The sequence below is a fragment of the Sphingobium sp. WR1 genome (assembly GCF_059693745.1).
In genome coordinates this window covers 111,485-164,383 of record NZ_JCATID010000012.1, presented here as the reverse complement: position 1 = coordinate 164,383, position 52,899 = coordinate 111,485, and the positions used below count along the sequence as shown (strand labels likewise).

The following is a 52,899-nucleotide window of genomic DNA, read 5'->3' as shown; positions in this document are numbered from 1 at the left end:
TGCGGATATTTGATCATCTTGATCATCAAATCCGTCCCGATATTGCCCGATCCAATGATCGCGGCCTTCACCTTGCCAGTCATGAAACCTCCACTTTAAACGAAGCGCGCAGTGCAGGCGCCCACGCCGTGCAACTGCATTTCAAACACATCCCCGGCTTTCGCCGGTTCCAGCGGCACCAGGCTGCCCGACAGGATCACATCGCCCGCCTCCAGCGTCACGCCATAGGCGCCCAGCGTGTTGGCGAGCCAGGCGACCGCTTCGGCCGGGGAACCCTGCACCGCATGGCCATAGCCTTCCGAGAGCGGCTGGCCGTTCTTGGTCACAGTGACATGGAGGTTGGGAAGGTCGTGGTCGCGCGGGTCGCTCCGCGCCTCGCCCAGCACGAACACCCCGCACGAGGCATTGTCCGCCACCGTGTCGACGATGCCGATCCTCCAGTCTTCGATGCGGCTGTCGACGATCTCGAAACAGGGGACGATCGCCTGCGTCGCGGCGATCACCTGCTGCGCCGTCACGCCCGGTCCTTTCAGGCTGTCTTTAAGGATGAAGCCGATCTCCGCCTCGGCCCGCGGCTGGATCAGGCGGTTGGCCCTGATATCGATGTCGCCGCCGACGAACATCCGATCGGTCAGAAAGCCGAAGTCGGGCTGATGCACGCCCAGCATATCCTGCACCGCCTTGCTGGTGACACCGATCTTCTTGCCGACGACGCGTTCTCCATCGGCCTTGCGTCGTTCCAGCGCGCCCAACGAAATGGCATAGGCATCGTCGATGGTGAGCGCCGGATAGCGCCCCATCAGCGGCGGCACGGTGCGCTCGTCTCGCAAGGCGCGGTAGAGCTCCTCCGCCAGACTGGCGTTCAGGCTCTGGTCAACGGTGTCGCTCACAAATAGGCTCCATCCTGATAGATGAGGGGTTCGACCGTATCGCTGAGGCGCACGGCCTTGACACGGGCGACGACGATGCTGTGCGTGCCGAAGGGCGTGATGCTGTCGATCGTGCAGGTCAGATTGGCCTGCGCCTCGTCCAGCATCGGCAGATCATGGTCATCCATGATCCATTGCCCGACCTCGAACCGCCTTTCCCGCGCTACCGCGCCGCCAAAGGCGGCCGATACATCGCGCTGATGGCGCGAGAGAATGTTGATGCTGATCGGGCAGCCCGGCGACAGGCAAGCATGTATGCCCGCCGCCTGGTTGACGCAGACCAGCACCGCGGGCGGGTCCATCGTCAACGAGGTGATCGACGTCGCCGCCATGCCGACCGGCGCACCCTCGCCGCACGCGACGACGATCGCCACGCCCGATGCGAGACGTCGCATCGCGCCGCGAAAGCCGGCCGCGGCATCCGCCGGAACCATGCCGATGTCGGGCAGGCTAGCCATGGAGAAAGTCCAGCGCATAGCGGTTGAATTCCTCGGCGCGCTCGACCTGAACCCAATGGCCGACCTTGTTGAAGGTCACGCAGCGCACGTCCGGGCACGCCTCGAAGAAGAGGTCGATGCCCTCCAGCGGCATGAAGCGTTCGTTGCGGCCCCAGAACAGCATAATGGGCATCGCCAGTTCGCTGAGGCGCGGCGCCAGATTGGGTGTGCGCATCCGCACGATCACATCCTTGGGCTGGGTCCGCGCGACGGCGAAACGTTCCTTGACCAGCGCGTCGGTGACATGGACCGGATCATATACCAGATTGGTTATGAGACGGCGCTGCTCCTCCTCATTGAAGTCGGGGCCGCCGAAGGAACTGACCATCCCGGCGATGCCCGGCATCTTGAAATATTCCTCGCGCTCATGAATGCAGCCCGGCGCCATCAGGACCAGCCGCTCGGCGAAGCCGGGATGATCCATCGCCATCTGAAGCGCGATACCGCCGCCCAGCGAATTGCCGACCAGCACCGCCTTCTCCACGCCATGGGCGACCAGCGCCTCATAGAGCGTGTCGGTGAAGAGCTGGAGCGTATAGTCGATGCCCTCTGGCTTGGAGGACGCGCCATAGCCGATCAGGTCGGGCAGGATGACGCGGAAGCCGCCGTCCACGAAGGCCTGCACATTCTGCCGGAAATTGGAAACGCCCGAGGCGCCGGGGCCGCTGCCGTGGATGAACACCACGGCGGGGCCGGCGCCGGATTCCGCAACCAGAATGTCGTGGCCGCCCGAAACGCGATAAGTCTTGCTGATGATCTCGTTCGTCATGTCGCGCGTCCTCAGATAAAGGTGAAAGCCGGCGCCTCGCCGAGCATGGTGCCGACCACGTCGCTTGTGCGATTGCCCGGATCGTTGGCGACATGCGCGCGCGCGGCGTGCAGGTCAAGCCAGGGCTGGAGGATCGGGCTGGACATATAGACCGCCCGGCCGCCCAGCAGCTTCACCATGTCATCGGCCAGGTCCGCCATACGGCGCACGACGCTGGCCGACTGATAGGCGAACAGTGCACGCCGCTCCATCGGAATGGGCTGGTTGCGCTCCGCATAGTCCATCAGTTCGTCGAAGGTCGCGCGATGGGTCAACTCCATCTCATTGACCTCGGCGATCGCGCGGGCGATGGCGGCGTGCAGGTTGGGGTCGGCCTTGGACGCCTTGCCGGTGTTGCTCGACACGCGGTTCTGCATGATCTCAATCGCCGCATTGGTGGCGTTGCGCACGCCGCCAAAAGCCGCGCTTGACACGGAACGTGTGAAAAGCTGTGCCCAGGGCATACGATAGAGCGGGCCGGTGTTCACTTCCTGCCCCGGATTCGTGCAGGCAAAGCCGTCGGCGGCGCGATGGGTGCGATGCTCGGGGACGAAGACCCGCTCCACGAGGATATCGAAGCTGCCGGTGCCCTGGAGCCCGAACGTATCCCACGTCCCCTCGATCACCTGATAGTCGGAGCGGGGCAGCAGGAAGGTCCGCATATCCGGCGGGCCGCCATCGGTGTCGAAGTTGATCGCGCCCAGCAGCACCCAACCGCAATGGGTCGAGCCGGAGGAGAAACCCCAGCGGCCGGACAGGTAGAAGCCGCCCTCTACCTTTTCCACCTTGCCGACCGGCTGATAGGTGGAGGAAACCAGCATGTCGGGGTCCTCGCCCCAGACTTCCTTCTGCGCCTCGTCATGGAACAGCGCCAGCTCATAGGGGTGGCAGCCGAGCACGCCGTAGATCCAGCCAGTCGACATGCAGCCTTCGGCCAGCGCCTTCTGCACCTCGAAGAAGACATTCGGATGCATTTCATAGCCACCATAGCGCTTGGGCTGGAGGATGCGGAAAAAGCCCGCCTCCTTCATTTCGGTGACGGTTTCGACGGGCACGTCGTGGCCGAGCGTGCAGGCTCGCGCCCGTTCGCGCAGGACGGGGATCATGGCGCGCGCGCGCTCGATCAGGCTGCCGGGGGATGGCAGGGATGCCTCCTCAGCTCCTGTCATTGGACTCGCCATCGCTCCCGTCATCATCGTCTCCATTCAAAACTATAGCAGCCGAACCGGCCATATGCGTAGTTCATATAAATCTTCATTACGCAAAACGTCAAGGCAAACAGGACTTGCACATTCAGCGCGATGCTTATAGGCGATTCACGAACGAATTGCCATTATCGCATTAGATGAAGGCAATCGAATCGCGGCATTTGCCAGCCAAAGGCCTTACCGTGATAGATTTTGCGTAGTGAAATTGACAATTCATCGACGCGAGAGACAATGACGAACGACAGTGAAATGGACAACAGGGTGAGGCAGCTGGAATGGCAGTAAAATCGCTGGGCTATGTGATTATCGAGGCGCACGACCTGTCCGTCTGGCGTGATTTCGCAAGCGATATCGTCGGCCTGATGCCTGCACAATCCGACCGCGAGGACGTCGCGCTGTTCCGCATGGACGACCGGCCATTTCGCCTGTGGGTGCAGAAAGGAGAGCGCAATGCGTTCGTCGCGCCGGGCTGGGAATGTGCGACTCGCGAGGATTTCGAATCGGTTCTGGCACGGCTGGAGGCCGCTGGACGTCCGGTCGAACGCGCGGACATCATGGAGGCGCGGGCGCGCAAGGTCTATGAATTGGCACGATCGTCGGACCCGGCGGGCAACGCGATGGAAATCTTCTACGGTCGATTCGTCGACTATGTGCCCTTCACATCGCCCGCAGGCGTCAGCCGCTTCGTCACGGGCGACAATGGCGACATGGGGCTGGGCCATGTCGTCCTGACCGCCCCCAATTTTGAAGAGACGCACATTTTCTACAAGGATGTGCTGGGTTTGCGCGACACCGATCTGGGTCGCTTCTTCCTGATGGGCGGGGGGCCGGATGACCCGGGCGTGGGCTTTGCCTTCCTCCATTGCAACGGTCGCCATCACAGCCTGGCGTTGGGACAAATGCCCGAAAGCCCGAATGGCGCCGTCCACATGATGCTGGAGGTCGCCGCGCTGGAAGATGTCGGCCGCGCTTATGACCGGGTTCTCAAGAGTAAGGGCAAGGTTCCATTGTCGGCAACGCTGGGTCGCCATGTCAACGACAAGATGACGAGCTTCTACATGCAGACGCCTGGCGGTTTCGACATCGAATATGGCTGGAACGGGATGGTGATCGACCCGGCATCATGGGTTCCAACGACCAGCATGGCGGTGAGTGATTGGGGTCACAAGTGGGCCCATGAAAAGGATGACTGAGACTATGCTCGATAAACGCATGACCATGGAAGAGGTCGTCGGCCAACTATCGGACGGTATGACGATCGGCATCGGCGGCTGGGGTCCGCGCCGCAAACCCATGGCAATGGTTCGTGCGATCCTGCGCTCTGACCTGAAGGACCTGACCATCGTCGCTTATGGCGGCGCAGATGTCGGGATGCTTTGCGCGGCCGGCAAGGTCAGGAAACTGGTCTTCGCCTTCGTCTCGCTCGATGCGATTCCGCTGGAACCCTGGTTCCGCAAGGCGCGTGAGGCCGGGCAGATCGAGGTGCTGGAGCTGGACGAAGGTATGTTCCAGTGGGGCCTGAAGGCCGCCGCCTTCGGCCTGCCCTTCCTGCCGACCCGCGTGGGCCTGGGCACCGATCTTGCCGAACTGGGCGACCTCAAGACCGTGCAGTCGCCCTATGCGGATGCCGAAACGTTGGTCGCCATGCCCGCGCTGAAACTGGACGTGGCGCTGATCCACGCCAATCGCAGCGACTGGCGCGGCAATGTCCATCTGTTCGGCGCCGACACCTATTATGACGAATGGTTCGCCAAGGCGGCCACGAAGACTTATGTATCCTGCGAGGAGCTGGTCGATCGCATCGAGGATCATTATCCCGACGACGCGCAACTCAATGTCTTCGAGCGCTGCTTCGTTAGCGGCGTGGTCCACCTGCCCTGCGGCGCGCATCCCAGTTCCATGCCGCCCGCCTATGGCTGGGACATGAAGGCGTTCAAGGCCTATGCCGACGCCGCCCGCGAACCGGGCGACTGGGCGGCGGTAGCCGACCGCTTCGTCGGCGCGACCGAGCAAGCCTATCTGGAAAGCATTGGCGGAAAGGAGGCGGTGGCGGCTCTCCCGCTCCCGATATTCTGATGACTGACGTGACTCTGGCAGAACTCTGCATCTTCGCCTGTTCCGAAGCCTTTCGCGGCAATGGCGAGATCATCGCCACCGGCGTCGGCCCGGTTCCGCGTCTGGCCGCAAGCCTGGCCAAGCTGACCCACAGCCCCGAGTTGATGATGACCGATGGCGAAGCCTATCTGGTCGAACAGCCCGTGCCGATCGGCCCGCGCGGCTATGACGACCGCAAGGCGGCGGGCTACCTTCCCTTCTCGCGCTTCTTCGATAGCGCGGTTTGGACGGGACGCCGCCATGCCATGGTGACGCCCACCCAGCTCGACCGCTTCGGCCAGATCAATTTGAGCTATCTGGGCGGCACTTACGACCGGCCCAAGACCCAGATGCTGGGCGTGCGCGGCTTTCCGGGCAACACCATCTATCATGCCAACAGCTTCTTTTTCCCCATGCACAGCGCCCGGACCTTCGTGAGCGGCGAAGTGGATATGGTGTCGGGTGTCGGCTATAATCCGGCCAAGCGCGTGGCGGGCGGCAATTATTCGGGCGTGGACCTGCGCCGGATCGTCACCAACCTGTGCGTCATGGACTTTGGCGGCAAGGATAACGCCATCCGCGTGATCTCGCTGCATCCCGGCGTGACCTTCGAAGAGGTTCAGGAAGCGACCGGCTTCCCGCTGGAGAAGGGCGACATAATCGAGACACCGCTGCCGGGCACCGAGGCGCTGGAGATCATCGCCGGCCTCGACCCGCAATATGTCCGCGCATCCGTCATCAAGGACAATCCACCGGCAAGGAGGGCATGATGAGCGACGCCGATCGCCTGGTCGAGCCGCAAAAGGTCGACATCGTCTATGAAACCGACCAGCCGATCACCTATGAGGTGATCGACCATGTCGCATGGATCATGCTGAACCGGCCGGGCTTCAACAATGCCCAGAACGGACAGATGACCTATGCGCTGGACGACGCCTTCATCAAGGCGACGAACGACGATGACGTTCGCTGCATCGTGCTCGGCGGCAATGGCAAGCATTTCTCCGCCGGGCATGACATCGGCACGCCGGGCCGCGACCTGCACAAGCAGTTCGACAACCGGCTGATGGTGCCGCCCCATGTCAACAAGCCTGCAGCGGAACTGCTCTATACGCGCGAGAAGGAGCAATATGTCGGCATGTGCCGGCGCTGGCGCGACGTCGCCAAGCCGACCATCGCCATGGTGCAGGGCGCCTGCGTCGCGGGCGGGCTGATGCTCGCCTGGGTCTGCGACCTGATCGTGGCGAGCGACGACGCCTTCTTCCAGGACCCGGTCAACCGCATGGGTATTCCGGGGGTTGAATATTTCGCCCACGCCTATGAGCTGCCACCGCGCATCGCCAAGGAGTTCCTGCTGCTGGGCGAGCGTATGAGCGCCCAGCGCGCCGAGCAGTTCGGCATGGTGAACAAGATCGTGTCCCGCGAGGCGCTGCGCGAGACGGTGGCAGCGATGGCGGCGAAGCTGGTCGGGCAGCCGCGGCTTGGCAACTGGCTGACCAAGCAGGCGGTCAACCATGTCGAGGAACTGATGGGCAAGCGCAACGCGATCGAAGCGCAATATCACATGCACCACTTCGCTCATGCCCAGAATGACCTGACGATGGGCAATTCGATTGGCGGCCTCGACGGCAAGGCGATGGCGGCGGCGAATAAGAAAGAAGCCGGCGAAGGCTGATGGGCGATCCGCTGCACACAGTCATGACCGAGCGGCTGGGCTGCCGCTGGCCGATCATCCAGACCGCCATGGGATGGGTGGCGGAGCCGTCTCTGGTGATCGGCAGCAGCAATGCCGGGGCGTTCGGCTTTCTGGGTGCGGCAGTGATGACGCCCGATGAGGCACGGGAGAAGATCCTGACGGTGCGGCGCGGAACCGACCGGCCCTTCGGCGTCAATTTCCATATGTTCCAGCCCGGCGCCGAGCAGATCGTCGAACTGATCCTAGCCAACAAGGATCAGGTGCGCGCCGTCAGTTTCGGGCGTGGCCCCAATGCCAAGATGATCGCGCGCTTCAAGGATGCCGGTATTCTCTGTGTGCCGACCGTGGGCGCGGTCAAGCACGCGCAGAAGATGGTCGAGCTGGGCGTCGACATGGTGAATGTGCAAGGCGGGGAAGGCGGCGGCCATACCGGGTCGGTGCCCACCACTGTGCTGCTGCCGCAAGTGCTGGACGCGGTGAAGGTACCGGTAATCGCCAGCGGCGGCTTTGCCGACGGGCGCGGGCTGGCGGCAGCGCTGGCCTATGGCGCTGTGGGCATCGCCATGGGCACGCGCTTCCTGCTGACGCGGGAAAGTCCGGTGCCGGATGTGGCGAAGGCTGAATATCTGAAAGCCAGCACCGACCGCATCATCGTCACCACCAAACTGGACGGCATTCCCCAGCGCATGGTGCGGACCAGGCTGATGGACCGGATCGAGAAGTCGGGCAAACTGGGCATGTGGCTGCGCGCCATCGAAGCCAGCAGGACGATGAAGAAGCAGAGCGGCGCGAGCTGGCTGAGCCTTATCCAGTCGGCGCGGGGCATGACCGCCCATGGCGCGATGCCCCTGAAACAGGCGATGATGGCCGCGACCATGCCGATGCTGATCCAGAAGGCAGTGGTCGATGGCGACATAGAGCATGGCGTGATGGCGACCGGCGTGGTCGGCGGGCGCATCAGCGAAATTCCAAGCTGCCGGGAACTGGTCGATCGCATTGTGGATGAGGCGCATGAGCGTCTGGCCGCGCTGGGCCGCGAAACCGCTTCGGCCGCCTGAGGAGAGACTGAGATGCCGATTACTAGCACCATTCAGGACCGGGTCGCGGAAATCGTCTTCGATCATGCGCCGGTCAACGCTTTCGACAGCGAGACCTGGAACAGCCTACCCAGGATCATCAGCGAGGCGGCGCGGAACGAGCAGGTCCACTGCATTCTGATCCGGGCCGAGGGACGCGGCTTTTGCGGCGGCGTCGACATCAAGGAGATGCAGGCCCATCCCGAGCGCATCCCCTATCTCAATCGCGGCAATTACCTGACCTTCAAGGCGATCCATGAAGCCGAAATCCCGGTCGTGGTCGCGGTGCACAAGTTCGTGATCGGCGGCGGCATCGGCATTTGCGGCGCGTCCGACACGATCATCGCGGCGGATGACGCCTTTTTCTCGCTGCCGGAGATCGACCGCGGCGCGATGGGCGGGGCAAGCCATATGTCGCGCATGTTGCCGCTGCACAAGGTCCGCGCCGCCTTCTTCACCGGCGGCAATATCCCGGCGCAGGAAGCCTATCGCCTCGGCGCGATCGAGAAGGTCGTGCCCCGCGCCGTCCTGGAGAGCGAAGCCCGCGCCTTTGCCGCGCTGGTCGCGTCCAAGTCGCGCAAGGCGCTGGTGATCGCCAAGGAGGCGTTGAACGGCCTGGAAGCCCGCGACGTGGATCGCGGCTATCGCTGGGAACAGGGCTTCACGCTGGAAATGTACATGCATGAAGACAGCCAGAAGGCCCGCGACGCCTTCGTCGAGACCGGCAAGGCGGCGAAATTCTGATGGACCTGACCTACACCCCCGAACAACAGGCTTTCCGGGCGGAAGTGCGCGCATGGCTGGAAGCCCATGTGCCGACGCAGCCGCTGGAACATTATGACGCGACGCGCGAGGGGTTCGAAGCGCATCGCTGCTGGGAAGCGACGCTCAAGACCGGCGACTGGGGCATGGTGACATGGCCGAAGGAATATGGTGGGCGGGGCGTCGACCTCATCCAATGGCTGATCTTCGAGGAGGAATATGCGCGTGCGGGCGCGCCGGGGCGTGTGGGCCAGAACGGCATCTTCCTGCTGGGTCCGACGCTGATCGAGTTCGGCACCCATGAGCAGAAGCAGCGCTTCCTGCCGCCGATGGCGAGCGGCGAGGAAATCTGGGCGCAGGCCTGGTCCGAACCGCAGGCGGGGAGCGACCTTGCCGGGGTGCGGGCGACCTGCGCGGCGGATGGGGACGATTATATCCTGAACGGCCACAAAATCTGGTCGAGCCGCGCCGTGTTCGCGGACTGGGCCTTCGGCCTGTTCCGCACGCCGGGGACGGAACGGCATAAGTGGATGAGCCTCATCTTCTTCCCGCTGAACGCGCCGGGCGTGACGGTCAATGCGATCAAGAAGATCAACGGCCATGTCGGTTTCGCTGAAATCTTTCTGGAGGATGTGCGGGTGCCCGCCTTCAACCGTCTGGGTGACGAAGGCCAGGGCTGGCATATCTGCATGGCGACGGCAGGTTTCGAACGCGGGCTGATGCTGCGTTCCCCTGCCCGCTATCAGGTGGCGGCGGCGAAGCTGGCGGAATTGTGGCGCTCACGCGAGTCGAGCGCCGATCCCATGCTGGAGGCCGATGTCGTGCGCGCGCATATGAATGCGGACGCCTATGCGCTCTCCATCTACCAGACCGCATCGCGGCTGATGGCCGGCGCGAAGATCGGACCGGAAGCCAGCACCAACAAGATCTTCTGGTCGGAACTCGACATCCACCTGCATCAGACTGCGCTCTCGATCCTTGGGACCGAGGCGGAACTGATCCCGCCGCCGGGCGCGCATGACTGGCTGGACGATTATATCTTCTCGCTCGCCGGGCCGATCTATGCCGGATCGAACGAGATCCAGCGCAACATCATTGCCGAGCGGATGCTCGGCCTGCCGCGCTGAGGAAGGGGCGGACATGGACTTCACCCTGAACGAAGAACAGCAGATGTTCGCGGAGACAGCGCGCACGCTGTTCGCGGATAGCTGCACCCCCGATCACTGGCACAGGATGATGGAAGCCGGAGTAGCGCGTGAGGATGCCCGCTGGGCGTCGATCGTGGAGACCGGCCTGACGCTGGTGCTGCTGCCCGAAAGCGCGGGCGGCATCGGCCTGTCCGAAGTCGATTTCGCCCTGATCGCGCGGGAAGCGGGCTATGTCGCCCTGCCCGAACCGCTGGTGGAAAGCGCGGGCGTCGCCGCGCCGATGCTCGCTGCGCTGGCGCCCGATCATGCGGCGCTGGCCGATCCGCTGGCGACCGTCGCCATCGCGCATCCGATCAATCCCTTCGTCGCCCATGCCGACAGCGCGGCGGCGATCCTGCTGGAAAAGGACGGCGAGGCTTTCCTTGCCACGCCCGATCAGGTGGCGCTGGTCGCGCAGCCCGTCATCGACCCCTTCCGCCGCCTGTTCCGCGTGGAATGGACCACGGACAACGCGACGGCGCTGGGGAAGGCGGACTGGGATCTGGCGCTGGATCGCGCCGCCCTTTTCGCTGCCGCGCACGGGTTGGGCCTTGCCCAGCGGGCCGTGGACATGGCCGTCGACTATGCCAAGGAACGGCAGCAGTTCGGCAAACCCATCGGCAGCTATCAGGCGGTGAAGCACCACCTCGCTTCCGCGCAGGTCGCCATCGAGTTCGCCCGCCCGGTCGTCATGGCCGCCGCCGCCGAAATCGGCCATCGCGACATGCAGGTCCGCGCCCGCATCAGCCATGCCAAGCTGGTCGCGCTGGAAGCCGCCGACAAGGCCGCCCGCGCCGCCATCCAAGTGCATGGCGCCATGGGCTATAGCTGGGAGGTCGATGTGCACCTGTTCCTCAAGCGCGCGCTGGCGCTGACCCAGAGTTGGGGCACGCCCGCCTTCCACCGCGCCCGCATCGCGCAGCGGCTGTTCTCCCAGCCCTCCGGTCCCGACCAGACTTTCGCACGAGAGACGAACCATGCCTGAAGCCTATATCATCGACGCCGTCCGCAGCCCCATCGGCCGCAAGAAGGGCAGCCTTGCGGGCGTTCACCCCGCCGATCTCGCTGCGCATCCGATCCGCGAGCTGGTGAAGCGCACCGGCATCGATCCCACTCGGGTCGATGACGTGGTCTGGGGCTGCTGCGACACGATCGGGCCGCAGGCGGGCGATATCGGCCGCACCGCATGGCTGGTCGCGGGTCTGCCCGAGGAAGTCCCCGGCGTCACCATCGACCGCCAGTGCGGATCGTCACAGCAGGCTGTCCATTTCGCTGCACAGGGCGTGATGAGCGGCACCCAGGACCTGGTCGTTGCGGGCGGCAGCCAGTCGATGAACGCCATCCCCATTTCCGCCGCCATGTTCGCGGGGCAGGCCTATGGCTTTGACAGCCCCTTCCAGGGCGCGACAGGCTGGGACGCGCGCTATGGCGACGAGGAAGTGAACCAGATCCGGTCCGCCGAGATGATCGCGGAGAAATGGGGCATCAGCCGCGAGGCGATGGAAGCTTTCTCCCTCGCGTCGCACCAGCGCGCGCAGGCGGCCTGGGACAATGGCTGGTTCGGCCGGGAAGTCGTGGCCTTTGAGGGTCTGGCGAGGGACGAAACCATTCGCCCTGCGACCACGCTGGAAGGTCTGGCGAGCCTCAATCCGGTACGCGAAGGCGGCCTGATCACCGCCGGCATCGCGAGCCAGAATTGCGACGGATCCGCCGCGCTGCTGATCGCTGGCGAACGGGCGATGAAAGAGCATGACCTCAAGCCTCGCGCCCGCATCCACCATCTGTCGGTCCGCGCCGCCAATCCGGTGTGGATGCTGACCGGACCCATTCCCGCAACCCAATATGCGCTGAAGAAGGCGGGCATGAATATTGCCGACATCGATCTGTTCGAATGCAACGAAGCCTTCGCCAGCATTCCGCTCGCCTGGATGAAGGAACTGGATATCCCGCATGAGAAGGTGAATGTGCAGGGCGGCGGCATCGCGCTGGGCCATCCGATCGGGGCGACCGGGGCGCGGCTGATGACGTCCCTGCTCAGTGCACTGGAGCGCACCGGCGGCCGCTATGGCCTCCAGACCATGTGCGAAGGCGGCGGTCAGGCCAACGTCACCATCATCGAGCGGCTGTAAGGGCGATGCCCAGCTACGCCTATCAGGGGATCGTTCCCGTGGTCGACCCGACCAGCTACGTCCATCCGCTGGCGTCGCTGATCGGGGACGTGATCGTCGGGCCGGGCTGCTTCATCGCGCCCGGCGCATCTCTGCGCGGCGATTTCGGACGGATCGTGGTGGAAGGCGACAGCTCCATCCAGGACAGCGTGACCGTGCACGCCAACCAGCTTCGCGACACGATCATCCGGCGGGGCGCGACCATTGCCCATGGATCGATCATCCATGGCTGCGAGATTGGCGAGAATGCACTGGTCGGCATGAATGCGGTCGTGTTGGACAATGCCGTGATCGGGCCGGAAAATCTGGTCGCGGCCCTGAGCCTGGTGAAGTCGGACACGCAAACGCCGCCGCGCAGTCTGGTGGCGGGCAATCCGGCCAAGATCATCAAGACGTTCGAACCGCATCAGGTGACATGGAAGAATGACGGCGCGGGCGAATATCAGAAGTTGGCGCGCGCGGCGCTGACAGAGTTGGTCGAGGCGGAGCCGTTGGCCGCGCCCGAACCGGACCGGCAGCGCGTCCGGTCGGACGCCGTCGCGGTGCGGTTGACGGGCGAGACGGCGGCTCTGCGCGAACGGCAGGCGGCGGAACGGGAGGAACAGGCATGACCAGCGCGACGGCGATCACCAACCTGCTCTATCTTTATGCCGAGCGGATGGACGCGGGCGATCTGGAGGGCGTGGCCGCGCTGTTCGACAAGGCGCGGATCAAGACCAGTGGGGGCGAGGTCGAAGGGGCCGCGCCGATGCTGGCGCTGTGGCGCGCGCATGTGCGCATCCATCCCTGCGGCACGCCGCGCACCAAGCATGTCATCACCAACCCCATCGTCGAGATCGACGAAGATGCCGGGACCGCGACATGCCGGTCCTACTACACCGTTTTCCAGGCCACGCCGGACCTGCCTTTGCAGCCGATCTGCGCTGGCCGCTATCATGACGCCTTCATCCGCGAGGACGGAAAATGGCGCTTTTCGCAGCGGGATTATTCGCTGCTCGATCTGGTCGGGGACGTCAGCCAGCATCTGCTGATCCCCGTCCCGGCGCAATGAAGGAGTAGAAAAATGGGTATCTGCGAAGGACGTGTCGCCATTGTGACCGGGGCGGGCAATGGGCTGGGCAAGGCCTATGCGCTGGGTCTGGCGGCGGAAGGCTGCAAGGTCGTGGTCAACGATCTGGGCGTCGGCACTCATGGCGAGGCCGGATTGACCAAAGGCGCGGCCGAGCAGGTGGTGGACGAAATCCGCGCCATGGGCGGCGAGGCCGTCGCCAACACCGATGATGTCGCCGACTGGGATGCGGGCAAGCGCATGGTCGAACAGGCGCTCGACAGCTTCGGCGCGCTCCATGCCGTGGTCAACAATGCAGGGTTCGTGCGCGATCGCATGTTCTTCACCTGCTCGCCTGAGGAATGGGATGCGGTGATCCGGGTTCACCTGCGCGGCCATTTCTGCACCAGCCGCCACGCCGCCGAATATTGGCGCGCGCAGGCCAAGGCGGGCAATCCCGTCGACGCCCGTATCATCAACACGACCAGCGGTGCGGGCCTTCAGGGGTCGGTCGGCCAGTCGGCCTATTCGACGGCGAAGGGCGGCATTGCCGCGCTGACTTTGGTGCAGGCGGCGGAACTGGGGCGTCTGGGCATCACCGCCAATGCGCTGGCGCCCAATGCCCGCACCCGCATGACCGACACCGGCGCCTTCGATATGGCGGTGAAGGATGATGGATTCGATATCTTCGCGCCGGAGAATATGGCGCCGCTGGTCGCCTATCTGGTGTCCGAACAGTCGAAGGGCGTGACGGGCCAGGTGTTCGAACTGAAGGGCGGCACCATCTTCCTGTCGCAGGGCTGGACCGACAGCCCAACGCATGAAAAAGGCGCGCGGTTCGAGGCGAGCGAGCTGGACCCGATCGTCCGCAAGCTCATCAAAACCCGCGAACCCGCCAAGCCGGTCTACGGAGGGGCCTGATGGACTTCGCGCTCAGCGACGATCAGCGCGCCATTCAGGCGGCCGCCCGCGACTTCCTGACCGAGGCGGCGAGCGCAGAAGTCGTGCGCGCCGCGGTGGAGGGCACGACCGGCTTCGATGAGAGCCTGTGGCGCAGCCTTACGCAGGAGATGGGTTTTGCCGGGCTGATGGTGCCGGAAGCCTATGGCGGGCTGGGGCTGGGCGCGGTGGACATGGCGCTGGTGCTGGAAGAAACCGGTCGGCGCCTTGCGCCCGTACCATTCTTCGAGACGGCGGTGCTGGCCGTGCAGGCGGTGCTGGCGGCGGGGGATGAAGCACAGCTTGCGACGCTCCTCCCGCGTCTGGCTTCCGGCACGCGCGCCTCTTTTGCCGGAACGGCCGGCCGCCCTGCCCTTTCGGACGGTCGGCTGACGGGCACGGCCAATTTCGTGACCTTCGGCCATGTCGCAGAGCTGATCGTCGTCGCGACGGCCGACGACAGCCTGGTCGTGCTGGACGCGAGCACGCCGGGCCTGTCGGTCGAGGCGTTTCCCAGCCTGGACCGCACCCGCCGCTTCGCGACCCTAACTTTCGACTGCGCGGTGACGCCCGATATGCTGCTGGGCGAAGCGGGCGAAGCCGGGACGGCGATCGACCGCGCTCTCGCCATCGGCGCGGGACTGCTGGCGGCGGAGCAGACGGGGGGGATGCAATATAGCCTCGACGCCACCGTCGACTATGCCAAACAGCGAGTGCAGTTCGGCCGCCCGATCGGCTCCTTCCAGGCCTATAAGCATATGCTCGCGGACATGATGATGCTGGTCGAGGCATCGCGATCGGCCGCTTATTATGCCGCCGCCGCCATCGATGAAAATGGCGAGGAACTGGCCGAGGCCTGCCATATCGCCCGCAGCTATGCGTCCGACGCCTATCGATCGATCAGCGGCAACGCGATCCAGCTGCATGGCGGCATCGGCTTTACCTGGGAACATCACGCCCATCTCTATTTCAAGCGAGCGCGCGCCTCTTCAAGCTGGCTCGGTTCCCCCGACCAGCATCGCGAAGCGCTCGCCCGGATCATTCTGAAGGACGCCGCATGACCGCCACCTTTCCCGTTCCTCCCTATCCCACGCCGACCGGCCTGTTGAAGGGCAAGACCGTCGTCGTCACCGCTGCCGCCGGCACCGGCATCGGTTTCGCGGTCGCCAAACGTGCCGCCGAGGAAGGCGCGACGCTGCTGATCAGCGATTTCCACGAACGCCGCCTGGACGAAGCCGCCGACCGGATCGCCGAGGAAGCGGGCGTGGAACGGCCGGCGACGTTCATGTGCGACGTCACCAGTGAGGAGGCCGTGCAGGGCCTGCGCGACGCGGCTCTGGCCACCCTTGGCCGGGTGGACGTGCTCATCAACAATGCCGGACTGGGCGGCGAGGTCGATATTGTCGAGATGACCGACGACCAGTGGAGCCGCGTCCTCGACGTCACACTGACCAGCCTGTTCCGCATGACCCGCGCGTTCCTGCCCGGCATGTACGCCAACAAGGCGGGCGTGATGGTCAACAATGCCTCCGTCCTTGGCTGGCGCGCGCAGAAGGGGCAGGCTCATTACGCCGCCGCGAAGGCGGGCGTGATGGCCTTCACCCGCTGCGCCGCGATCGAAGCCGCAGAGCATGGCGTGCGGATCAACGCGGTCGCGCCCAGCCTGGCGATGCACCCCTTCCTGGCCAAGGTCACGACCCAGGAGGCGCTCGACATATTGGTCGAGAGGGAAGCGTTCAAACGCCCGGCCGAAGTGTGGGAGGTCGCCAATGTCATGATCTTCCTCGCCAGCGAGATGTCGTCCTATCTGACGGGCGAAATCATCTCCTGCTCCAGCCAGCGGGCCTGAGCGATGGCGTTGATCTTCGAATCCCCGCGCGACCTGATCGGCAAGGAAGGGACGGTGCTGGACGCCAGCGACTGGTTGCTGATCGACCAGGACCGGGTCGACCGCTTTGCCGACGTCACCGGCGATCATCAGTGGATTCATGTCGACCCGGTACGGGCGAAGGACGGTCCGTTCGGCGCCACCATCGCCCATGGCTATCTGACGCTCAGCCTGGTCAACCTGTTCCTGCCGCAGATGATCGAGGTCCGGCGCTTTGCCGCCGGGGTCAATGTCGGCATGGACAAGACCCGTTTCCTCGCGCCCGTGCCGGTTGGATCGCGTATTCGCGGCACCGGTGAGATCGTGAAGGTCGAAGAAGTGAAGGGCGGCGCGATCCAGTCCACCGTCCGCGTGACGATCGAAATCGACGGCAGCGAAAAACCCGCCTGCGTCATCGACACCATCAGCCGTTATTTCCCGGAGTGAAGTCCATGCCCGATCCCGTAAAGATGGAAGCCGCCATCCATGCCTATGTCGCCGCGTTCGAGGCTGGCAGCCCTGATCAGGTCGCCATCCTCTATGCCGCCGACGCGACCGTCGAAGACCCGGTCGGCAGCCCGGTCCATCATGGCCGCGACGCCATCCGCGCCTTTTACGCCGAATCGATGAAGACGGGCGCGACGCTCGCGCTGGAAGGGCCGGTGCGCATCGTCGGCGACCAAGCGGTCTTTCCCTTCAGCGTGAACCTGAATTTCGACGGCGGCCCCAAGCGCATCGATGTGATCGACATCTTCCGCTTCAACGAGGCGAACGAGGTGGTCGAAATGCGGGCCTTCTGGGGTCCCACCAACATGCACGGTTTTTAAGAAGGACTGCCCCAATGCGTGAAGCCGCCATCATCTCCACCGCCCGCACCGCCGTCGGCAAGGCGTATCGCGGTGCCTTCAACGACACCGAAGCCCCGCGCATGGCGGCTCATGTCGTCGACGCCGCTATCGCCCGCGCCGGTATCGATCCGGCACGGGTCGACGATGTCTATATGGGCTGCGCCAATCAGTGGAATACCCAGAGCTATAATATCGGCCGGCTTGCCGTGCATGGATCGGTCCTGCCCGACACGACGGCGGGCTTTGCCATGGACCGCAAATGCTCGTCCGGTCTCAACGCGCTGGCCTTTGCGGCGCGGGGGATCATCGCCAATGAAATCGACGTGGCGCTGTCGGGCGGCACGGAGAATGTGTCGCTCACCCTCGACAAACATTATCCCAGCTTCCGCAACCGGTCGGAATGGGTGAAGGATCATGATCCCTACGCCTATATGGCGATGATCGAGACGGCCGAGATCGTCGCCGACCGCTATGGCATCAGCCGCGAGGATCAGGATCGCTTCGCCGCGCAGAGCCAGCAGCGCGCCGCCGCCGCGCAGGAAGCGGGCCGGTTCGATGAGGAAATCGCGCCCATCACCGTCACCAGGGCGCTGTTCGACAAGGAAGGCAATGAGACGGGCAAGGAAGAACTGACCCTCACCAAGGATGAAGGCATCCGGGCGGGTACGACCTTTGAAAAGCTATCGGAACTGAAGCCGGTCTTCAAGAATGGCGACGTCATCAAGGAAGGCAGGCACATCACCGCCGGCAATGCCAGCCAGCTGTCCGATGGCGCATCGGCCCAGATCGTCATGGACCTGGCCACCGCGCAGAGGGAAGGCCTGCCCGTGCTGGGCCTCTATCGCGGATTCCAGGTCGCGGGCTGCGGCGCGGACGAAATGGGCATCGGCCCGGTCTTCGCGATCCCCAAGTTGTTGGAGCGGGCGGGCCTCAAGATCGACGATATCGGCCTGTGGGAAATCAACGAAGCCTTCGCGTCGCAGGCCATCTATTGCCAGCGCAAGCTGGGCATCGATTCCGAGACGCTGAACGTCAATGGCGGCGGCATCGCCATCGGCCACCCCTTCGCCATGACCGGATCGCGGCTCGTCGGCCATGCGCTGACCGAGGGCAAGCGGCGTGGCGTGCGCTATGTCGTCGTGTCGATGTGCGTCGCGGGCGGCATGGGCGCTGCCGGCCTGTTCGAGGTCGCCTGATCCATGCAACTCGCCTTCGCCCCTGAACTCAAGGCCTTTCGCGAAGAGGCGGCGGACTGGCTGAACGGCCAGCTCGCCGGCCCGTTCAAGGCTTTGCGCGGCCAGACCAACCAGACCGACAATGTCGAGTTACGCCGCGCCTGGGAAGCCGCGCTTGGCGAGGCACGCTGGAGCGTGGTCGGCTGGCCGGAGATATGGGGCGGACGCGACGCCTCCATCGCCGAGCAGGTCATCTTCGCGGAGGAATATGCCCGCGCCAAGGCGCCGCCGCGGGTCGGCCATCTGGGCGTGGAGCTGCTGGGGCCGACGCTGATCGCGATGGGCAGCGAGGATCAGAAAACCCGCTTCCTGCCGGACATCGCCCATGGCCGGGCGATCTGGTGCCAAGGCTATTCTGAGCCGGGCGCCGGGTCCGACCTTGCCAACGTCAAGACCAAGGCGCGACTGGACGGCGACCGCTATATCATCGACGGGCAGAAGATCTGGACGTCGATGGGCATGATCGCCGACTGGTGCTTCGTCGTGGCGCGGACGGAACCCGGCAGCGTAGGCAACAAGGGCCTGTCCTTCCTGATGGTGCCGATGGACCAGCCCGGCATTAATCCACGCCCCATCCGTCAGATGACGGGCGAGGCGGAATTTGCCGAGGTCTTCTTCGACGGCGCGGAAGCGCTGGCGATCGACCGGATCGGGGCGGAGGGCGACGGCTGGAAGGTGGCGATGGCGCTGCTGGGGTTCGAGCGGGGTGTGTCCACCCTCGCCCAGCAGATGCATTTCAGGAACGAGCTGGACGAGATCATTGCCGTCGCCAAGCGCAATGGCAAGGCGGGAGATCCGCTGATCCGGCAGCGGATCGCCCATGCCCATGCGGGCCTGAAGATCATGCGTTATAATGGCCTGCGGATGCTGTCCGATGGCGAGGGCGGCGCGGAGCTGTCCGGCCCGGCCTATAGCTACAAACTCTACTGGTCGCAGTGGCACAAGGCGCTGGGCGAACTGGCCATGGACGTGCTGGGCCAGGACGGTGAGATCGGCATCAGCGAGGAGCGGTTCGACGGGCTGCCCAACATGTATCTGATGAGCCGGTCCGACACCATCTATGCCGGGACCGACCAGATCCAGCGCAACATCATTTCCGAACGGGGGCTTGGGATGCCGAGGGAGCCGCGTGGCGTATGACCGAAGCGATGGGAACATGGCCGGAAACGATCCCGGCGGCGGCGAGGACCGCGGCGGAACGCTGGCCCGACCAGCCGGGGATCATCGAGGGCGACCGGCAGTGGAATTTTGCCGAAGTCTGGGCCGATGTGCGGGCGGCGGCCTCCGCCTTTATCGCCAGTGGCGTCGGCCATGGCGATCGCGTGGCGATCTGGGCGCCCAATGGCCGGACATGGATATTGGCAGCGCTGGGCGCGCAGAGCGTCGGCGCGGCGATCGTGCCGCTCAACACCCGGTTCAAGGGGCAGGAAGCCGCTGACATATTGCGCCGGTCGCGCGCCAAGCTGCTGTTCGTGCCCGAACGCTTTCTCGACACGGATTATCGTGCCCTGGTGGCCAGCGAGGATTTGCCGGACCTTGCCGAAACCGTGCTGATCGATACGGACTGGGACGGTTTTGTCGCGCGCGGCAAGGGTGTGGACGATCCAGCGGTCGACGCGGCGCTGGCGCAGGTGGGCGGAGATGATATTTGCGACATCATCTTCACCTCCGGCACGACGGGGCGGCCCAAGGGCGTGCTGACCGCGCACGCCCAAGCGGTGCAGATCTTCGGTGACTGGGCAGTGCGCGTCGACCTGCGCGCAGGGGACCGCTACCTGATCGTCAATCCCTTTTTCCATACGTTCGGCTACAAGGCGGGCTGGGTCGTCTGTTTCACCCGCGGCGCGACGATCGTGCCGATGGCGATGTTCGACGGTGCGGAAATGGTCCGCCAGATCGAACGAAACCGGATCAGTTTCCTGCCCGGACCACCCACCATCTATCTGACCCTGTTGCAGGAACTGGCGGGGGAAAAGCCGCGCGACTTTTCTTCGCTGCGCGTGGCCGTGACGGGGGCGGCGCCCGTCGCGCCCGCGCTGGTCGAGCGGATGCGGCATGAGCTGGGCATGTCCAATATCGTCAATGGCTATGGCATGACCGAGTGCGGCGCCATTGCCATGACCCGGCAGGGCGACGATGCCGAAACGGTGGCGCACACCTGCGGCTATCCGCTGCCGGGCATCGAGATACGCTGCGTCGATGACACGGGACGCGACCTGCCGCCGGGCGAGGCGGGCGAATTGTGGATTCGCGGACCTTCGGTCATGCAGGGCTATCTGGACGATTCGAAGGCCACGGCCGAAGCGATCGATGCCGACGGCTGGCTGCACACGGGCGACATCGGCAGGATCGATGGGCGCGGCTATCTGGCGATTACCGACCGCAAGAAGGACATGTATATTTCCGGCGGCTTCAACTGCTATCCGGCCGAGATCGAGAGCCTGCTCGCCGCTCACCCCGCCATCGAAACGGCGGCGGTGATTGGCATCGCCGACGAACGGCTGGGCGAGGTCGGCAAGGCGTTCGTCGTGCTGCGCCCCGGCCAGCAAACGGACGAGCGCGCGATCATCGACTGGGCGCGAGCGCATATGGCCAATTACAAGGCCCCCCGCCGGGTCGCCTTCGTCGATGCCCTGCCCCGCAACGCCGGCGGCAAGGTGTTGCGCACGGCGCTTCGTGACCTCGAACAGCAAGAGAAATAGGACGGGTTCAGGAAGGCGGCGCAGTGCCGCCTTCTCCTTGTCAGAGCTTCACCACCTTGCATTGCGGGACCGGATGGTCGCTCGCCTCGATCCAGCGCCAGAGGCCAGTGCCGCTGCGGTGGCCCGACAGGTCGATCCAGTTGCCATAGCCCGGATCGCGATCGGCACAGACGAGGATGACGCTGCCGTCCGCCTCGTAGGTCGCCTGCGCGCCGTTGACCCAGACCTTGCGGTTCACATGGTCCATCGATTCCATCCACCAATTGTCGATCTGGAAATTCCAGAAGCGGCATTCGGGCGGCGTGGCGGTGATGACCAGCGCCTCGTCGGGGGCGAGGTCATAATAGATATGACCGTACCAGATTTTCGGGTCGCCCCCCGCCTGTTGATAAAAGGCCTGCGGTTTGCCGTCATAGATGCGGTTGGGCTGTTCCATGAAGTATTGCGACCAGTCGGCGAAGCTATTGGCGGTGCCGCGCACCCATGCCGCCGCGCCCGCGAGTTGCGCATTGATGATATCGGGCTGAAGGATGGCGGGAACCGCAGGGCCGTCGCTGATCCGTTCGACCCGGACGTCGGCCGCTTTTTCGGTCCGCTTGTCGTTGAAGGTCTGGCGGATGATGAGCAGCGTCGTGTCGTCGGCCATGGGCAGCCAGTTGCCCGGCTTTTCCGTCTTGCTGGCGATGATTTCGAAACCCCCATCCGGGCCGATTTCCATGTCGGCCAGTTCGATCTCGCCGGTCGAAGCCATGGTCCCGTCGATCGCATAGCGGTTCGCCTTCGACCCGATCGAGAAATAGGGAACGCTGTTGCGCCGACCAGTGATGCGATAGTCGCGATCGCCGCGCACGACGATCTGCTGGTAGAGATTGTCGGGATTGTCCGCGCCAATCTTGATGGCGTCATCGCATAGCAGGAAGAGGCGCGGGAAATCGGGATCGCTGGAATCGACCAGCATGTTGAGCGCGGTGCGGGTGAGGCGCGAAAGATAGCGCAGCCCTTCGGCCTGATCGATCGGCGTGCCCGGCGCGGCCGGCCGGTCAAGAACATCCCCCGCCTGCGCCAGTTGATCGCAGAAATTGCGCCAGCGCGCCGACAGCCGCAGATCCTTTGCTTCGTTCATGGCTAACTCCTGAAATATTTAGACATCTTAAATTTCGTGATCGACCAGGGCGCGGGTCACTTCGCCGACCTTGAGCGCGGCGATCGCCTCGCCGATCCGGTCCAGCGGCCAGACGCCGCTGATCTGATCGGCGAGGTTGAGCCGCCCGTCCCGCGCCTGCGCGATCAGGTCGGGATAATCGCGATCGGGCACCGCACCGCCGTTCATGGTCGCGATCACCTCCCCGCCCATGACGAAACGGTCGAGCGGCAGCGCCGCCTGCGATCCCGGCTTCGACATGCCGATCAGCACCACGCGGCCGCCGCGCTTGGTGCAACGGAGCGCGGTTTCGATCGCGCCGACCGCGCCGCTGCATTCGACCACGACGTCGATCGGGCCATGCGCTGCCGCCAGCTTCGCCGCCGCTCCGTCACTGTCCTGCGTGCGGTCGGCCAGCATGAAGCCGGTTGCGCCGAACCGCCGCGCCACTGCCTCCTTTGCGGGATTGGCGTCGACCGCAACGACCGTGGCGCCGCTCTGGACGGCGCCCTGGATGGCGTTGACGCCGATCCCACCGACGCCGAACACCGCCACCGTGTCACCGGCGCGCACCCGCCCGAGCACCCGCGATGCGCAGACTCCGGTGGACACCGCGCAGCCGATCAGCGCCGCCTGTTCGGGCGGCAGATCGTCTATGGCGAAAAGCTGCGACGCCTTCACCACGATCTCCTCCGCGAAGGAGGAGACATTGGCGAAGGAGGCGACAGGCCTTCCCTCCAACGCGAAGGGAAAGCTCGGAACGAAGCCCCAGTTGATGTCGCAATTATGCGGCTCGCCCCGGTGACATTCGCGGCATTGCCCGCAGGGCGTCTGGGTTCCGACTGTGACGCGGTCGCCCACGGCCCAGCCTTCGACGTCCGGCCCCAGTTCGGCGATCTCACCCGCGGCCTCATGCCCCAGCACGATCGGCGGCATGGGAAGATGCGGCGTCATCATCGCGATGTCGCTATGGCAGATGCCCGACCGCAGCACCCGGACACGCACCTCGCCCGCCTCCACCGGCCGCAGCGTCAGCCGGTCGCTGACGACCAGCGACGCGCCGTCCCAGAGCGCGGCCCTCATGCCGACAATCCCGCCAGCAAGGGATAGGCAAAGGACGGATCGTCGCGATCCGCACGGCCATTGGGGGCATCCCGGCGCATCTGCGCGAATAAGTCGACATCGACCTGGACAATCGATCCATGATCGAAAACCAGGCTGCGATGGCTGAATTTCCAGACGCCATCGCGCCGCTCATAGCGATCGAGATAGCGGCCCAACACGATATATTGCTTTGCATCCGGCCCTGGTGTGCGATGCCAGGCCTCCGCATAATGTTCGCCTTCGGCGCGGTCGCCGTCGATCACGAACAGGCTGTTGCTGATGCTGTGCCGCGTCAGATCCCATCGAGTCGTGACCTGCGCCAGCCATGCGACGAATGCGTCCGGTCCGCCCGTGAACATCGTGCCATGGTCATCGATCGCATCGTCATGATAGAGCGAGCGGACGAGCGCGAAATCGCGCCGGTCGCATCCCCGGCAATAGCGCATCACCAGATCGTGCAGCGCGATCCGGTCAAGCCATGGCTGCGACATACCTCCTCCATAAACACGAAAATATTTACGCGATAATCTATTATTATATACAACTAACAACTCATAGCGTGATATGAAATGAAAAAATCTACGCATATATCGATTCAGGAGAGAAGAATGCGCGCTGCCCCCGTCCCCCGCACCGCCTCGGGGCATCTGACACTATCCAGTCCCGGTCGGATCGGTGCGCTGACCGTCGCCAATCGCATCTTCGTGACGGCCATGGGCGTCAGCCTGGCCGAGGAGGACGGCACGGTAGGCCAGCGCCTGATCGAATATCATGTCGCACAGGCGAGGGGCGGCGCGGGCATGATCGTGACCGGCGTGATGGGCGTCGCCTGGCCGGTGGGCGCGGTGCAGCCCAAGCAGACCGCCATTTCCGACGACCGCTTCCTGCCCGGCCTCAAGCGGCTGGTCGATGCCGTCCATGCCGCGGGAGGACGCATCGCGACACAGCTTCATCATGGCGGGCTGGTCGCCACCCATTCGGCGGGTCAAGGGCATCCGCTCTGGGCGCCAGCCTATCCGCCACCCTTTGCCGGCGACTTTCCAGACTATTTCCTGCCCGAGGAAATGGCCGCCTTTGCCGGCAGCACCATGCCGCAGATCAAGGTGCTGACGCAGGAGGATATCGCCGTTGCCGTGGCGCAATTCGCCGCCGCCGCGATGCGTGCGAAAACGGCGGGCTTCGACGGGATCGAAATCCATGGCGGGCATGGCTATCTCCTCTCCTCCTTCATGTCGCCCGCGACCAACACCCGCACCGACGACTATGGCGGCGACCTGAAGGGCCGCGCCCGCCTGTTGCTGGAAGTGGTGCGCGCGGTGCGGGAGGCGGTCGGCCCGGACTTCCCGATGTGGGTCAAGATGGACTCGCGCGAGATGGGCAAGAAGAACGGCATCACCATCGACCATGCGCTGGAACTGGCGCCGATGGTGGAAGCCGCGGGCGCCGACGGGATCACCGTCACCGCCTATCATGACGTCGGCCAGGGCAAGCTGCACTCGGCCTCCAACATCCCGCACGAGCCGGGCATCCATCTGGAATTTGCGGCCGCCATCCGCAAGGTCGTGACCATTCCGGTGATCGCATCGGGCCGGGTGGAACTGGACCGGGGGCAGAGGGGGCTGACCGGCGGCGAATTCGATTTCCTGGCCATGGGACGCAAGCTGCTTGCCGACCCGGACCTGCCGGTGAAACTGGCAGAAGGGCGGACCGACGATATCCGCCCCTGCATCTATTGCTATACCTGCGTATCGACCGCCTATCTGCGCGAACAGGTGCGGTGCGCCGTGCGGTCGGAAACGGGATTTGAGGATCTCGACTGGTCGCCCGCGATCGTGCCCGGCCATGTCGTCATCGTGGGCGGCGGCCCCGGCGGCATGGAGGCGGCGCGGCGCTTGAGCCAGGCCGGGGCGAAGGTGACGCTGATCGAGAAGTCGGACCGGCTGGGCGGGACGCTGCGGTTCGCGGCACTGGCCTATGAACCCAATGAGCGGCTGCTCGACTGGCTTCGGCGGGAGGTCGGCAAATCCTCGGTCGATGTCCGCCTCAAGACCGAGGCGACGCCGGAACTCATTGCCAGCCTGAAGCCCGACAAGATCATTGTCGCCACCGGCGCGGTGCGCGACATGCCGCCCATCCCCGGCAATGATCAGGATTTCGTCCTGTCGGGCGACGATCTGCGCGGCATGATGCTGGGGGAGGACAGTGCGTCGATCCGCCGCAAGACGAGCTGGGCAACGCGCATCGCGACCAAGGTCGGTGCAGCGACGGGCGCGACGGCCAATCTGGAACTGGTGCGCAAGGCGACGCATAGCTGGATGCCCCTGGGCAAGCGGGTCGTCATCATCGGCGGCGAACTGGTCGGATGCGAACTGGCCGAATTCCTGATGGAGCGGGGCCGCGAGGTGACGATCATCGGGGAAGCGCCGAAATTCGGCGGCGGACTGCTGCTGGTGCGGCGGATGCGGCTGCTGGCGGAATTGCGCGAGCATGGCGTGGCGATGTTCGCCGGGGCAAGCGACATTCGCATCGACAAGGGTGCGGTCCGCTTCACCGGCACGACCGGAGAGACGCAAAGCGTTGCCGCCGATCATGTCGTCGTCGCCATGGGCGCGCATGGGGATTCGACGCTCGCCGACACGCTGCGCGATCGGGGCCATGATGTTGTGGAGATCGGCGACGGCACGGGCGTCACCTATATCGAGGGCGCGATCCGCGGCGCGGCCGAAGCGGTCGCCGCCATGGGGCGCTGACGCCGACAAGGTCAAGCGCTCCGGACGGGTGAGCAAAGCAAATGAAACCCAGGGACATTCCGGTTCAATTCGAACCGGAATGTCCCTGGACCTGCTCGTTTCCGTGATTCCCAAGCCGGCAGATGATCAGCTTCGCTGAACAATGATAGGAGGGATTTTACGCGACCGCTTCGTTTCAACTCCGCGATCACCGGCACGGGCATGGTCGCCTATCGGCCCATCGAAGTCGTGGTCGTGCGGCACGGCTTCCGGCATCCCGGCGAGCAGCACCGCCATGCGCGCGACGTTGCGATTATCCTCGCCCGCCTGATTGGCGCAGCCCAGGATGACATCGTCCAGCGCCGACCAGTCCGCCTTGCCGTTGCGCGCCATCAGCGCCCGGAGCGGCAGCGCTGCCAGATCGTCGGCACGGACGGTCGCCAGAGAGCCGTTGAGCTTGCCGATGGGGGTGCGGACAGCGTCGCAGATGAAGGCTTCGACCATGACTTTTCAGCTTTCAAGAAAAGAGGAGATGGTGCCCGCCAGGGCCTCGGGCGCTTCGAGCGGGGCGAGATGCGCGGCGGCGAGCGCCACATGCGCTGCGCCGGGGATGCGGGCAAGGAGATGTTCGCCATGCCCCTCGAAAGGGGTCGATGTGTCGCGTGTGCCGGTGACGATCAATGTCGGACAGACGATACCGCCGATCCGATCGGCGAGGTCCATGTCGCGGATCGCTGCGCCGCAGCCGGCATAGCCTTCCGCATCCATCGCCAGCAATTGGCACCGAACCGCTTCATAGAGGGCAGGCTCGGCAGCGTCGGAGAGGAAGCGCTCCATGGCAAGTTCGGCGATGGCGGCCATCCCCTCGCCCCGCACCTTGGCGATGCGCTCGTTCCAGGACGCGCTGTCCATCGTCGCCGAGGTGCAGATGGGCAGCAGTTTGTCGATCCGGTCGGGCGCGCGCAGCGCCAACTCCATGCCGATCATGCCGCCCAGTGACACGCCCGCCAGCGCGAAGCGATCGAACCCGGCCGCATCGGCGACCGCCAGCACATCGTCCGCCAACATCGCCAGCCTGTAGTCGCCCGGCTCGGCGACCGACGCGCCATGGCCGCGCGTGTCGATCCGCAGCAGGGCGAAATGATCGCGCAGATGCGGCAGCACGCCATCCCACAGATCCATGTCGGTGCCGATACTGTTCAGCAGTATTAGCGCAGGCGCTTCATCCCGGCCGTCGCGCTTCCAGTAGAGAGTGGCGCCGGGGCGCTGGGTGAAGGCCATGCTCAATCCTCCGGTGCGATGGCGACGCGCAGGCCGTCGAGCGCGGCGGTCATCATGATCTGGCAGGACAGGCGCGAGCGCTCGCCGCGATGATCGGAGGAATCGAGAAGGTCGTCCTCGTCACTGCTGGCCCCGCCGACCGTCCCGCTCCATTCCGCATCCACGAAGACATGGCAGGTCGCGCAGGAACAGCAGCCGCCGCACAGGGCGAGCAGTTCGTCAAAGCCATTGTCGCGAATGGCTTCCATCACGGAGATGCCCTCGCGGGCATCGATGCTCGTTTCGTCCCCCGCACGGTTGACGACGATCAGCTTGGGCACGGTAGTTTTCCTATTTCACGCAGCTTCGAGGATCGCCAGCGGCGCGCTGGTCTTCTCGATGACTTCGGCTTCAGTCACGCCGGGGGCCAGTTCCATGAGGGTCAGGCCGCCCCTGACGCGGTCCACCGCGATCACCGCGAGGTCGGTGATGATGAGGTCGACGACCGCCTTGCCGGTCAGCGGCAGGGTGCAGGCGTCGAGGATCTTGGGACTGCCATTCTTGGACACATGGTCCATGACGACCACGACGCGCTTGACGCCCGCGACCAGATCCATGGCGCCGCCCATGCCCTTCACCATCTTGCCGGGGATGGTCCAGTTGGCGAGGTCGCCGTTGGCCGCCACCTCCATCGCGCCCAGCACCGCCATGTCGATATGGCCACCCCGGATCATCGCGAAACTGTCGGCCGAAGAGAAGAAGCTGCTCGTCGGCAGCTCGGTGATCGTCTGCTTGCCGGCATTGATCAGGTCCGGGTCCGCCTCGCCCTCATAAGGGAAGGGACCGATGCCGAGCATCCCATTCTCGCTCTGGAGCGTGACATTGACGCCGTCCGGCACATGGTTTGCCACCAGCGTCGGAATGCCGATGCCAAGGTTCACATAATAGCCGTCGCGCAATTCCTTTGCGGCGCGCGCCGCCATCTCGTCGCGGGTCCAGCTCATCGTGCAGTCTCCCTTTCGCGCACCGTCAGCTTCTCGATCCGCTTCTCGTTAATGGTGGAAAGGACGATGCGGTCGACATAGATACCGGGCGTATGGATGCAGTCGGGATCGAAGCTGCCTTCAGGCACGATTTCCTCGACCTCCACCACCGTCATCTTGCCAGCCGTCGCCATGTTCGGGTTGAAGTTGCGCGCGGTCTTGCGGAACATGAGGTTGCCGGCCGGGTCCGCCCGCCACGCCTTGATGATCGACAGGTCGGCGCGCAGCCATGTCTCGCGCACATAGTCCTCGCCCTCGAAACTCTCGACCGGCTTGCCCTCGGCCACCACCGTGCCCACGCCGGTCTTGGTATAGAAGGCCGGGATGCCCGCGCCGCCAGCCCGGATACGCTCGGCGAGCGTGCCCTGCGGATTCAGTTCCAGTTCCAGTTCGCCCGACAGATACTGACTCTCGAACAGCTTGTTCTCCCCCACATAGGAGGAGATCATCTTCCTCACCTGCCGGCTTTCCAGCAGCATCCACAGGCCAAAACCGTCCGCGCCGGCATTATTGGAGATGACGGTCAGGTCCTTCACACCCGACGCCCGGATCTCGGGAATCAGGCTTTCAGGATTACCCGAGAGCCCGAAACCGCCCGACATGATCGTCATGCCGTCGAACAACAGTCCTTCAAGTGCCTGCGCCGGGCTGTCGTAGATTTTCTGCATGTCTTTGTCCCTTCAGCCGATATCGCCGCCCGCAAAGTTATTATCCAATGTCGCCTCCGGCGACGGGCAGGACCGATCCGGTCACATAGCTGGCCTCGTCGGAAGCGAGGAAAAGGATCGGCGCGATCTGCTCGTCCAGCGTGCCGTAGCGCTTCATGAAAGCCGACGATGTCACTTGCGCCACCGCCTCGGCCATCCACACCTGCTCCTGATGGTTGTTGCCTTCCGCGTTACGGGGCACGCGGCGCGGCGGCGCGCTCGTGCCGCCGGGGGCGGTCGCGACGACGCGGATGCCGCTTTCCGCATATTCCATCGCCAGCGCCTGCGTCAGGCCGTTGATCCCGCCCTTCGCCGCCGAATAGGGCACGCGGCGGATGCCGCGCGTGGCGTTGGACGAGACATTGACGATCGTCCCCGCTCCCTGATCCAGCATCGCCGGCAGGGCGGCATGGCAGCAATAGAGGGTCGGCATCAGCGAACGGCGGATTTCCGCGTCGATCTGCATCGGTTCGAACTGCGCAAAGGGCCGCATGCGGATCGCGCCGCCGACATTGTTGACGAGGATGTCGATGCGCCCGAAGGCCGCGACCACCGCTGCCATCGCCTGGCTTGCGCCTTCATAGGTTTCGAGGTCGCAGTTGACGGAAATGGCCCTGCCACCCGCCGCCACGATCGCCTGTTCGACATCGGTCACGAAATCGGCCCGGTCGACGAGGACAAGGCTGGCGCCCTCGGCTGCGGCGCGGGTTGCGACACCGGCGCCAATGCCCTGCGCCGCGCCGGTCACGACCATCACCTTGCCGGCGAAACGTCCCTGGAAGATCATCATCCGGTCCTTCAGATATGATAGACGTCGATGACCTGATGAATATAGTCGTCCTTGAGAACGATCTTCTTCTTCAGGATCTTCGGGGCTTCGCCGCTGATGTCCAGCGTGACGAAGGTCGTACCGAAAAACTGCTGCGTCTTCTGGTAACGATGGCTCATCGTGTGCCAATTGTAGCGCAGCTCGACCGCGTCGGCGCGGGTTTCCAGTATCTCGATATTCGCCAGGAAGTGCGAGGTGCGCGCCTCGGGCGTGCTGGCCGACGAGCGCTCGGTCTTCAGCCGATAGACGCGATCCTCCAGCCCCTTGCGGTTGCCATAGTAGATCAGCGAGATTTCGCTGTGCGGATCGGTGGTCAGTGCGTCATCGTCGGTCCAGGCCGGCATCCAATATTCGCACTGTTCCGAATAGCATTCGAGCCATTCGTCCAGTTCGCGATCGTCGAGCAGCCGTGCCTCGCGATAGAGAAAAGCGCAGATATCCTGATAGGACAGCGCCGCGCGCTCCGTGTCGAGAACCAGTGTCATTCTGCGGCCTCCATCATCGGCGCAACGCCGGATTCCCTGGCCATGCCGTCCAGCATGATCTGCGCCCAATATTCATGCTGCCGCACGAACAGCCCTTCATCCTCGCTGCGCTCGCTCGACAGCAGCGGGTTCATGCCCATCGCGGTCGCATTGCTGTCCGGCCCGGCGATCCAGCGGGTCGCGCCGCGGCTGAGGTCGTTCCACAATTCGCCCGCGCCCTCATAGGCCGACTGACAGCTGCGGAATTCCTCCAGATCGTCTGGCGTGCCCATGCCGGTGACGTTGAAAAAATCTTCATACTGTCGGATGCGATGCGCGCGGTCCTCGGCGCTCTCGCCTTTGGGCGCATAGCAATAGATGGTGACTTCGGTGGTGTGCACGTCGATTGGCCGCACAACGCGGATCTGGGTCGAGAACTGATCCATCAGGAACACGTTGGGATAGAGCGCCAGATTGCGGGTCTGTTCGAGGATGAACTTCGCCCTGTCCTCGCCCAGCCGCTCGACCAGTTGATCCTTGAGGTGCCAGACAGGACGGACTTCGGGGTTCAGCACCTGGGTCCAGAGCAGGATATGGCCATGTTCGAAGCCATAGACGCCGCTCGCCGGCGCCTTCGACCAGCCATTGGCGTCCACCGCCTTGGTGCCGCCTTCGGCGCGCCGGCCCATGGTCGACTGGTAATTTTCGTGGACCGAGCTGACATGATAGCCGTCGCAGCCATTTTCCATCTGCATCTTCCAGTTGCCATGGAAGGTGTAGGTAGAATTGCCGGTCAGCACCTCCAGCCCCTCTGGCGCCTGATCCACCATCTGGTCGATGATGACCTTCGCCTCGCCCAGATGATCCTCCAGCGGCAACACGTCATGATTGAGCGAACCGAAGATGAAGCCGCGATAGCTTTCCACCCGGACGCGGGTCAGGTCGTGCGACCCTTCATGGTCGAAACTGTCGGGATAGGCGCCGGTGCTGGCATCCTTCGCGCGCAGCAGCTTGCCGTCGGTCTTGAAGCTCCAGCCATGAAAGGGGCAGACGAACAGAGGCTGGTTGCCCCGCTTGCGGCGGCACAGCTTGGCGCCGCGATGGGCGCAGGCATTGACCACGCAATTGAGACCGCCATCCTTGGCCCGGGTCAGGATCACCGGCGTATGGCCGATCCAGGTCGTGAAATAGTCGTTCTTCTTCTCGACCTGGCTTTCGTGGGCCAGATAGACCCAGTTGCTCTCGAAGATATATTTCATCTCCAGATCGAACAATGCGGGGTCGGTGAAGACGTCGCGGCGGCAGCGGAAGATGCCGGTTTCCGGATCGTCCACGACCGCGGTTTCGACGCGGTCGCGCAGGAAAGTCATGGGACTGGTCATGATCCTCTCTCCTTTCAGGCCGGTTCTTTGACCGGTTCGACGGCATCCACCGCCAGGCGCTTGCGGGTCGAGAAGGCTTCATCGCCTTCATCGTCAGCACGTTGCAGGTGGAAATCGAAGGCGATATGCGCGCTGTCGCCCTGGCGGTTGGGCACCGGCAGCAACCCTTCGCGGGTGCCGAAAGCGAAATCGTCGGCAGCGAACGGATCGTCGCCAAAGTTGATCTGCGTCGTCAGTCGGCGATAGCCCGGCGCCTCGATGAAGAAATGCACATGGGCGGGGCGGTTGCCGTGACGGCCGAGCAGCTTCATCAGCGTATCGGACGCCCCACCCGGCGGAACCGAATAGCCGTTCGGCATCTTCGACGAAAAGGCATAGGTGCCGTCCGCCGCGATCTTCAACCGGCGGCGATTGTTGAACGGTGTCTGTTCGTGAGTCGGGTCAAAATGCGAATAGAAGCCGTGCGAGTCCGCATGCCACACATGGACAAGGCCCTCCGTCACCGCCTCGCCATCAGGGCCGATGATGCGGCCGGTCATGTAGAGCGTATCGGTGTCGTCGCCATCATCGGTCAGATAGGCGCCGCTTTCGACGATCGGTGCGCCTTCGACATAAAGTGGCCCTTCGATCGTGCGCGGCGTGCCGCCCAGCTTGCCGGCTTCCGCATCCTTGGCGTCCATGTAGAGATCGATGAAATGCTCCAGGCCGACGCCCGGCATCAACAGCCCCAATTCCCCGGCGCCGGCCGCGCCCTGCAGGAAGTTGACGGCATTCCACACCTCATCCTCGCTGATGTCGTAGCGGGCGATGATGGTCATGCAGGATTCGATCAGATCGCGCATGATCGCCTTCATGCGGCTATCGCCACCTTGCGAATCCAGCCCCGCGACACGATCGAGCAGGTTCTGGATTTCCGGTGTTTCTACGAAGCTGGTTCCCATATTCTCTCTCCTAAGCTTGCGGTCCGAGGATCAGCGATCATCCTCATGAATCGACGATGGATGGCGGCAGAGCGGCGTCACCTTCATGGTCATGAAGGGATAGAGCGGCAGCGCCATGAGCGTGTCGTGCAGGGCGGCGTTGCTCTCGACGTCGAAGATCGACACGTTGGAATAGAGACCAACCTTGCGCCAGATATGGCGCCAGGTGCCGGCCGCCTGCAGCGTCTGGAAATAGGCCTTTTCCGCGGCCTTGATCCGGGCGGCTTCCGCCGCGTCGAAATCCAGCGGAATATTGACGTCCATTTCGACCATGAACAGCATGGGATTCAGGCTCCTGCGGAAACGGCGTGAAGGATGGGCGACGTGCGATCACGCCGGAAGAAGGCGAGCTTGTCCTCGTCGAAGGCGATGCCCAGCCCCGGACCGGTCGGCACGGCGAGCGAGAAGTCGCCATAGCCAAGCGGCTCGCTCAAAATATCTTCTGTCTGGAGCAACGGGCCGAACAATTCGGTGCCCCAGGCAAGGTCCGGCAGCGTCGCGAAGACATGGGCGGAAGCGACGGTGCCAACCCCGCCCTCCAGCATGGTGCCACCATAGAGGCCCATGCCCGCAGCCGTGCCGATCGCCGCCACTTCGGCGGTGGCGAATAGGCCGCCCGACTGGGCGATCTTGAGCGCGAAGACGCTGGCGGCATGGGCAGTGGCGATGCGCAGCGCGCTGCGCGGGCCATGGAGTGCCTCGTCCGCCATCAGCGGCACCGGCAGGTTCTTCGACAGGCGGGCCATGGCGGCGATCGCGTCGCCGGCGATCGGCTGTTCGACCAGGTCGCAACCGACATCGTGCAGCATGGCCATGCCGATCCTGGCCTGCGCCTCAGACCAGTTCTGGTTGACGTCGACCCGCACGCTGGCGCGGTCGCCCAGCGCCTTGCAGATAGCGCCGACATGGGCGACGTCGTCGCGCACGTCCCGCTTGCCGATCTTCAGCTTGAAGATGCGGTGGCGGCGGCGATCGAGCATTTCTTCGCCCTCGGCAATGTCACGGGCGGTGTCGCCGCTGGCCAGCGTCCAGGCCACCGGCAGGCTGTCGCGGACGCGGCCGCCGCCGATCAATTCGGACACCGGGATGCCCAACCGCTTGCCGGCTAGGTCGAGCAGGGCGGTTTCGACCGCACATTTGGCGAAATGATTGCCCCGCACGCAGCGGGCGACCTTCGCCATGGTCGCACCGACCTGCGCCAGATCGCAGCTTTCCAGGACCGGGACTATGTAGGTGTCGATCGCCAACTTGATGCTTTCAGGGCTTTCCTCGCCATAGCTGAGGCCGCCGATCGTCGTGCCTTCGCCGATGCCAACGATACCGTCGGCATCGGTGAGGCGGACGATCACCATCGACTGGGCGTGCATGGTCGCCATCGCCAGCACATGCGGGCGGATCGTCGGAACATCGACGATGAAGGTATCGGCGTGGCTCAATCCGGCCATTGCGGCGACTCTCCCAAATGCTTACGTTTCATGGAATAGTTAACCCTCCGCCGCCGCCGGTTCAAAGATCAATGCGGTCAAGGGTTCATACTTTGGAGGTATAATCGGTGATGGATCTGCGCCTCTTGCGCTATTTCGTAGCCGTCGCGAACGAAGGCAATTTCAACCGTGCCGCCGACCGGTTGCACATCGCCCAGCCGCCTTTGTCACGCGCGATCCAGCAACTGGAAGCCCATGTCGGCGCGCCCTTGCTCGACCGGTCCAGCCGCCCGTTGCGGCTGACCGATGTGGGCCGCCTCCTCCATGCCCAGGCGCTGCAACTGCTGGCGCGGATGGAGGATGTCGAAGCGATGGTGAAGACCGCCGCCACCAGCCAGCGACGTCGGCTGGTCATCGGCTTCGTCGCCTCGACCATCTATGCCCGCCTGCCCGAACTGATCCGCGAATTCCGCAAGGCTGCCGAAAATGTCGAACTGGTGATGGTCGAAAGCACGACCCTGGAACAGATCGCCGCGCTCAAAGACGGGCGGATCGATGTCGGCTTCGGCCGCATCCGGTTCGAAGATCCGGCCGTGCGCCGCATCATCCTGCGCAACGAGAAGATGGTCGCCGCCTTTCCCATCGACCATCCTTTGGCGCATGGCGACGGCCCCATATCGATCCGCGATCTGGCCGAAGAACCGCAGATCATCTATCCCCGCGCGCCGCGCCCCAGCTATGCCGACCAGGTCATATCCCTGTTCCGCGACCATTCGATCGAGCCCCGCATCGTCCATGAAGCGCGCGAACTGCAGATTGCGATCGGATTGGTCGCGGCAGAGGAAGGCATGGCGATCGTGCCGGAATCGGTCCATCGCGCCCGCAGCCACGACGTCGCCTTTCGTGACCTGGCCGAACCGGCGACATCGCCGATCATCATGAGCCATCGCCCGGGCGACCGTTCTCCCGAACTGGCGCTGATGGCGTCCGTCATCGCCCACCAATATGCCCGATGGGGCTATGAGGTCCCAGCCGCGCTAACCGAAGAACTCTAAGGCGATTGCGCCGCACGCCATACCCCTACCATACCCACAGCGTATTTCGATCGGACTTAATTGGTATTTGGCGGCGCCCTGCATGTCATTCACTTTCCCGGAAAATCATACTCATCAATAAGGGAGAGGATTCGATATGCAGGGTATTGATATAAATCGTCATATCGACGAATCCAGGTTTGGAAATCTACATCTTAAGATCATCTTTGCTTGCGCCATCCTTCTCATAGTCGATGGATATGACGTATTCATCTATGGTGTAGTCCTCCCGCAGTTGATGGACCTATGGGGACTCAGCGCACCACAAGCCGGATCGCTCGCGAGTTGGGCCTTGTTCGGCATGATGTCCGGCGCCCTCTTCTTCGGACCTCTGGGCGACCGGATCGGGCGCAAGACCTGCATCACCATCTGTTTCGCGCTGTTCAGCGCCGCCACCTTCGTCAACGGCTTCGCGACAACGCCGACCATGTTCGGCGCCCTGCGCTTTCTCGCCGGCCTGGGTTGCGGCGGGCTGATGCCCAATGCGGTCGCGCTGACCAATGAATATGCGCCCAAGCGGATGCGCAGCACGCTCGTCGCGCTGATGTTCAGCGGCTATGCCGTGGGCGGCATGGCTGCGGCGGGTCTCGGCATCTGGCTGCTGCCGCTGTTCGGCTGGCAGGCGATGTTCTTCGCGGCCGCGGTTCCCCTGATCCTGTTGCCGCTGGTCCTGCGCGGCCTGCCGGAATCGGCCGGCTTCCTCGTCCGGCAGGGACGGCAGGAACAGGCGCGCGCCATCCTTCAGCGCCTGTCGCCCGGCCAGCGTCTCGACGGCCCGCTGCTCCAACCGCAGGGCGTCGCCGCCAAGACCAGCATCGCCGAGCTTTTCCGCCACAATCGCACGCTCGGCACGCTCTCGATGTGGCTCTGTTTCTTCTGCTGCCTGCTGATGGTCTATGCGCTCGGCTCCTGGTTGCCGCAGTTGATGCGCAGCGCCGGCTACAGCCTGGGGTCCAGCCTGTCCTTCCTGCTGGCGCTCAATTTCGGCGGTATGTTCGGCGCAATCGCCGGCGGACGCCTCGCCGACCGCTTCGGCCTGCCGCAGGTGGTCATCGCCTATTTCCTGCTCGGCGCCATCTGCATCTGCCTGCTTGGCCTCAACGAGCCGATGCCGATCCTCTATCTGCTGATCTTCGTCGCTGGCGCGGGCACGACGGGCACGCAAATCCTCCTATATGCCAGCGTTGCCGAATTTTACGATCTGTCGGTCCGCTCGACAGGCCTGGGCTGGGCATCGGGCATGGGCCGGGTCGGCGCGATCGTCGGACCGATGCTGGGCGGCCTGCTGCTCGCGGCACAATTGCCCATGGCGCTCAACTTCGTTGCCTTCGCCATTCCGGGCCTTGTCTCGGTGCTGGCCACGGCGGTCTTCATGCTAAACCGCCGCCAGCAGATGTCCCGGGAAAACTACGCCCTGGCGGCGTGATCGGACCATCATGACCGCAAGCCAGACAGGCTGGATCCCGGCGATCATCGCCGGGATCATCGCCACCACCATATCCTATGCCGGGCCGCTGGTGATCATCTTCCAGGCGGCGCAGAGACTGGAACCGGCCCTCGTCGCCTCCTGGATCTGGGCCATTTCGATCGGCAGCGGCATATTGGGCATCATGCTCAGCTGGCGCTGGCGCGTCCCGATCGTGATCGCCTGGTCGGCGCCGGGCTCGGCGCTGCTGGTGACGATGCTGCCGCAGACCGATTTCGCGACCGCCATCGGCGCCTATATCGTCGCCAATCTTGCGGTCCTGCTGGTTGGCCTGTCGGGCGCCTTCGACCGGCTGATGCAGCGCCTGCCCGCCGCGATTACCGCAGCAATGCTGGCCGGCATCCTATTCCGTTTCGTTATCGATATGATTGGCGCGGTGCCGGCCGCTCCGGTGATGCTGATCACCATGATCGCCGCCTTCTTCGCCGGCCGCGTGCTGGCGCCGCGCTATGCCGTTGTGGCGGTGCTGGTGACGGGCGTTACCATCACCGCGATCGGGGGCGGCCTGTCCGGATCGATCGGCGTGCCGCACCTGACCGTTCCGGTCTGGACGACACCGTATTTCGACTGGGCGGCCACCGCCAGCATTGCCGTGCCGCTGGCCGTCGTCGCGCTGACCGGCCAGTTCCTGCCCGGTATCGCTGTGCTGCGCGCAGCCGGCTACGACCAGCCCGCTGCACGGCCGATCGTATCCACCAGCGCCATCGCCTCAATCGCGCTGGCACCGTTCGGCTGCCATGGGCTGAACCTTGCCGCCTTCACCGCGGCCATCTGCCTTGGACCCGACGCCCATCCCGATCCGGCCCGCCGCTACGTTGCCGGCATAGCAGGCGGCGTCACCTATCTCGTCTTCGGCGCCTTTGCCGGCACCGTGCTTGCCCTGTTCGCCACCCTGCCCAAGACGCTGATCGCCGCGCTGGCGGGCCTCGCCTTGTTTCCGGTTGTCGCCAATTCGCTCAGCGCGGCCCTCCGCGCAGAGCAGGGGCGCGACGCTGCCCTCGTCACTTTCGCTGCCAGCGCATCGGGCATGACGCTGGCCGGGCTTGGCTCCGCCTTCTGGGGCCTGATCTTCGGCCTCGCCGTCCACCTGCTTCAGAGCGTCATAGCGAAAAGGCCCGAGCGGGCCACCGCATAACAAAAAACCCCAATTTCGGAGAGTATGCATGTTCGATCTTCTGGCGCCCGCTTTGGCCGCCTCCATGGTTCAGGCCGCCCCGGCCACACCACCGCCCGTCACCGCCGGGACCGCACAGAAGATGCCGGCATCCGCAGAACTGCCGGCATCGCAGACCAGCGAACGCCCCAAGGCGCCCAAGCCGGCCTTCCGCACGATCAACCATGACGAGGATTATGCCAGCTTCCGCGACGTGCGCGACGCGAACTTGTGGACCCGTTTCAAATATATGCCGATCGTCGGCAACAGCTATGCCACGCTCGGCGGTGAACTGCGCCTGCGCCCCGAACTGCGACTGGGCGAGCGCTGGGGTCGCGGCCCGCAGGATGATGACGGCAATTTCCAGCAGCGCAGCCGCATCTGGGGAGATCTCCAGATCGAAGGCCTGTTCCGCGCCTTTGTCGACCTCGAACATGCGACCAGCACTGGCCTTGATTCCGTCGTCGCGCCGATCGAGGAAGGCCGGCTCGATTTCAACCAGGCCTTTATCGAGGCGCATGTGCCGATCGACCAGGCCCGCGTCACCGCGCGCCTCGGCCGGCAGGAAATCGGCATCGGCAACCAGACCGTGTTCGACATGCGCGAAGGCGCCAATACCCGCCGTTCGCTCGACCTGCTGCGCGTCATGGCAAGCCAGGGGCCATGGGATGGTGGCTTTCTGACCGGCCATGCCGTAACTGAGAAATTGGGCAGTTTCGACGATAAGACCAACCATGACTATGACGTAACCGGCGCCCATGCCGGCCGCAATTTCGGCACCGGCGCCCGATCCGGCCGGGCCGAAGCGCTATTCGTTTCCTCGGATCGCGCCAGCATCGCCTTCGACAGCGAACCGGCCGCGCACGACCGGCGCCGCACCCTGTCGCTCCGCTACGCCGGCAAGCGAGACGCCTGGAGCGTCGACGTCGAAGGCATAAGGCAATGGGGTTCGTTCGGCGCTCTCGACATCGAGGCCTATTATGTCACCGCCACCGCTGCCTATAGCTGGCAGAGCGGATGGAAACCCAGACTCGCCCTGCGGGTCGATGTCGGGTCGGGCGACAAGAATCCCGATGATGGCAAGATCGGCACCTATGGCCCGCTCTTCCCAAAGCCGTTGACCTATAATGGCGATCTGGGTCCGCACAATTTGACCATCATTCAACCGATGCTGTCGCTCCAACCAACCGCAAGGCTGAAACTCGACTTCTCGGCCGCCGGGCTATGGCGGACTTCCATTCATGACGGTGTTTATTCGCTCGGCGGTCAGGTGCTCCGGCGCAGCGACGAGAGCGAGAGCCGCTTCTTCGGCAAGCGTGTGACCGCCGCCGGCCAATATGCGCTTAACCCGTTCATGACGTTGGGTTTCTACACCATCTACGGCGACGTATCGGAGAAATTCAAGCCGGGCCGCGACCTCGTCTATGCCGCCAGCTATCTGACATTTCGCTTTTGAAAGCGGAGCGATCGATTACAGAGCGGATTTCATGCTTCCTCTCAATTCAATGTCCCGTTTATCCCCTTGACGTATGTGCGGTGAAATGGTTGCTTTATCACGCAACGCATCGGCGAGTATGCAGTTAACAAATCCTTTATATAGCCATGTGCCGTGAGGCGTGCGGACGCCAACCCTCCCACGCAACACCTCTTCCCCTTACCCCTGCGCTGTGATACATACCCCGCAGACACGCGAGGTGGGTGATGGATTCTGACATCGTGCAAAGAATGAGGGCGGAAGAAGCCGATCTCGTGCGCAAGCTGGCTGCGGTGCGTGGTTTTCTCGCCGCCTATGGCGAAAGCCCGGCCGATGGCCCGGCGGCGGTGCAGGATAAGTCTTTCCAGGCTCCTCCCAAGCCGGGCGGCAAGCGCGAGGGTGGGGCGCGTCCCAAGGTGGAAATAGATAGCTTCATGGAGCAGTCGCGGATCAGCGTCCTACTCTCGATGATGGCTATGACGACCACAAACCGGCTGATGAAAACGAAGCAGCTTGTCGATTTCGTGGAATCTATGGGCTTCGAGGTAAGCGGCGAAAACAAAATCAACGCGCTGGGCGCGCTGCTGTCGCGCAGCGTAGATATAATTAGCCATGGAAAGTCTGGGTGGGAACTGGCTGACCGGGAAAAGGCTCTGCGCTTGATCGAACAGAATCGCGACCTCATTGGAGGTGCGAAAGAGAATGCCCCGCCAGATGGCTATGATGCCATATTTGGCGGGGCAGACACCGAGTCGGAAAGCGTTACCGCGCCAGCCGACCGAACGAACAGCCCCTTCTCATGACGCCGCGTCAGAAAGAGAGAAACCCATGTGGCAGGCCGCTTTGTTAGCCTGAACTAACGCTGGCAGGCTGCGTCGGACTTCCGTTCGACGCAGCCTGACTAGCACAAACCGTTGGACTCGTCTAGTCAGACTGCGTTCTCAAACGCTTTCTGAGAGGGGTTCTTATGCCTGTTGTTCCGATGCGCACCCGTGGAAGGATTGGTGCGCCGGTCACGAAAAGGACCGCTAGAGTGTATGCCATTGCATATGATCTAAACACCGAGGCAGCGGCTCGCCATAATGCGTGGGACAAGATTGCCCGCGTGTTGGCTCAGCACGGGTTCAAGCGCCAGCAAGGCACCGTATTCTACGGCACCGAGCAGACCAGCGCTATGACCTGCGCCGCCGCAGTTCTTGACATGAACGATCGCTTTCCTTGGTTTTGGGAGGTTGTCCGCGATATGCGGATGCTTCGCATCGATGAGGAAGACGACTTGTTGGCCATCGTTCCGAACCGGATGCGGTTTGACAGCGAGAAGGTAGCATAAGGTGACGCCCGCTCGATTAACGCTGAATGATGCGCTCGCGAGCGGGCGTTTATCTGACTTCATCGATCAAGCTGAGGCAGACGGGATCGACCCCGCCGATCGGTGTCAGTTTGAGGCTTTAATGGGGCGCATCACAGCGCCCCCACCAGAAGATCAAACATCCCATTCACCCGCTGGCGATTGTTCGCGCGGAAAGTGAATTCCGACAGATAGCGCTGCATGTGCTTGGCGCTGATCTGGACATGGGTGGAGCGAACTGACGCCTTGAACAGCCGCCAGAAGCCTTCCACGGTGTTGACGTGGAACGTCTCGTTAGCGCGGTAGTCGTAGTAGGCGTATTCCTTGCGGCCATGGCTCACCACGCCATGCACGTAGCCATCGCCGCTGAGTAAACCATAGGAAACCAGCTCGTCGGTCGAGACGGTCGAACCCTTCTCAACGCTGTCCAGAACCACACCGCGCAGCGTGTCCTTCTTTACATTGGGGATGACGACCGCCTTCATGTTGCCACCACGTTCGGCCAGACCCATCACGATCGTCTTGCCCGGAGCGCCGCGACCACGCTTGCCGCCCGAACGGCGACCGCCGACATAGGCTTCGTCCAGTTCGACGTGACCGGCCAGCAGCGCGTCAAAGGATATATCATGGATGCGGGCAATACCGGCGACAGCCTGGGTATGCCGACCTTCATCGCCGGCGCCCCACGTTTCCATGGCATTTCCGCCAGCTTCCGCTTTGGCGGCGCCCGATCCTGTTGACCCTCACGCCGGACTGCGCCGTGGGAGACTATATCGCGATGTCGACCATCTACGAGGCCAAGGGGAAAGCACGGTCTCTGGCACGTTTTGCCGTCCAGGCCGGCGCTCCGACGTTTAGCGGCTGAAGGCCACAAAATAGGAAATGTGGGAGAATGAGAGCAGTAGACGATCCAATCCCCGGACAGACCAGACCCATCCTCTGACAGCGAAAAGCGCGAGACGAAATCATCGTCTCGCACTTTCCTTTTTCAAGCGGCGACGCCCATTGGCGTCCGCTCCTTGGCTCAGAACCGTATACGCGCGTCGATGCCGTAGGAGACCGGCTTGTTGAAGGTCGCCCCCGCAAAACCCAGCCCGCCGAAATCGATGCCATAGGCAAGTCGCTTCTGGTTGAGCAGATTGTCGCCCCACAGACCGACATCCAGCTTGCCACTGCCCAGACGAATATCCTCAATCGACAGGCGCGCCTTGACGTTGGTCTGCGACGGCGAGATCAGTTGCTGGTTGAACGGGGCCGTATTGTCGAGCGCATTGAACCAGATCTGCGTGCGATGTGAATAGTCGCCGCGCAGGCGAACGAGCGCATCACCGACAGGGTACGAATATTCGGCGCCCAGATGGATGCTCCATTTCGGCGTGTAAAGCGGCTTGGCCTGATCAGCGACATCGAGGATCAGGTTCGTCGCCGGATCGCGGAACAGGAACACCTTATAGTCAGTCTTCACATAGCCGACCGATCCGTCGATCTGGAAACCGCGGAATGGCAGGGCAGTGAGCTCCGCTTCGAAACCCGACAGCCGCACCTTGCCCGCATTGACGATCAGCGACGTCGCCCCGCCGCTGCCCGCCGCAAATTGCTGGACCTGAAGGTCATCATAGTCGGTGATATAACCGGCCAGATTGAACCGCAGGCGGTTGTTGAAAAATTGCGACTTGACGCCCGCTTCATAGGCGGTCGCCTTTTCCGGGTCGAAAGTGTTGATGACGTTGGCGCGCGGATTGATGCCGCCCGACCGATAGCCGGTCGATACACGGCCGTAGATCATCACGTCCTTGACCACGTCATAGGACAGCGACGCCAGCCAGGACAAATTGTCGAAGCTCTTTCGCCCACGCTGCACGGGATTGACGTCGCCCGCCAGATAGGCGGTCTTGTCGTCGCCGGTGAAACGGCCGCCCAAGGTAAGTTCCAGCTTGTCGTTCAGCGCAGAGGGCTTCCAACTCGCCTGCCCGAACACCGCCATCGACTGCGATGTGCCGCCAAAGGCCTGGACCGGATTGGCGTTGACGCCGATCGTCGACAGGCCGGGATTGAGGGCGCTGATCCCGTCGACCACAGCCTGCGGCAGACCGATCGAGGTCAGGGCCGACACCGGCATGACCAGGGTCAGCGACTGGGCATTATATTCGGATGCCTTTTCATAGAAATAATACATGCCGAAGAGGTAGCTGATGTCGCCGACCTTCCCCAAGGCCTGCAATTCCTGACTGAACTGCCACTGTCTCTGCGGCGCATTGTTGCCGGTATAGGGCGTGACCTGCTGGACCGAGACGAGCGTAGGCGACGTGAAGTCGACCACGGGACCACGCAACACGCCATTGCCCGACAGGTTCAGGATCGTATCCTGAAAGAATTTGCGGTAGCCGGTGATCGACTTGATCGTCAGCTCCGGGATCGGTTCATAGCTGATGGTGAGACCATGGCCCTGAACGCGGGTCTTGCTGCCATAGCGGAAATTGCCATTGCGATCGGTGAAGCCAGCCTGCTGCACCGTGCCCTGCCGCACCGGATCGACCAGGAAAGGCGCGCCGCCATAGCTGGGCGACTGGGAATAATAATCCTGCGCCAGCGGGGTTGCGGCGACGATCTGGAAGAAGGCCGGCGTGCCGCGGCGACTGTCATAATCGAAATTATAGTTGACGGTGACGTCGCCGAAATCACCCTCCAGTCCCACCGCGACGGAATTCGCCTTGAGCGCGCCGGGATCCTGCGACGACGGCGTGAGCGTGTTGTTCACATAGCCGTCGGCTTCACGATGCTGCGCCGAAATCGACGCCTTGATGACGTCCCCGACGATATAGCCGGTATCCAGCCGCGCGCGCGCATACCATTCGTTGAAGCGGCCAAATCCCGCCTTGGCCGTGACGCCCATGTCGTTGGCGGGTTTTTTGGAGATCAGTTGCAACGCGCCGCCGATGGTGTTGCGCCCAAACAATGTGCCCTGCGGACCGCGAAGCACCTCGATGCGCTCCAGATCGATGAGGTCGAACACCGCGCCCGCCGACCGGGCCAGATAGACACCGTCCAGATAGATGCCAACGCCCTGTTCGGACACGGACGATGGTTCCTGGTTGCCGATGCCGCGGATATAGACGGTGGCGGCCGACAGGCTGGACGGCTGCTGCTCCACGGTCAGGTTGGGCGCGAACTGCGGCACGTCGGCCGGGCTGGAAATATTCTGGCGCTCGATGAAGTCACCACCCAGCGCCGTGACCGCAACCGGCACATTCTGCAGCGTTTCCGCCGAACGGCGCGCCGTCACCACGATATCGCCGAGTTTGGCGGCCTGATCCTGCGAGGCGGTGGCCGACGGGAGATCCTGGGCGCCGGCCGATGGCGCGAACGGCATTCCCGTCATGGCTGCAGCGCCGGCAAGCCAAATCGATTTCATCACATCCTCCTCCCGATTTTCGCCTTATGAAATGGCATTATCGTCTATTATTGGTATAAATTATACGCATTTAATGAAAGATATTATTTATTTATGTCGAATTGCGTATCATTTTCGAATATGCTCCTTAGCCCAATCGCACCGTTACAGCAAGAGGAAAATCGATCATATGCGTATAAATCTATGCATTATTCTACGATTATGATCAGGTCATTTTATGGATAGCGCCAATTTCGCGGCGTGGGTCATGGCATCCTGCACCGTCTCCAACGGTCGGTTCGAGTTGGTCGAGTGGCATTGGCCCGACATCGTCAGCTTCGAGCGGAGCGAGCAGCAACTCATGCTGGAAATGTCGCTGCCGCCTATGGCGGCGGATGCCTCCGCCTGTTTTCCCGATATCGCCCCGGACCGCCGCTGCTTCATGGGCACGCTGTTCGTGCGTTACCCGGGCATCATGGTGAGCGGACGATCCGAAGGCGGGCAGATCCGCGTGATTCGCTGCATCTTCGATGACGCAAAGGACGTCGCCATCGCCGATTGCGGTGAACCAACGCTCAGTTTCCTCCAGAGCCTGCTCAACATCCGAAATGAGGCGTTGCGCAGCCTGATGCGGCTTGCGCATCGCGAACTGGTCAATCCGCTGGGCTGCTGTCAGTCCGCAATGGAGGCGCTTTTCACGCTGATAGGCGTTGAATTGCGCCGGGTCTTCGACCAGGCGACAGGCGCAGAGACCGGCAGTCGCCTAGCCCCCTGGCAGTTTCGCCGCGTGCGCGAGCGGATCGAGGCCGGCGCGCCGACGCCCGGCGTCGCCGAACTGGCCGAGCTTTGCGGCATCAGCCCGCGTCACCTCCACCGGCAGTTCATCGCGCTCACAGGCAAGACCGTATCCGCCTATATCGACGCCTATCGGATCGAACAGGCCAAACAATGGCTGGCACAGGCGGACGTGCCGATGAAGCGGGTTGCCGAGCGGGCCGGCTTTTCGCACGCGAATAGCTTCGCGCGGGCATTCCGGCGAGCGACCGGATGCTCGCCGCGCGAATTTCGACAGCGGAGATCGGCATCGGGTTTTCACGTCGATGGGACGTGACCTGACGCCGTCGCCGATTACCAGCGCAATTTGAGCGAGGTGAACCCCATCACCGACCCGCCGAACACCGATGCGGCCTCCTGTTCGTCGGCCAGTTCGAAATCTGGAATCTGCCGCAACCATTGCTGCAGGGAGATCATGATCTCCCGCTTGGCGAGATGCGATCCGATGCAGCGATGCGGGCCGACGCCGAAGGTGACATGATTGTTGACCTTGCGATCCAGGTCGATGGTCTGCGGATTTTCAAAGATCGACGGATCGCGATTGGCGACGGTGTTCGGCAGGATAACCCGATCATTCTTGCGAAAGCGGACCCCCCTGAACACGCAGTCATGCGTCACCCGCCGATAGAGGTTCGATACGGCGTTGATCCGCATCAGTTCCTCGATCGCGATGAGAAAGGCCGATGGATCGTCGATCCTGTCGCGGAAATGGGCGCGCGCGGTCGGCGTGGTCGCCAGATAGCGCCAGACATAGGCCATGGTGTTCGTCACCGTATCCAAACCGGCAACGAAGAGCAGGAATCCACAATTCAATATGTCCATCCACGGATGCTGGTCGCCATTCACGTCGCGCGCGGTGACGATGGTGGATGCGATGTCCGATCCCGGCTTGCGCGCCTTTTCGCGAAACAACTCTTCCAGCACGGCATAGATGTCATTCAGATTCTGCGCCCGTTCGGCCGGGCTCGTGCTGCGGAAGAAGATATGGGCGAGGCCGAGAAATTCGGGCAGCCTGTCTTCGGGCAGACCGAACAGTTCAAGGAAGGTGCTGGTCGGAAATATCGACGCATAATCTTCGACGAAATCGCATCCGCCCTTGTCGGCAAAGCCGGAAATCAGGCCTTCTGCGCGATGTTGGAGTCCTTCCGTCATCCGGCGCACGGCAAGCGGCGTGAACATCGGCGCCAGCAACTTGCGAAAGACGTTATGCTCCGGCGGATCGACCCCCTGGGGCTGCACCACCGGGAAGGGTTCGATCGGCGGGATCGGCGTCTGATGAGTCGAGAATGTTTCGTGGTTGCGATAGCCCTCCACTATGTCGTCATATTTCAGGAAGACCCAATGACCGCCATTATGCGGCGTGTAGAAGATCGGCGGCACACCCCGGCGCACAAGGTCGTGCCAGATCTGGACCGGATCGGTAACGCCTTCGGGAATATTGAAAAAGTCGAAATCGATCATCAGCTCAGCTGGGACATGATCCGGGGGCAACGGCTGCCATTGCAGGGTCATGCCTTGCCTCCCTTCGCGATGCGCAATGCCCCTTCGGGACAATTACGGACGGCCAGTCGCACCTTCTCTTCCAATTCCGGCGCAAATTCGGGCTGTTCGATAACAACCTTTCCTTCGATGGCATCCGTCGAAAAGACTTCGGGACACAAGTCTTCGCAGCGTGCATGACCCTGACAGACGTTCAGATTGGCAACCACTCGCATCGACATGCTCTCCCATTCCACGTTGCCGCTGTTTTACCAGCGCAGCGATTCATGGCCCATGCCGACTTGGGAGCAGAAACGGCCATCGGGAACATATCCTGACATTGACAGAGGTGCCCTACATCGGGGCGAACCCCGACACGACCGACTCGGGTCGGGACGCCCCGCCTTCCGGCCTTCAGCCGATGTCACCCCTATGCATCGCCTCCGCCCGCACCTTGAGTGCCCGCGCGGTGTCATTGAAGGCCCGCGTCACCCATGGACCGCAAAAGCGCATGACATGGATGCCATTGGGACCGGTAAAGGCATCGGTCGACTGATAGCGGCACCGCTCCGACCCCAGCGGCTCGATCATCTGGTCGCGCCGGGCAGGATAGGGCCAGGCCTCATTGTCCGGCAATTCCCAGGACAGCAATCGCCCCGGCTCGAAGGCGCAGACATATTCGCAATTGGGCGCGAGCGCACCGGGATTGGCATAGTTGACCAGCCGCATATGGACAGGCGCACCCATTTCCAGGGTCGATTGCGCCCATACGCAAAAGGGGTTCCATTCGCCGTAGCGCGCCATGTCGGTGAGGATATTCCAGACCAGCATGGCCGGCGCAGCGATCTCCACCGGGTCGGACGCCACCAGAATGGCGGGATCGTAAAGGGCAAAGGGATCATGGCGCATGGCGGCGGAACTTTCGACGGACATCGACCTCTCCTGAATGATTCTTGTGCAAGCAGGAATATAGGAAAATATGGAATCAATCCACGCTTTATTAGCCATATAGCACTATATTAATCTTGACATGCGTAGTATATATAATAATTTAATGCGCATAATGCCGGCCATCGTCCCGCTGTTGCAGAGGACCAGCGACAGGGGACGGCACATATGGAGAGGACATGGCCGACCGTTTCGACTTCATCATCATTGGCGGTGGATCGGCGGGATGCGTGATGGCAGGCCGCCTGTCGGAAGATCCGCGCAACCGGGTGTTGCTGGTCGAGGCGGGCGGCAAGGACAAGAGCGTCTTCATCCACGCCCCCGGAGGCCTTCTGCCGATCATGTATCGCGGCATGTTCCAGTGGATGCATGTCAGCGTGCCGCAGGCCCATGCCGGGGGGCGGCAAATATATACGCCCCGCGGCAAGGTGCTAGGCGGATCGTCGTCGATCAACGGCATGGTCTATGATCGGGGCACGGCGGCCGATTATGACGGCTGGCGCCAACTGGGCAATGAAGGGTGGAGCTATGACGATGTGCTCCCCTATTTCCGCAAGCTGGAGGATTTCCAGCCCGGCGGCGAGGATGGTTATCATGGACGCGGCGGGCCGGTGCTGGTGACACGGCCAGGGATCGAAAACCCGCTGGCTAGGGCCTTTCGCGACGCCGCCATCGCCGCCGGTGTCCCCTATAATGACGATCCCAGCGGATCGAAGCGCGAAGGGGTGGCGCCAGCCGACGTGACCGCCTCGGCCGGGCGTCGCTGGAGCGCGGCGCGCGCCTATTTACGGCCCGCGCTAAAGCGGCCCAATCTGCGCATCGTCACCGGCGCCCATGTCGAACGGATCATCGTGGAGGACGGGCGCGCCACTGGCGTCGCCTGGCGCCGGAACGGGCTGGTCGGGCAGGCCAGCGCCGCGCGCGAGGTGATCCTGTCTGCAGGCGCCATCCACTCCCCCGGCATCCTCATGCAATCGGGCATCGGCGATGGCGATCATTTGCGGCAGGTCGGCGTGCCGGTGGTCCATCACCTACCCGGCGTAGGGCAAAATTATCGCGACCATGTAGCGATCAGCGTCAAGCAATATTGCACGCAGCCGGTGTCGCTGTTCAACGTCTTCCACCCGCTGGTCGCCACCAAGGCGCTTGCCAATTTCCTGTTGTTCCGCAAGGGGCCGCTGGCCCAGCCGCCGGCGGAGATCGGCGCCTATCTGCGGACCATGCCGGGCGCGGAGCATCCCGACGTGAAGGTGCATTTCGCCATGGCCCTGTATGAAGCCATGGGACGCAAGCTCATCATGGACCATGGCTATTTCGCGCATATCGACCTGCTCAACCCGGAAAGCGTCGGGACGATCATGCTGGCCGGACCCGGCGCCGCCGCACCGCTGGCGATCGACCCCAACATCCTGTCGACCGCCAAGGACATGGCGATGGGGCGCGCCGCGATCCGGGCGGTGCGCGCCATCTTCGCCCAAAGCCCCTTCGATCCGTTCCGGGGCGAGGAACTCGCGCCCGGCGCCAATATCCAGTCCGACGACGAACTGGACGCCTATCTGCGCGCCACTGCGACGTCCGACATCCATGCCGTCGGCACCTGCCGCATGGGGCACGATCCGATGGCGGTGGTCGATCCACAATTGCGCGTCCGGGGACTGTCCGGGCTGCGGGTGGTCGATGCGTCGGTCATGCCGCGGGCGCCGGGCGGCAATACCAATGTGCCCACGATGATGGTGGCGGAAAAAGCCGCCGACATGATCCGGGGCAGAACCCATTTTTCCTCAGCATCATAGGACAAGGAAGCATTCATCATGGCCGGAAGGTTGCAGGAGAGGGTCGCCATCGTCACGGGCGGCGCGCGCGGGATGGGGGAGGCAACGGTGCGCCTGTTCGCCCGCGAGGGCGCGAAGGTCGTCATTGCCGACGTGCTGGAGACGGAGGGCCGGGCGCTGGCCGCCGACATTGGCGATGCGGCCATGTTCCAGCGCCTCGACGGGTCGGACGAGGGCAGCTGGATCGCGTTGGTGGAGGCCATCATGGCGCGCCATGGCCGGATCGACGCGCTGGTCAACAACGCCGCCGTGGTCGCGTTCGCGCCGATCGTGGCGCTGGAGGTCGAACAGATCGACCGCGTGCTGGGGATCAACGTCAAGGGCACGATGCTGGGCCTGAAGCATGTCGGCGGCGCGATGTGCGCGGCGGGGCGCGGGGCGATCGTCAACATCTCGTCGGTCGACGGCCTGCGCGGCGCCAATGCGCTATCGCTCTACAGCAGTTCGAAATGGGCGGTGCGCGGTCTTACCAAGACGGCGGCGCTGGAATTCGGCCATCAGGGCGTGCGCGTCAATTCGGTGCATCCCGGTGGCGTCAACACCGTCATGGGCAATCCACAGGCGCTGGAAGGCGCGGCGAAGAATGTCGGCTATGAGCGCGTACCGCTCCAGCGGATCGGCGAACCGGAGGAAATCGCCGCCGCCAGCCTGTTCCTCTGCTCCGACGATGCAAGCTATATCTGCGGCGCGGAACTGGCCGTCGATGGCGGCTGGGCAGCGGGCTATTATCATCATTATCTGCCCGCCGCGCCGGCGGCGCTGGCGTCGATCTGACCCCATCGCGGAGACAAGCCACCATGGAAATCGGCATGGGCCTTGCCCGGCGCGGAATCGGGCAAGGGGTGAACCGGAGGGGCCGCCAGCGCTCAACGAACAGGCCCGCGTGCCGGTGATGGCGGACAGTTTTCCACCATCACCGGCCCATCGCTGCAAGCATCGCATAACCTCTAGATTATTACGCAAATTATATATATAATTTCATAATAATATCATATTGCGTTACAATGAGAGGGAGTTTGATGGCATACACATTGCAGCAGTTGAGCGACCTTGAGGATATACGCACGCTCAAGCATCGCTATTTTCGGGGGATCGATACCGCCGACATGGATATGCTCGCCGGCCTGTTCACGGCCGACATCGGCGTGGAATATCGCGGCGGCACCTATCGCGTCCGGCTGGAAGGACGGGACAATATGATGGAGTTCCTGGCCAACAGCTTCAATTCCGACGCCGTCGCCATGCACCATGGCCATATGCCCGAAATCACGCTGACCGGCGAGGATAGTGCCGAAGGCATCTGGTATTTGGAGGATATTTTCATCAATCTGGAGCTTCAACTCCATACGATCGGCAGCGCCATTTACCGCGACCGGTATCGCCGCGAGGATGGCGCGTGGAAAATCGCCCGCACCGAATATGACCGCGTGTTCGAGATGGTCCGGCCGCTCGCCGCCGATGCGCAGATCACCTGCCATTATCTGGCCACCGCCGGGCGCAAGCGCGAAGAACGCCGCGACATCAGCCATTTGATCGAGTGGGAGGCGGACTGACCGCGCCTGCGGTCGGCATGGGGCGATGCCGACCCAATCGATCCAGCCAATGACATAATCCGAGGGGGGAGCATCATGTCCCGTTTGCCGTTCGCCGTCACATCGCTTGCCGCATTGATGGCGCCAGCCGCGGCGCTGGCCCAGACCGACGCCGGTCATGCGCCAGCGGCGCAATCAGACGGCAGCGACATCGTCGTGACCGCCCGCCGCCGCGAGGAACGGTTGCAGGACGTGCCGATCGCGGTCAGCGCCGTCGATGCGTCCGCGCTCAACAGCCGCGGCATCGACAATGTGACGCAGGTCAGCCAGATCGCGCCGAACATCCAGTTCACCCCCGGCCAGGGCGGCAATAGCGGCGGCATCGCGCCGTTCATCCGCGGCGTGGGCGAGAATGACTTCATCATCACGTCCGACCCAGCGGTCGGCGTCTATATTGACGGCGTCTATGTCGCCCGCACCTTCGGCGCGACGACCGAATTGCTGGGGATCGACCGGATCGAGGTGCTGCGCGGGCCACAAGGCACCTTGTTCGGCAAGAATACGGTGGGTGGGGCGATCAACATCGTGTCGGCGATTCCCGGCCAGCAGCAGAGGATCGAGGCCGACCTGCGCTACGGGTCGTTCAACACGGTGCGCGGGCGTGCCTATGTCGAAACGCCCTTGTCGGACCGCTGGTCGCTCGGCGTCGCGGCGCTGGGCGAGTTTGGCGAGGGCTGGCAGAAAATTCCCTCAGGCAAGAATCTGGGCAATCGCAATGTCGTCGCGGGGAAGATGGCGCTCCACTATGACGGCGAGGGACTGGATGCCGTGCTACAGGCCGATGGCCTGCGCCGCCGCCAGCATAGCGCGCCGCACAGCATGATCGCCTTTACTCCGACCTTCTTCTCGACCCTGCAATCGACCTTCCTCGCCCCCTGCTGCACCGTGCCCGGCGACATCGACCGCACCGACAGCACATCCGCCCTCAACAAGGATCAGACCGACGCCTTCAACACGTCGCTGACGCTGACCGCCGATCTGGGCAGCGCGACGCTGAAGTCGATCACCGCCTATCGTTATGTCGATGCGCTGTTCGGCCGCGATGGCGATGCGTCGGCCGCCGTCAACTATGCCGGCGACATCCATGACGAAAAGGCGCGGCAGATCAGTCAGGAACTGCAACTCGCGCTCGATCTGGGCGGGCGCGGCACATTGCTGCTCGGCGCCTTCGCCTATCGCGAGAATACGCGCGACAATACCAGGCTGATCGTGGCGGACGGCCTTTATCCCGCGCTGGTCGCGGCGGGGCTCGATCCCTTTCCGATAGCGCCCGGCATCGCCGTTCCCGCTTCCTCGCTCGACCTGAACATCGACTTCCGCAACCGGCAGCGCACCGACAATCTGGCGCTGTTCGCCAACGGCAATTACGAGCTGGCGACCGGCCTGTCGCTGGAACTGGGCGCGCGCTACACCTGGGAGAGGAAGAAATTTTCCCAGTCGGCCATCCGTATTTATTCGGGCGAGCCGCTGCTGGCCGGAACGCCCAGCTATAGCCTTGAGAAAAGCTGGGACGCCTTCACACCGCGCGCCTCGCTATCCTACAAGATACGGCCGAACCTGATGACCTATGCGTCCTTTTCCAAGGGATTCCGGTCCGGCGGGTTCAACGGTCGCCCGACATCGCTGGAAGAAATCGGTTCTTATGATCCCGAACATCTGACCGCCTATGAAGCGGGCATCAAGGCCGGCTTCGGGCGGATCGCAACGGTCAACCTGGCTGTCTTCCGCAATGAATATCGCGACCAGCAGATCCTTGTCTCGACCGTCAGCCCATCGACCGGCCTGATCGTCGTCCGCAATGAAAATGCCGGTCGCTCACGCATCCAGGGCATCGAACTGGAGGGCAATTTCCACGTCTCACCGCGCTTCACCCTGTCCAGCGCGCTTGGCCTGCTCGATGCGCAATATCTGAACTATGTGTCGGTCATCAACGGCGTGCCGACCGATGTGAGCAACCGCAAGCTGAAGCAGGCGCCCGATATCACCGCCAATGCAAGCGCCGTCTATCAAGCGCCGTTGGGCGATGCGTTGGAGGCTGTTTTTCGCCTGGATGTGGCCTACAAGAGCGAGGTCTATGTCGATGCGGAAAACACGCCCCTGCTGCGGCAGCCCGATCACGCGATCCTCAACGCGAGCGCGGA

General features: G+C 63.5%; 52 protein-coding genes and 2 pseudogenes (1 of these 54 running past the window's edge). 31 read left to right on the top strand and 23 right to left on the bottom strand.

What is annotated here, in order from left to right; all coding sequences use genetic code 11:
• Positions 1-95: 95 nt before the first annotated feature.
• The 4 genes from AC58EF_RS15575 to AC58EF_RS15560 form a co-directional block, all read right to left on the bottom strand.
• Positions 96-800, bottom strand: coding sequence for a fumarylacetoacetate hydrolase family protein (locus AC58EF_RS15575; protein ID WP_497277283.1), 705 nt, complete (start codon positions 798-800; stop codon positions 96-98).
• Positions 801-886: 86 nt separating this feature from the next.
• Positions 887-1,387: a flavin reductase family protein gene (locus AC58EF_RS15570; protein ID WP_497277278.1), complete on the bottom strand. Its 501-nt coding sequence runs from the start codon at positions 1,385-1,387 to the stop codon at positions 887-889.
• Positions 1,380-2,195, bottom strand: coding sequence for an alpha/beta fold hydrolase (locus AC58EF_RS15565; RefSeq protein ID WP_497277277.1), 816 nt, complete (start codon positions 2,193-2,195; stop codon positions 1,380-1,382). Before AC58EF_RS15565 ends, AC58EF_RS15570 begins: the two co-directional genes overlap by 8 nt.
• 11 nt (positions 2,196-2,206) lie before the next feature.
• Positions 2,207-3,403 (bottom strand): acyl-CoA dehydrogenase family protein, encoded by a 1,197-nt coding sequence (locus tag AC58EF_RS15560; RefSeq protein ID WP_497277276.1) that lies wholly within the window; start codon positions 3,401-3,403, stop codon positions 2,207-2,209.
• A 314-nt stretch (positions 3,404-3,717) separates the two neighbouring features.
• On the opposite strand from AC58EF_RS15560, the gene AC58EF_RS15555 reads away from it, so the two are divergent.
• Genes AC58EF_RS15555 through AC58EF_RS15465 form a run of 19 tightly spaced genes read left to right on the top strand, consistent with a single transcriptional unit; the run spans position 3,718 to position 21,064 of the window.
• Positions 3,718-4,635, top strand: a complete 918-nt coding sequence (locus AC58EF_RS15555; protein ID WP_497277275.1) for a VOC family protein — start codon at positions 3,718-3,720, stop codon at positions 4,633-4,635.
• A 19-nt stretch (positions 4,636-4,654) separates the two neighbouring features.
• On the top strand, positions 4,655-5,518 hold the full coding sequence (locus AC58EF_RS15550) for a CoA transferase subunit A (protein WP_497277274.1): 864 nt from the start codon (positions 4,655-4,657) through the stop codon (positions 5,516-5,518).
• The gene (locus AC58EF_RS15545; RefSeq protein WP_497277273.1) at positions 5,518-6,306 is read left to right on the top strand and encodes a CoA-transferase subunit beta; all 789 of its coding nucleotides are present in this window, start codon (positions 5,518-5,520) and stop codon (positions 6,304-6,306) included. The genes AC58EF_RS15550 and AC58EF_RS15545 overlap by 1 nt, the downstream gene beginning before the upstream one ends.
• The gene (locus tag AC58EF_RS15540; RefSeq protein ID WP_497277272.1) at positions 6,306-7,211 is read left to right on the top strand and encodes an enoyl-CoA hydratase; all 906 of its coding nucleotides are present in this window, start codon (positions 6,306-6,308) and stop codon (positions 7,209-7,211) included. Before AC58EF_RS15545 ends, AC58EF_RS15540 begins: the two co-directional genes overlap by 1 nt.
• Entirely contained in the window at positions 7,211-8,290 is a 1,080-nt protein-coding gene (locus AC58EF_RS15535) for an NAD(P)H-dependent flavin oxidoreductase (RefSeq protein WP_497277271.1), read from the top strand. Before AC58EF_RS15540 ends, AC58EF_RS15535 begins: the two co-directional genes overlap by 1 nt.
• Positions 8,291-8,302: 12 nt before the next feature.
• A complete protein-coding gene (locus AC58EF_RS15530; protein ID WP_497277270.1) occupies positions 8,303-9,052 on the top strand; it encodes an enoyl-CoA hydratase family protein in 750 nt (249 codons plus the stop codon).
• Positions 9,052-10,197, top strand: a complete 1,146-nt coding sequence (locus AC58EF_RS15525) for an acyl-CoA dehydrogenase (protein ID WP_497277269.1) — start codon at positions 9,052-9,054, stop codon at positions 10,195-10,197. The genes AC58EF_RS15530 and AC58EF_RS15525 overlap by 1 nt, the downstream gene beginning before the upstream one ends.
• Before the next feature lie 13 nt (positions 10,198-10,210).
• On the top strand, positions 10,211-11,242 hold the full coding sequence (locus AC58EF_RS15520) for an acyl-CoA dehydrogenase family protein (RefSeq protein WP_497277268.1): 1,032 nt from the start codon (positions 10,211-10,213) through the stop codon (positions 11,240-11,242).
• Complete coding sequence (locus tag AC58EF_RS15515) at positions 11,235-12,386, top strand: acetyl-CoA C-acetyltransferase (RefSeq protein WP_497277267.1); 1,152 nt, start codon at positions 11,235-11,237, stop codon at positions 12,384-12,386. The genes AC58EF_RS15520 and AC58EF_RS15515 overlap by 8 nt, the downstream gene beginning before the upstream one ends.
• Positions 12,387-12,391: 5 nt before the next feature.
• On the top strand, positions 12,392-13,036 hold the full coding sequence (locus tag AC58EF_RS15510) for a gamma carbonic anhydrase family protein (RefSeq protein ID WP_497277266.1): 645 nt from the start codon (positions 12,392-12,394) through the stop codon (positions 13,034-13,036).
• A complete protein-coding gene (locus AC58EF_RS15505) occupies positions 13,033-13,476 on the top strand; it encodes a nuclear transport factor 2 family protein (protein ID WP_497277265.1) in 444 nt (147 codons plus the stop codon). Before AC58EF_RS15510 ends, AC58EF_RS15505 begins: the two co-directional genes overlap by 4 nt.
• Positions 13,477-13,488: 12 nt before the next feature.
• Positions 13,489-14,394, top strand: a complete 906-nt coding sequence (locus AC58EF_RS15500) for an SDR family oxidoreductase (protein ID WP_497277264.1) — start codon at positions 13,489-13,491, stop codon at positions 14,392-14,394.
• Positions 14,394-15,473 carry an acyl-CoA dehydrogenase family protein gene (locus tag AC58EF_RS15495; RefSeq protein WP_497277263.1) on the top strand — a complete coding sequence of 360 codons (1,080 nt, stop codon included), beginning with the start codon at positions 14,394-14,396 and terminating at the stop codon, positions 15,471-15,473. Before AC58EF_RS15500 ends, AC58EF_RS15495 begins: the two co-directional genes overlap by 1 nt.
• Complete coding sequence (locus AC58EF_RS15490; RefSeq protein ID WP_497277262.1) at positions 15,470-16,261, top strand: SDR family oxidoreductase; 792 nt, start codon at positions 15,470-15,472, stop codon at positions 16,259-16,261. Before AC58EF_RS15495 ends, AC58EF_RS15490 begins: the two co-directional genes overlap by 4 nt.
• 3 nt (positions 16,262-16,264) lie before the next feature.
• Positions 16,265-16,726, top strand: a complete 462-nt coding sequence (locus AC58EF_RS15485) for a MaoC family dehydratase (RefSeq protein WP_497277261.1) — start codon at positions 16,265-16,267, stop codon at positions 16,724-16,726.
• Positions 16,727-16,731: 5 nt separating this feature from the next.
• Entirely contained in the window at positions 16,732-17,106 is a 375-nt protein-coding gene (locus AC58EF_RS15480; protein ID WP_497277260.1) for a nuclear transport factor 2 family protein, read from the top strand.
• Positions 17,107-17,120: 14 nt separating this feature from the next.
• Positions 17,121-18,323 (top strand): acetyl-CoA C-acyltransferase, encoded by a 1,203-nt coding sequence (locus AC58EF_RS15475; protein ID WP_497277259.1) that lies wholly within the window; start codon positions 17,121-17,123, stop codon positions 18,321-18,323.
• Positions 18,324-18,326: 3 nt separating this feature from the next.
• Positions 18,327-19,502, top strand: a complete 1,176-nt coding sequence (locus AC58EF_RS15470; protein ID WP_497277258.1) for an acyl-CoA dehydrogenase family protein — start codon at positions 18,327-18,329, stop codon at positions 19,500-19,502.
• A complete protein-coding gene (locus AC58EF_RS15465) occupies positions 19,499-21,064 on the top strand; it encodes a FadD3 family acyl-CoA ligase (protein ID WP_497277257.1) in 1,566 nt (521 codons plus the stop codon). Before AC58EF_RS15470 ends, AC58EF_RS15465 begins: the two co-directional genes overlap by 4 nt.
• A 40-nt stretch (positions 21,065-21,104) precedes the next feature.
• Here the strand turns inward: AC58EF_RS15465 and AC58EF_RS15460 are convergent, their stop codons facing one another.
• The 3 genes from AC58EF_RS15460 to AC58EF_RS15450 are packed head-to-tail and all read right to left on the bottom strand — an operon-like array spanning position 21,105 to position 23,800.
• Complete coding sequence (locus tag AC58EF_RS15460) at positions 21,105-22,187, bottom strand: DUF1214 domain-containing protein (protein WP_497277256.1); 1,083 nt, start codon at positions 22,185-22,187, stop codon at positions 21,105-21,107.
• 27 nt (positions 22,188-22,214) lie between these two features.
• Positions 22,215-23,288 (bottom strand): alcohol dehydrogenase catalytic domain-containing protein, encoded by a 1,074-nt coding sequence (locus tag AC58EF_RS15455; protein ID WP_497277255.1) that lies wholly within the window; start codon positions 23,286-23,288, stop codon positions 22,215-22,217.
• Complete coding sequence (locus tag AC58EF_RS15450; RefSeq protein ID WP_497277254.1) at positions 23,285-23,800, bottom strand: nuclear transport factor 2 family protein; 516 nt, start codon at positions 23,798-23,800, stop codon at positions 23,285-23,287. The genes AC58EF_RS15455 and AC58EF_RS15450 overlap by 4 nt, the downstream gene beginning before the upstream one ends.
• Positions 23,801-23,917: 117 nt before the next feature.
• On the opposite strand from AC58EF_RS15450, the gene AC58EF_RS15445 reads away from it, so the two are divergent.
• Positions 23,918-26,059 (top strand): oxidoreductase, encoded by a 2,142-nt coding sequence (locus tag AC58EF_RS15445; protein ID WP_497277253.1) that lies wholly within the window; start codon positions 23,918-23,920, stop codon positions 26,057-26,059.
• 237 nt (positions 26,060-26,296) lie between these two features.
• Here the strand turns inward: AC58EF_RS15445 and AC58EF_RS15440 are convergent.
• From AC58EF_RS15440 to AC58EF_RS15390, 11 genes and pseudogenes are all read right to left on the bottom strand, one after another.
• Positions 26,297-26,542, bottom strand: a pseudogene (locus AC58EF_RS15440) (thiolase family protein); the annotation flags it as partial.
• Positions 26,543-26,548: 6 nt separating this feature from the next.
• Complete coding sequence (pcaD, locus tag AC58EF_RS15435) at positions 26,549-27,319, bottom strand: 3-oxoadipate enol-lactonase (RefSeq protein ID WP_497277252.1); 771 nt, start codon at positions 27,317-27,319, stop codon at positions 26,549-26,551.
• Between the two features lie 2 nt (positions 27,320-27,321).
• Positions 27,322-27,639 (bottom strand): 2Fe-2S iron-sulfur cluster-binding protein, encoded by a 318-nt coding sequence (locus AC58EF_RS15430; RefSeq protein WP_497277251.1) that lies wholly within the window; start codon positions 27,637-27,639, stop codon positions 27,322-27,324.
• Between the two features lie 15 nt (positions 27,640-27,654).
• Positions 27,655-28,302: a 3-oxoacid CoA-transferase subunit B gene (locus tag AC58EF_RS15425; protein ID WP_497277250.1), complete on the bottom strand. Its 648-nt coding sequence runs from the start codon at positions 28,300-28,302 to the stop codon at positions 27,655-27,657.
• Entirely contained in the window at positions 28,299-29,009 is a 711-nt protein-coding gene (locus AC58EF_RS15420; RefSeq protein WP_497277249.1) for a CoA transferase subunit A, read from the bottom strand. Before AC58EF_RS15420 ends, AC58EF_RS15425 begins: the two co-directional genes overlap by 4 nt.
• A 40-nt stretch (positions 29,010-29,049) precedes the next feature.
• On the bottom strand, positions 29,050-29,835 hold the full coding sequence (gene benD, locus AC58EF_RS15415; protein WP_497277248.1) for a benzoate diol dehydrogenase BenD: 786 nt from the start codon (positions 29,833-29,835) through the stop codon (positions 29,050-29,052).
• An 11-nt stretch (positions 29,836-29,846) separates the two neighbouring features.
• Positions 29,847-30,362 (bottom strand): benzoate 1,2-dioxygenase small subunit, encoded by a 516-nt coding sequence (gene benB, locus AC58EF_RS15410; protein ID WP_497277247.1) that lies wholly within the window; start codon positions 30,360-30,362, stop codon positions 29,847-29,849.
• Complete coding sequence (locus tag AC58EF_RS15405) at positions 30,359-31,711, bottom strand: SRPBCC family protein (RefSeq protein WP_497277282.1); 1,353 nt, start codon at positions 31,709-31,711, stop codon at positions 30,359-30,361. The genes benB and AC58EF_RS15405 overlap by 4 nt, the downstream gene beginning before the upstream one ends.
• Before the next feature lie 26 nt (positions 31,712-31,737).
• Positions 31,738-32,664, bottom strand: coding sequence for a dioxygenase family protein (locus tag AC58EF_RS15400; RefSeq protein ID WP_497277246.1), 927 nt, complete (start codon positions 32,662-32,664; stop codon positions 31,738-31,740).
• 30 nt (positions 32,665-32,694) lie between these two features.
• Complete coding sequence (gene catC, locus AC58EF_RS15395; RefSeq protein ID WP_497277245.1) at positions 32,695-32,985, bottom strand: muconolactone Delta-isomerase; 291 nt, start codon at positions 32,983-32,985, stop codon at positions 32,695-32,697.
• 5 nt (positions 32,986-32,990) lie between these two features.
• A complete protein-coding gene (locus tag AC58EF_RS15390) occupies positions 32,991-34,148 on the bottom strand; it encodes a muconate/chloromuconate family cycloisomerase (protein WP_497277244.1) in 1,158 nt (385 codons plus the stop codon).
• Positions 34,149-34,258: 110 nt separating this feature from the next.
• Here AC58EF_RS15390 and AC58EF_RS15385 point away from each other — a divergent pair, with 110 nt between their 5' ends.
• From AC58EF_RS15385 to AC58EF_RS15360, 6 genes are all read left to right on the top strand, one after another.
• A complete protein-coding gene (locus AC58EF_RS15385; RefSeq protein WP_497277243.1) occupies positions 34,259-35,182 on the top strand; it encodes a LysR family transcriptional regulator in 924 nt (307 codons plus the stop codon).
• Positions 35,183-35,318: 136 nt separating this feature from the next.
• Positions 35,319-36,647: an MFS transporter gene (locus AC58EF_RS15380; protein WP_497277242.1), complete on the top strand. Its 1,329-nt coding sequence runs from the start codon at positions 35,319-35,321 to the stop codon at positions 36,645-36,647.
• A 10-nt stretch (positions 36,648-36,657) separates the two neighbouring features.
• Positions 36,658-37,842, top strand: coding sequence for a benzoate/H(+) symporter BenE family transporter (locus AC58EF_RS15375; protein ID WP_497277241.1), 1,185 nt, complete (start codon positions 36,658-36,660; stop codon positions 37,840-37,842).
• A gap of 28 nt (positions 37,843-37,870) precedes the next feature.
• A complete protein-coding gene (locus AC58EF_RS15370; protein ID WP_497277240.1) occupies positions 37,871-39,316 on the top strand; it encodes an alginate export family protein in 1,446 nt (481 codons plus the stop codon).
• A 245-nt stretch (positions 39,317-39,561) separates the two neighbouring features.
• Positions 39,562-40,137 (top strand): hypothetical protein, encoded by a 576-nt coding sequence (locus tag AC58EF_RS15365; protein WP_497277239.1) that lies wholly within the window; start codon positions 39,562-39,564, stop codon positions 40,135-40,137.
• A 230-nt stretch (positions 40,138-40,367) separates the two neighbouring features.
• The gene (locus AC58EF_RS15360; RefSeq protein ID WP_497277238.1) at positions 40,368-40,664 is read left to right on the top strand and encodes a virulence factor; all 297 of its coding nucleotides are present in this window, start codon (positions 40,368-40,370) and stop codon (positions 40,662-40,664) included.
• A gap of 131 nt (positions 40,665-40,795) precedes the next feature.
• Here the strand turns inward: AC58EF_RS15360 and AC58EF_RS15355 are convergent.
• Both AC58EF_RS15355 and AC58EF_RS15350 read right to left on the bottom strand, forming a co-directional pair.
• A pseudogene (locus AC58EF_RS15355) lies at positions 40,796-41,290 on the bottom strand (IS1595 family transposase); the annotation flags it as partial.
• A gap of 416 nt (positions 41,291-41,706) precedes the next feature.
• Positions 41,707-44,094 (bottom strand): TonB-dependent receptor, encoded by a 2,388-nt coding sequence (locus AC58EF_RS15350; RefSeq protein ID WP_497277237.1) that lies wholly within the window; start codon positions 44,092-44,094, stop codon positions 41,707-41,709.
• A gap of 247 nt (positions 44,095-44,341) precedes the next feature.
• Here AC58EF_RS15350 and AC58EF_RS15345 point away from each other — a divergent pair, with 247 nt between their 5' ends.
• On the top strand, positions 44,342-45,184 hold the full coding sequence (locus tag AC58EF_RS15345; protein ID WP_497277236.1) for a helix-turn-helix transcriptional regulator: 843 nt from the start codon (positions 44,342-44,344) through the stop codon (positions 45,182-45,184).
• A 17-nt stretch (positions 45,185-45,201) separates the two neighbouring features.
• Here AC58EF_RS15345 and AC58EF_RS15340 read toward each other — a convergent pair whose 3' ends face one another.
• The 3 genes from AC58EF_RS15340 to AC58EF_RS15330 all read right to left on the bottom strand — a co-directional run bounded on the left by AC58EF_RS15340 (position 45,202) and on the right by AC58EF_RS15330 (position 47,319).
• The gene (locus tag AC58EF_RS15340) at positions 45,202-46,419 is read right to left on the bottom strand and encodes a cytochrome P450 (RefSeq protein WP_497277235.1); all 1,218 of its coding nucleotides are present in this window, start codon (positions 46,417-46,419) and stop codon (positions 45,202-45,204) included.
• On the bottom strand, positions 46,416-46,622 hold the full coding sequence (locus tag AC58EF_RS15335) for a ferredoxin (protein ID WP_497277234.1): 207 nt from the start codon (positions 46,620-46,622) through the stop codon (positions 46,416-46,418). The genes AC58EF_RS15340 and AC58EF_RS15335 overlap by 4 nt, the downstream gene beginning before the upstream one ends.
• A gap of 178 nt (positions 46,623-46,800) precedes the next feature.
• Positions 46,801-47,319, bottom strand: a complete 519-nt coding sequence (locus AC58EF_RS15330; RefSeq protein WP_497277233.1) for an SRPBCC domain-containing protein — start codon at positions 47,317-47,319, stop codon at positions 46,801-46,803.
• A 194-nt stretch (positions 47,320-47,513) separates the two neighbouring features.
• Between AC58EF_RS15330 and AC58EF_RS15325 the strand changes: the two genes are divergently transcribed.
• The 4 genes from AC58EF_RS15325 to AC58EF_RS15310 form a co-directional block, all read left to right on the top strand.
• A complete protein-coding gene (locus AC58EF_RS15325) occupies positions 47,514-49,127 on the top strand; it encodes a GMC family oxidoreductase (RefSeq protein ID WP_497277232.1) in 1,614 nt (537 codons plus the stop codon).
• 18 nt (positions 49,128-49,145) lie between these two features.
• The gene (locus tag AC58EF_RS15320; protein ID WP_497277231.1) at positions 49,146-49,940 is read left to right on the top strand and encodes an SDR family NAD(P)-dependent oxidoreductase; all 795 of its coding nucleotides are present in this window, start codon (positions 49,146-49,148) and stop codon (positions 49,938-49,940) included.
• 245 nt (positions 49,941-50,185) lie between these two features.
• The gene (locus tag AC58EF_RS15315; RefSeq protein WP_497277230.1) at positions 50,186-50,719 is read left to right on the top strand and encodes a nuclear transport factor 2 family protein; all 534 of its coding nucleotides are present in this window, start codon (positions 50,186-50,188) and stop codon (positions 50,717-50,719) included.
• A gap of 75 nt (positions 50,720-50,794) precedes the next feature.
• A protein-coding gene (locus AC58EF_RS15310) for a TonB-dependent receptor (protein WP_497277229.1) crosses the window boundary here: on the top strand, positions 50,795-52,899 show its 5' portion. 166 nt of this gene lie beyond the right edge of the window; only the first 2,105 of its 2,271 coding nucleotides appear in the window; its start codon is at positions 50,795-50,797; its stop codon lies beyond the right edge, outside the window.

Excerpts from the sequence above, each read along its gene's own strand:
- AC58EF_RS15505 (WP_497277265.1), top strand. The coding sequence starts at position 13,033 with ATGACCAGCGCGACGGCGATCACCAACCTGCTCTATCTTTATGCCGAG.
- AC58EF_RS15320 (WP_497277231.1), top strand. The coding sequence starts at position 49,146 with ATGGCCGGAAGGTTGCAGGAGAGGGTCGCCATCGTCACGGGCGGCGCG.
- AC58EF_RS15550 (WP_497277274.1), top strand. The coding sequence starts at position 4,655 with ATGACCATGGAAGAGGTCGTCGGCCAACTATCGGACGGTATGACGATC.
- AC58EF_RS15385 (WP_497277243.1), top strand. The coding sequence starts at position 34,259 with ATGGATCTGCGCCTCTTGCGCTATTTCGTAGCCGTCGCGAACGAAGGC.
- AC58EF_RS15530 (WP_497277270.1), top strand. The coding sequence starts at position 8,303 with ATGCCGATTACTAGCACCATTCAGGACCGGGTCGCGGAAATCGTCTTC.
- benB (WP_497277247.1), bottom strand. The coding sequence starts at position 30,362 with ATGACACTGGTTCTCGACACGGAGCGCGCGGCGCTGTCCTATCAGGAT.
- AC58EF_RS15460 (WP_497277256.1), bottom strand. The coding sequence starts at position 22,187 with ATGAACGAAGCAAAGGATCTGCGGCTGTCGGCGCGCTGGCGCAATTTC.
- AC58EF_RS15405 (WP_497277282.1), bottom strand. The coding sequence starts at position 31,711 with ATGACTTTCCTGCGCGACCGCGTCGAAACCGCGGTCGTGGACGATCCG.
- AC58EF_RS15350 (WP_497277237.1), bottom strand. The coding sequence starts at position 44,094 with ATGAAATCGATTTGGCTTGCCGGCGCTGCAGCCATGACGGGAATGCCG.
- AC58EF_RS15565 (WP_497277277.1), bottom strand. The coding sequence starts at position 2,195 with ATGACGAACGAGATCATCAGCAAGACTTATCGCGTTTCGGGCGGCCAC.
- catC (WP_497277245.1), bottom strand. The coding sequence starts at position 32,985 with ATGCTGTTCATGGTCGAAATGGACGTCAATATTCCGCTGGATTTCGAC.
- AC58EF_RS15525 (WP_497277269.1), top strand. The coding sequence starts at position 9,052 with ATGGACCTGACCTACACCCCCGAACAACAGGCTTTCCGGGCGGAAGTG.
- AC58EF_RS15445 (WP_497277253.1), top strand. The coding sequence starts at position 23,918 with ATGCGCGCTGCCCCCGTCCCCCGCACCGCCTCGGGGCATCTGACACTA.
- AC58EF_RS15315 (WP_497277230.1), top strand. The coding sequence starts at position 50,186 with ATGGCATACACATTGCAGCAGTTGAGCGACCTTGAGGATATACGCACG.
- AC58EF_RS15365 (WP_497277239.1), top strand. The coding sequence starts at position 39,562 with ATGGATTCTGACATCGTGCAAAGAATGAGGGCGGAAGAAGCCGATCTC.
- AC58EF_RS15560 (WP_497277276.1), bottom strand. The coding sequence starts at position 3,403 with ATGACAGGAGCTGAGGAGGCATCCCTGCCATCCCCCGGCAGCCTGATC.
- AC58EF_RS15390 (WP_497277244.1), bottom strand. The coding sequence starts at position 34,148 with ATGGCCGGATTGAGCCACGCCGATACCTTCATCGTCGATGTTCCGACG.
- pcaD (WP_497277252.1), bottom strand. The coding sequence starts at position 27,319 with ATGGCCTTCACCCAGCGCCCCGGCGCCACTCTCTACTGGAAGCGCGAC.
- AC58EF_RS15540 (WP_497277272.1), top strand. The coding sequence starts at position 6,306 with ATGAGCGACGCCGATCGCCTGGTCGAGCCGCAAAAGGTCGACATCGTC.
- AC58EF_RS15490 (WP_497277262.1), top strand. The coding sequence starts at position 15,470 with ATGACCGCCACCTTTCCCGTTCCTCCCTATCCCACGCCGACCGGCCTG.
- AC58EF_RS15400 (WP_497277246.1), bottom strand. The coding sequence starts at position 32,664 with ATGGGAACCAGCTTCGTAGAAACACCGGAAATCCAGAACCTGCTCGAT.
- AC58EF_RS15345 (WP_497277236.1), top strand. The coding sequence starts at position 44,342 with ATGGCATCCTGCACCGTCTCCAACGGTCGGTTCGAGTTGGTCGAGTGG.
- AC58EF_RS15520 (WP_497277268.1), top strand. The coding sequence starts at position 10,211 with ATGGACTTCACCCTGAACGAAGAACAGCAGATGTTCGCGGAGACAGCG.
- AC58EF_RS15420 (WP_497277249.1), bottom strand. The coding sequence starts at position 29,009 with ATGCAGAAAATCTACGACAGCCCGGCGCAGGCACTTGAAGGACTGTTG.
- AC58EF_RS15370 (WP_497277240.1), top strand. The coding sequence starts at position 37,871 with ATGTTCGATCTTCTGGCGCCCGCTTTGGCCGCCTCCATGGTTCAGGCC.
- AC58EF_RS15375 (WP_497277241.1), top strand. The coding sequence starts at position 36,658 with ATGACCGCAAGCCAGACAGGCTGGATCCCGGCGATCATCGCCGGGATC.
- AC58EF_RS15575 (WP_497277283.1), bottom strand. The coding sequence starts at position 800 with ATGGGGCGCTATCCGGCGCTCACCATCGACGATGCCTATGCCATTTCG.
- AC58EF_RS15470 (WP_497277258.1), top strand. The coding sequence starts at position 18,327 with ATGCAACTCGCCTTCGCCCCTGAACTCAAGGCCTTTCGCGAAGAGGCG.
- AC58EF_RS15555 (WP_497277275.1), top strand. The coding sequence starts at position 3,718 with ATGGCAGTAAAATCGCTGGGCTATGTGATTATCGAGGCGCACGACCTG.
- AC58EF_RS15450 (WP_497277254.1), bottom strand. The coding sequence starts at position 23,800 with ATGTCGCAGCCATGGCTTGACCGGATCGCGCTGCACGATCTGGTGATG.
- benD (WP_497277248.1), bottom strand. The coding sequence starts at position 29,835 with ATGATCTTCCAGGGACGTTTCGCCGGCAAGGTGATGGTCGTGACCGGC.
- AC58EF_RS15325 (WP_497277232.1), top strand. The coding sequence starts at position 47,514 with ATGGCCGACCGTTTCGACTTCATCATCATTGGCGGTGGATCGGCGGGA.
- AC58EF_RS15495 (WP_497277263.1), top strand. The coding sequence starts at position 14,394 with ATGGACTTCGCGCTCAGCGACGATCAGCGCGCCATTCAGGCGGCCGCC.
- AC58EF_RS15340 (WP_497277235.1), bottom strand. The coding sequence starts at position 46,419 with ATGACCCTGCAATGGCAGCCGTTGCCCCCGGATCATGTCCCAGCTGAG.
- AC58EF_RS15480 (WP_497277260.1), top strand. The coding sequence starts at position 16,732 with ATGCCCGATCCCGTAAAGATGGAAGCCGCCATCCATGCCTATGTCGCC.
- AC58EF_RS15500 (WP_497277264.1), top strand. The coding sequence starts at position 13,489 with ATGGGTATCTGCGAAGGACGTGTCGCCATTGTGACCGGGGCGGGCAAT.
- AC58EF_RS15510 (WP_497277266.1), top strand. The coding sequence starts at position 12,392 with ATGCCCAGCTACGCCTATCAGGGGATCGTTCCCGTGGTCGACCCGACC.
- AC58EF_RS15570 (WP_497277278.1), bottom strand. The coding sequence starts at position 1,387 with ATGGCTAGCCTGCCCGACATCGGCATGGTTCCGGCGGATGCCGCGGCC.
- AC58EF_RS15455 (WP_497277255.1), bottom strand. The coding sequence starts at position 23,288 with ATGAGGGCCGCGCTCTGGGACGGCGCGTCGCTGGTCGTCAGCGACCGG.
- AC58EF_RS15465 (WP_497277257.1), top strand. The coding sequence starts at position 19,499 with ATGACCGAAGCGATGGGAACATGGCCGGAAACGATCCCGGCGGCGGCG.
- AC58EF_RS15335 (WP_497277234.1), bottom strand. The coding sequence starts at position 46,622 with ATGCGAGTGGTTGCCAATCTGAACGTCTGTCAGGGTCATGCACGCTGC.
- AC58EF_RS15475 (WP_497277259.1), top strand. The coding sequence starts at position 17,121 with ATGCGTGAAGCCGCCATCATCTCCACCGCCCGCACCGCCGTCGGCAAG.
- AC58EF_RS15425 (WP_497277250.1), bottom strand. The coding sequence starts at position 28,302 with ATGAGCTGGACCCGCGACGAGATGGCGGCGCGCGCCGCAAAGGAATTG.
- AC58EF_RS15515 (WP_497277267.1), top strand. The coding sequence starts at position 11,235 with ATGCCTGAAGCCTATATCATCGACGCCGTCCGCAGCCCCATCGGCCGC.
- AC58EF_RS15380 (WP_497277242.1), top strand. The coding sequence starts at position 35,319 with ATGCAGGGTATTGATATAAATCGTCATATCGACGAATCCAGGTTTGGA.
- AC58EF_RS15330 (WP_497277233.1), bottom strand. The coding sequence starts at position 47,319 with ATGTCCGTCGAAAGTTCCGCCGCCATGCGCCATGATCCCTTTGCCCTT.
- AC58EF_RS15485 (WP_497277261.1), top strand. The coding sequence starts at position 16,265 with ATGGCGTTGATCTTCGAATCCCCGCGCGACCTGATCGGCAAGGAAGGG.
- AC58EF_RS15535 (WP_497277271.1), top strand. The coding sequence starts at position 7,211 with ATGGGCGATCCGCTGCACACAGTCATGACCGAGCGGCTGGGCTGCCGC.
- AC58EF_RS15545 (WP_497277273.1), top strand. The coding sequence starts at position 5,518 with ATGACTGACGTGACTCTGGCAGAACTCTGCATCTTCGCCTGTTCCGAA.